This is a genomic window from Novosphingobium sp. Sphag1I (genome assembly GCF_056279125.1).
The window spans coordinates 114,196-171,866 of record NZ_JBWBQS010000004.1; the positions used below are offsets into that span (position 1 = coordinate 114,196).

General features: G+C 61.1%; 42 protein-coding genes and 1 tRNA gene (2 of these 43 only partly in view). 28 read left to right on the top strand and 15 right to left on the bottom strand.

Features of this window, described 5'->3' with window-relative positions; genetic code table 11:
* From ACZ9HU_RS05670 to ACZ9HU_RS05680, 3 genes are all read right to left on the bottom strand, one after another.
* Positions 1–601, bottom strand: the 5' portion of a protein-coding gene (locus ACZ9HU_RS05670; protein ID WP_476103295.1) for an SDR family NAD(P)-dependent oxidoreductase. Its footprint begins 101 nt before the window's first position; the window shows 601 of its 702 coding nt (coding positions 1–601); it begins with the start codon at positions 599–601; its stop codon lies beyond the left edge, outside the window.
* A 4-nt stretch (positions 602–605) separates the two neighbouring features.
* A complete protein-coding gene (gene purF, locus ACZ9HU_RS05675) occupies positions 606–2,099 on the bottom strand; it encodes an amidophosphoribosyltransferase (RefSeq protein WP_476103297.1) in 1,494 nt (497 codons plus the stop codon).
* Positions 2,100–2,218: 119 nt separating this feature from the next.
* On the bottom strand, positions 2,219–3,988 hold the full coding sequence (locus ACZ9HU_RS05680) for a sensor domain-containing diguanylate cyclase (protein ID WP_476103300.1): 1,770 nt from the start codon (positions 3,986–3,988) through the stop codon (positions 2,219–2,221).
* Positions 3,989–4,175: 187 nt separating this feature from the next.
* Between ACZ9HU_RS05680 and ACZ9HU_RS05685 the strand changes: the two genes are divergently transcribed.
* The 6 genes from ACZ9HU_RS05685 to dnaE all read left to right on the top strand — a co-directional run bounded on the left by ACZ9HU_RS05685 (position 4,176) and on the right by dnaE (position 11,150).
* The gene (locus ACZ9HU_RS05685; protein ID WP_476103681.1) at positions 4,176–5,417 is read left to right on the top strand and encodes a lipoprotein-releasing ABC transporter permease subunit; all 1,242 of its coding nucleotides are present in this window, start codon (positions 4,176–4,178) and stop codon (positions 5,415–5,417) included.
* Positions 5,410–6,099: an ABC transporter ATP-binding protein gene (locus ACZ9HU_RS05690; RefSeq protein WP_476103303.1), complete on the top strand. Its 690-nt coding sequence runs from the start codon at positions 5,410–5,412 to the stop codon at positions 6,097–6,099. Before ACZ9HU_RS05685 ends, ACZ9HU_RS05690 begins: the two co-directional genes overlap by 8 nt.
* Positions 6,100–6,157: 58 nt before the next feature.
* Complete coding sequence (locus ACZ9HU_RS05695; protein ID WP_476103305.1) at positions 6,158–6,400, top strand: hypothetical protein; 243 nt, start codon at positions 6,158–6,160, stop codon at positions 6,398–6,400.
* Positions 6,401–6,403: 3 nt separating this feature from the next.
* Positions 6,404–7,000 (top strand): GNAT family N-acetyltransferase, encoded by a 597-nt coding sequence (locus ACZ9HU_RS05700; protein ID WP_476103307.1) that lies wholly within the window; start codon positions 6,404–6,406, stop codon positions 6,998–7,000.
* Positions 7,001–7,008: 8 nt separating this feature from the next.
* Entirely contained in the window at positions 7,009–7,491 is a 483-nt protein-coding gene (locus ACZ9HU_RS05705) for a glutathione peroxidase (RefSeq protein ID WP_476103309.1), read from the top strand.
* Positions 7,492–7,592: 101 nt separating this feature from the next.
* A complete protein-coding gene (dnaE, locus tag ACZ9HU_RS05710) occupies positions 7,593–11,150 on the top strand; it encodes a DNA polymerase III subunit alpha (protein WP_476103311.1) in 3,558 nt (1,185 codons plus the stop codon).
* Positions 11,151–11,158: 8 nt separating this feature from the next.
* On the opposite strand, the gene ACZ9HU_RS05715 is transcribed toward dnaE, so the two are convergent.
* Positions 11,159–12,238, bottom strand: coding sequence for a PA0069 family radical SAM protein (locus ACZ9HU_RS05715; protein WP_476103313.1), 1,080 nt, complete (start codon positions 12,236–12,238; stop codon positions 11,159–11,161).
* 100 nt (positions 12,239–12,338) lie between these two features.
* Here ACZ9HU_RS05715 and ACZ9HU_RS05720 point away from each other — a divergent pair, with 100 nt between their 5' ends.
* Positions 12,339–13,217: an arylamine N-acetyltransferase family protein gene (locus tag ACZ9HU_RS05720; protein WP_476103315.1), complete on the top strand. Its 879-nt coding sequence runs from the start codon at positions 12,339–12,341 to the stop codon at positions 13,215–13,217.
* Between the two features lie 40 nt (positions 13,218–13,257).
* Here the strand turns inward: ACZ9HU_RS05720 and moaB are convergent, their stop codons facing one another.
* The 3 genes from moaB to ACZ9HU_RS05735 all read right to left on the bottom strand — a co-directional run bounded on the left by moaB (position 13,258) and on the right by ACZ9HU_RS05735 (position 16,469).
* Entirely contained in the window at positions 13,258–13,797 is a 540-nt protein-coding gene (gene moaB / locus ACZ9HU_RS05725; protein ID WP_476103683.1) for a molybdenum cofactor biosynthesis protein B, read from the bottom strand.
* Between the two features lie 27 nt (positions 13,798–13,824).
* Complete coding sequence (locus ACZ9HU_RS05730; protein WP_476103318.1) at positions 13,825–15,579, bottom strand: lytic transglycosylase domain-containing protein; 1,755 nt, start codon at positions 15,577–15,579, stop codon at positions 13,825–13,827.
* A 110-nt stretch (positions 15,580–15,689) separates the two neighbouring features.
* Positions 15,690–16,469: a uracil-DNA glycosylase family protein gene (locus ACZ9HU_RS05735; protein WP_476103320.1), complete on the bottom strand. Its 780-nt coding sequence runs from the start codon at positions 16,467–16,469 to the stop codon at positions 15,690–15,692.
* A 104-nt stretch (positions 16,470–16,573) separates the two neighbouring features.
* On the opposite strand from ACZ9HU_RS05735, the gene ACZ9HU_RS05740 reads away from it, so the two are divergent.
* From ACZ9HU_RS05740 to ACZ9HU_RS05760, 5 genes are all read left to right on the top strand, one after another.
* Positions 16,574–17,401, top strand: coding sequence for a 4-(cytidine 5'-diphospho)-2-C-methyl-D-erythritol kinase (locus ACZ9HU_RS05740; protein ID WP_476103323.1), 828 nt, complete (start codon positions 16,574–16,576; stop codon positions 17,399–17,401).
* Positions 17,398–18,132: an N-formylglutamate amidohydrolase gene (locus tag ACZ9HU_RS05745; RefSeq protein ID WP_476103325.1), complete on the top strand. Its 735-nt coding sequence runs from the start codon at positions 17,398–17,400 to the stop codon at positions 18,130–18,132. Before ACZ9HU_RS05740 ends, ACZ9HU_RS05745 begins: the two co-directional genes overlap by 4 nt.
* A gap of 79 nt (positions 18,133–18,211) precedes the next feature.
* Positions 18,212–20,053 (top strand): dihydroxy-acid dehydratase, encoded by a 1,842-nt coding sequence (gene ilvD, locus ACZ9HU_RS05750; RefSeq protein WP_476103327.1) that lies wholly within the window; start codon positions 18,212–18,214, stop codon positions 20,051–20,053.
* The gene (locus ACZ9HU_RS05755; protein ID WP_476103329.1) at positions 20,050–21,414 is read left to right on the top strand and encodes an NAD(P)H-hydrate epimerase; all 1,365 of its coding nucleotides are present in this window, start codon (positions 20,050–20,052) and stop codon (positions 21,412–21,414) included. Before ilvD ends, ACZ9HU_RS05755 begins: the two co-directional genes overlap by 4 nt.
* Before the next feature lie 15 nt (positions 21,415–21,429).
* Positions 21,430–22,629, top strand: a complete 1,200-nt coding sequence (locus ACZ9HU_RS05760) for a class I SAM-dependent RNA methyltransferase (protein ID WP_476103333.1) — start codon at positions 21,430–21,432, stop codon at positions 22,627–22,629.
* 81 nt (positions 22,630–22,710) lie between these two features.
* Here ACZ9HU_RS05760 and ACZ9HU_RS05765 read toward each other — a convergent pair whose 3' ends face one another.
* Both ACZ9HU_RS05765 and ACZ9HU_RS05770 read right to left on the bottom strand, forming a co-directional pair.
* The gene (locus tag ACZ9HU_RS05765) at positions 22,711–23,364 is read right to left on the bottom strand and encodes a class I SAM-dependent methyltransferase (RefSeq protein ID WP_476103335.1); all 654 of its coding nucleotides are present in this window, start codon (positions 23,362–23,364) and stop codon (positions 22,711–22,713) included.
* Positions 23,365–23,369: 5 nt separating this feature from the next.
* The gene (locus ACZ9HU_RS05770; protein ID WP_476103337.1) at positions 23,370–24,593 is read right to left on the bottom strand and encodes a BtaA family protein; all 1,224 of its coding nucleotides are present in this window, start codon (positions 24,591–24,593) and stop codon (positions 23,370–23,372) included.
* A gap of 194 nt (positions 24,594–24,787) precedes the next feature.
* Here ACZ9HU_RS05770 and ACZ9HU_RS05775 point away from each other — a divergent pair, with 194 nt between their 5' ends.
* The 9 genes from ACZ9HU_RS05775 to alaS all read left to right on the top strand — a co-directional run bounded on the left by ACZ9HU_RS05775 (position 24,788) and on the right by alaS (position 36,710).
* On the top strand, positions 24,788–25,999 hold the full coding sequence (locus ACZ9HU_RS05775; protein WP_476103339.1) for a saccharopine dehydrogenase family protein: 1,212 nt from the start codon (positions 24,788–24,790) through the stop codon (positions 25,997–25,999).
* A complete protein-coding gene (locus tag ACZ9HU_RS05780) occupies positions 25,999–26,343 on the top strand; it encodes a DMT family protein (protein ID WP_476103341.1) in 345 nt (114 codons plus the stop codon). The genes ACZ9HU_RS05775 and ACZ9HU_RS05780 overlap by 1 nt, the downstream gene beginning before the upstream one ends.
* Positions 26,344–26,346: 3 nt before the next feature.
* Entirely contained in the window at positions 26,347–27,531 is a 1,185-nt protein-coding gene (locus ACZ9HU_RS05785; RefSeq protein ID WP_476103343.1) for a carboxynorspermidine decarboxylase, read from the top strand.
* A gap of 278 nt (positions 27,532–27,809) precedes the next feature.
* Positions 27,810–29,018 (top strand): type III PLP-dependent enzyme domain-containing protein, encoded by a 1,209-nt coding sequence (locus tag ACZ9HU_RS05790; protein ID WP_476103345.1) that lies wholly within the window; start codon positions 27,810–27,812, stop codon positions 29,016–29,018.
* A 157-nt stretch (positions 29,019–29,175) separates the two neighbouring features.
* Entirely contained in the window at positions 29,176–29,658 is a 483-nt protein-coding gene (gene smpB / locus ACZ9HU_RS05795) for an SsrA-binding protein SmpB (RefSeq protein ID WP_172341395.1), read from the top strand.
* Positions 29,655–30,218: a DUF2062 domain-containing protein gene (locus ACZ9HU_RS05800; protein WP_476103347.1), complete on the top strand. Its 564-nt coding sequence runs from the start codon at positions 29,655–29,657 to the stop codon at positions 30,216–30,218. Before smpB ends, ACZ9HU_RS05800 begins: the two co-directional genes overlap by 4 nt.
* Before the next feature lie 12 nt (positions 30,219–30,230).
* The gene (locus ACZ9HU_RS05805) at positions 30,231–32,690 is read left to right on the top strand and encodes a response regulator (RefSeq protein WP_476103686.1); all 2,460 of its coding nucleotides are present in this window, start codon (positions 30,231–30,233) and stop codon (positions 32,688–32,690) included.
* 107 nt (positions 32,691–32,797) lie between these two features.
* Positions 32,798–33,871, top strand: coding sequence for a recombinase RecA (gene recA / locus ACZ9HU_RS05810; RefSeq protein ID WP_476103349.1), 1,074 nt, complete (start codon positions 32,798–32,800; stop codon positions 33,869–33,871).
* A gap of 190 nt (positions 33,872–34,061) precedes the next feature.
* Positions 34,062–36,710: an alanine--tRNA ligase gene (alaS, locus tag ACZ9HU_RS05815; protein ID WP_476103351.1), complete on the top strand. Its 2,649-nt coding sequence runs from the start codon at positions 34,062–34,064 to the stop codon at positions 36,708–36,710.
* Positions 36,711–36,768: 58 nt separating this feature from the next.
* Here alaS and ACZ9HU_RS05820 read toward each other — a convergent pair whose 3' ends face one another.
* Positions 36,769–37,221, bottom strand: coding sequence for a hypothetical protein (locus ACZ9HU_RS05820; RefSeq protein ID WP_476103353.1), 453 nt, complete (start codon positions 37,219–37,221; stop codon positions 36,769–36,771).
* Positions 37,222–37,329: 108 nt separating this feature from the next.
* Complete coding sequence (locus tag ACZ9HU_RS05825; protein WP_476103355.1) at positions 37,330–39,108, bottom strand: cation:proton antiporter domain-containing protein; 1,779 nt, start codon at positions 39,106–39,108, stop codon at positions 37,330–37,332.
* 198 nt (positions 39,109–39,306) lie between these two features.
* Between ACZ9HU_RS05825 and ACZ9HU_RS05830 the strand changes: the two genes are divergently transcribed.
* Positions 39,307–40,035, top strand: a complete 729-nt coding sequence (locus tag ACZ9HU_RS05830; protein ID WP_476103357.1) for a tetratricopeptide repeat protein — start codon at positions 39,307–39,309, stop codon at positions 40,033–40,035.
* Positions 40,036–40,188: 153 nt separating this feature from the next.
* On the opposite strand, the gene ACZ9HU_RS05835 is transcribed toward ACZ9HU_RS05830, so the two are convergent.
* Entirely contained in the window at positions 40,189–41,412 is a 1,224-nt protein-coding gene (locus ACZ9HU_RS05835; RefSeq protein WP_476103359.1) for an NADP-dependent isocitrate dehydrogenase, read from the bottom strand.
* Positions 41,413–41,675: 263 nt separating this feature from the next.
* On the opposite strand from ACZ9HU_RS05835, the gene ACZ9HU_RS05840 reads away from it, so the two are divergent.
* Positions 41,676–42,575, top strand: a complete 900-nt coding sequence (locus tag ACZ9HU_RS05840) for a glycosyltransferase family 2 protein (RefSeq protein ID WP_476103361.1) — start codon at positions 41,676–41,678, stop codon at positions 42,573–42,575.
* Here ACZ9HU_RS05840 and ACZ9HU_RS05845 read toward each other — a convergent pair.
* Together ACZ9HU_RS05845 and ACZ9HU_RS05850 are read right to left on the bottom strand one after the other, a co-directional pair.
* On the bottom strand, positions 42,572–44,047 hold the full coding sequence (locus ACZ9HU_RS05845) for an oligosaccharide flippase family protein (RefSeq protein WP_476103363.1): 1,476 nt from the start codon (positions 44,045–44,047) through the stop codon (positions 42,572–42,574). The two genes, ACZ9HU_RS05840 and ACZ9HU_RS05845, sit on opposite strands and share 4 nt — an antisense overlap.
* A 161-nt stretch (positions 44,048–44,208) precedes the next feature.
* Positions 44,209–44,334, bottom strand: a tRNA-Leu gene (locus tag ACZ9HU_RS05850).
* 51 nt (positions 44,335–44,385) lie between these two features.
* Here ACZ9HU_RS05850 and ACZ9HU_RS05855 point away from each other — a divergent pair.
* The 5 genes from ACZ9HU_RS05855 (at position 44,386) to ACZ9HU_RS05875 (ending at position 46,601) form a co-directional block, all read left to right on the top strand.
* A complete protein-coding gene (locus ACZ9HU_RS05855) occupies positions 44,386–44,916 on the top strand; it encodes a DUF551 domain-containing protein (protein WP_476103365.1) in 531 nt (176 codons plus the stop codon).
* Between the two features lie 104 nt (positions 44,917–45,020).
* Positions 45,021–45,287, top strand: a complete 267-nt coding sequence (locus ACZ9HU_RS05860; RefSeq protein ID WP_476103367.1) for a hypothetical protein — start codon at positions 45,021–45,023, stop codon at positions 45,285–45,287.
* Positions 45,287–45,643, top strand: coding sequence for a hypothetical protein (locus ACZ9HU_RS05865; RefSeq protein WP_476103369.1), 357 nt, complete (start codon positions 45,287–45,289; stop codon positions 45,641–45,643). The genes ACZ9HU_RS05860 and ACZ9HU_RS05865 overlap by 1 nt, the downstream gene beginning before the upstream one ends.
* Positions 45,640–46,185 carry a hypothetical protein gene (locus ACZ9HU_RS05870; RefSeq protein ID WP_476103372.1) on the top strand — a complete coding sequence of 182 codons (546 nt, stop codon included), beginning with the start codon at positions 45,640–45,642 and terminating at the stop codon, positions 46,183–46,185. Before ACZ9HU_RS05865 ends, ACZ9HU_RS05870 begins: the two co-directional genes overlap by 4 nt.
* Complete coding sequence (locus tag ACZ9HU_RS05875) at positions 46,182–46,601, top strand: hypothetical protein (RefSeq protein WP_476103374.1); 420 nt, start codon at positions 46,182–46,184, stop codon at positions 46,599–46,601. The genes ACZ9HU_RS05870 and ACZ9HU_RS05875 overlap by 4 nt, the downstream gene beginning before the upstream one ends.
* 674 nt (positions 46,602–47,275) lie before the next feature.
* Here the strand turns inward: ACZ9HU_RS05875 and ACZ9HU_RS05880 are convergent.
* A protein-coding gene (locus ACZ9HU_RS05880) for a DNA translocase FtsK (protein ID WP_476103376.1) crosses the window boundary here: on the bottom strand, positions 47,276–57,671 show its 3' portion. The gene runs 2,849 nt beyond the window's last position; the window shows 10,396 of its 13,245 coding nt (coding positions 2,850–13,245); the start codon falls outside the window, past its right edge — the gene reads right to left on this strand; the stop codon is at positions 47,276–47,278.

A 57,671-nucleotide genomic window follows, 5' to 3' on the forward strand; every position in this document is an offset into this window, starting at 1 on the left:
CGCCCGGATAGGCCTTGGCACGCATGGCGGTGCGGGTCGCGCCGGGATTAACAATCGCCACTTTGACCGACGAGATATTCGCCACTTCCTGCGCGTAACAGTCGATCAGCACCTCTTGCGCGGCCTTGGTGGCGGCATAGGCGCCCCAATAGGCGCGGGGGCGATTCGCGACGCTGGTGGTCATGGCGATCACGCGGCCTGCTTCGCTTTTGCGCAGCAGGCGGTCGAAAGAGGTCAAAAGAGCCTGCGTCGCCAGCAGATGCGTCGAGACAGCCTTGCCCAGCGCTTTTTGGTCAATATCGACCACCGGCATCAACGTGGGCAAGATCCCTGCGTTGATGACCAGCACGTCCAGCTTGCCCCAACGTCCGGCGACCGCATCGGCCAAACGGGCAATCGCGTCGCTTTCCAGCAAGTCCATGGGCGCAATGGTGGCCGTGCCGCCTGCTTCATGGATCGTCTGCTCGACGCCTTCCAGCGCCTTGGCATCGCGGCCCGTGATCAGGACATGCGCGCCCGCCTTGGCCAGAGCCAAAGCGGTTGCAGCGCCGATGCCACGGCTTGCGCCGGTGACCAATGCGATCTTGCCGGAAAGGTCCATGCGATTACGCCTCGGTTTCACCCGCCACCGCGTCCGCGTCATAGTCGGTCAGACGGGTGGGATATTCGCCGGTAAAGCAAGCGTCGCAGAATTGCGGGCACTTGGGGTTGCGGTCCTGTTGGCCCACGGCGCGATAGAGGCCGTCGATCGACACAAAGGCAAGGCTGTCGGCCTGAATGTAATCGGCCATCGCCTCCAGATCCATCCGCGCGGCCAGAAGCTTGCTGCGTTCCGGCGTATCGACGCCGTAGAAGCACGAGTGGTCGGTGGGCGGACTGGCGATGCGCATATGCACTTCGGAGGCGCCGGCATCGCGCATCATCTGCACGATTTTCAGCGAGGTGGTGCCGCGCACAATCGAATCGTCGATCAGCACGATACGCTTGCCCGCGACCAAAGCGCGGTTGGCGTTATGCTTGCGCTTCACCTCGGCATGGCGCTTGCTGTCGCCCGGCTGGATGAAGGTGCGGCCGACATAGTGGCTGCGGATAATGCCCAGTTCAAAGGGAATGCCGCTTTCCGCCGCATAGCCGATGGCCGCAGGCACGCCGGAGTCGGGAACCGGTACGACCAGATCGGCGTCCGCCGGGGCTTCCTTGGCCAGCTCGACCCCGATCTGGCGGCGCGACTGATAGACCGATTGCCCGCCAAGGATCGAATCGGGGCGGCTGAAATAGACCTGTTCAAAGATGCAGGGGCGCGGGGCCAGATCGCCAAACGGGCGGTGGCTGGAAATCACGCCATTGTGGTCAACCACCAGCAATTCGCCCGGTTCGACTTCGCGTTCGAAATCGGCGCCCACCACGTCGAGGGCCACCGTTTCCGAGGCAAAGACCACCGAGCTGCCGATGCGGCCCATGACCAGCGGGCGAATGCCCAGCGGGTCGCGGCAAGCGATCATGCCCGCCGGCGTCATGCAGATCAGCGCATAGGCGCCTTCGATCAGGCGCAGCGCATCAATGAAACGGTCCAGCAGCGTGGGATAGCGGCTGGTCGCGACAAGGTGGATGATCGTTTCGGTGTCGCTGGTCGACTGAAAGATCGAACCCTTGTTCACCAGATCACGCTTGAGCGTCATGGCATTGGAAATATTGCCATTATGCGCAATCGAGAACCCGCCGTCGGCCAGATCGGCAAACAAAGGCTGGATGTTGCGCAGGCCCGAACCACCCGTGGTGGAATAACGCACATGGCCCGAAGCCATCATGCCGGGCAGGTCAACAAAGATGTCCTGATTATTGAACACATGGGCGACATGGCCAATGCCACGGTGCGAAAAGAATTCTGCGCCGTCAAAGCTGGTGATGCCGACGGCTTCCTGGCCGCGATGTTGCAGCGCGTGGAGGCCAAGGGCCACCATCGAGGAGGCCGAACGGGCACCAATGACGCCAAAGATGCCGCATTCTTCATGCAGCGTGTCGCCATCATCCCCAATATCCCATGGGGTTTCATCGCGAAAAGCTTCGGTTTGGGCGGCGTTGTTGCGGATGCTGGTCATGCGGGTGGATGCGACTCTTCGATGACAAGAGCGCCGAAAGGCGGCGCGGGCGCGCGCATTTGGCGCTTGTTGCTTCCGAAAGCAAGCGCCGGGTTTATGTCAAACGCGATAGCTGTTGTTTATGCCGCGATGGACAGGCGGTCGCGCCCTGCGCCCTTGGCGGCATAGAGCGCCTGATCGGCCTCGGCCATCGCGCCATCGGCACAATGGCCAAGGCGGGCCAGGCCAATGCTGGTGGTGACATGGATTTCCTGACCATCATAAACTGTCACCGCCTGCGCCAATGCCTTGCCAAGGCGCGCGCAGATCCGCTCGCCCGCCTCGATGGGGGCGTCGGGCAGGAGAAGGGCAAATTCCTCGCCCCCGATACGGGCCAGCATGTCGGTGCCGCGCAGCCCCTGACGCGCAACATTGGCAAAGGTGCGCAGCACAGCATCGCCTGCCGCGTGGCCGTAACGGTCATTGACCTGTTTGAAATGGTCCAGATCGATCAATGCCACGCAGCCACTTTGGCCGCGCGCGATACAGCCGTTGATCGTATCCAAAAACAGGCGTCGATTGGGCAGACCCGTCAACTCATCCGTCATGGCCGCATGGGCAAGGGCGTTTTCATAAGCCTTGCGCTCGGAAATATCACGTACGACGCTGACCACGCTTTCGACATGGCCGTTGTCATCCAGCACGGCGCGCATATGCGCCTCATACCAGCGTGGCGCATTGTTCGACGACAGGCCAAAGAATTCAACATTGACCGAATTGCCCTTGGCATCCAGCGCGCGCTGATAGGCGGCAATGACCGTACGGCGATAGCGCGGCGCCACCAATTTGAGCGCCGGGCTGTTGAGCAGGAATTTGGGATTGCGGCGGGTGGGCTTTTGGATCGATGTCGAAGCAAAGCGGATATTGCCCAGCACATCGGTCGAAACGATAATGTCGGTCGAATTTTCCGCCAGCAGGCGATAGCGCGTCTCGCTCTCGCGCAATCGCGTCAGGATATGGCGCATATGCTGGATCGCGCTGGTCACCGGAATGATCGCCAGTGCGGTGGTGGCCAGATAGACCTGATAGAATTGCAATTGCCGCCCAACACCCTGGCCCGTCATGGTGAGCGGGCTTTGACCGCTGCGCACAAACCACAGGCCCACCACGGCCAGAATGACATACATCAACGAGAGCGTGGCCAGATCGACAAAAACCGTCGCCACCACCAGAAGCAGCAAAGGCACGAACAGCATGGGGATCAGCGTCTGAACAAAGCACAGCGTTGCGACCACCGCCATGGCGATGGGAAAGCCCAGCGCAATGGTCCAGCGCGGCCGGTCAAACAGGAACAGTTTACGCCGCCGCTGGGAATGCACCATAACCGTAAAGCATGGCAGGAAGATCATCAGCCCAAGGCAATGGCTGAAATACCAATTGCGGAAATTATGCAAAAATTCGCCATGACCCGCCATCGAAAGGCCGAATACGCTGATGCTGGCGCCGATAAGCGGGGTGCAGACGGATACGCCAAAGAGCAGCCTCATCAACCAGTTGAGCGAGCCGACCGGTTCGCCCTTGGGCAACAGGCTGCGCATCAGCAAGGCGGCCGCAATCGCTTCGGACATATGCGCCAGCGCGATCACCGGCGCCGCAACCCAGCCCACGCCAAACAGACCCGTGACCAGAACCGATGCCAATGCGCAGGCCGCGATCCGCGACCACCAGAACCGGATGGCGACTGTGCTTAACGATGCAATCAGCACCGCGCCCGCAGGCCAGAGGAAGCTGTTGCCGTGGTCGATCTGGGCAAAACTGGTGCCCAATTGTGCGCAAAGGAAATAGACCAGCCCCAAAATGGCAAAACCGAATGGCGCTCGGTCATGGATAGGCTGGCTGCGTGGTCTCATGGGCGGTGAATGTACGGATATAAGGGTTAATATGCCGTTTAGGCTGAGGGCAAAATGGACGCGCAACCGTTTGGCTTTTTATGCGTTTTGAATGCCGCGGGGGATTGCAAGTTGCGCCATTGGCAAGGCGCGCCTAAATCCTGTGACCAATGCCCATTCGGGTATCACCAGACAGGCGAAAATTTCTGTGATTCTCAATCGTTTCGAATGGACTGTGGCCAAACGCTACCTGCTTCCGGGCCGCGGTGAAGCCTTTATCGCCCTTGTTGCCGGAATCAGCCTTGTGGCCGTCGCGCTGGGCGTGGCGGCGCTGGTGGTGGTGATGAGCGTGATGAATGGGTTTCGTGCGGAATTGCTGGATAAAATTGTCGGGCTGAATGGCCATGCGATCATTCAGGCCTATGGCGGACGACTCGACAACTGGGAGCAGGTGTTGAAGGACGTTCGCGCCACCCCCGGCGTGGTCAAGGCCAGCCCGCTGATCGAACAGCCCTTGCTGACCACGTTTAACGGGCGGGTCGAAGCTATTCTGGTTCGCGGCCAAACCGCGCAGGATATTGCCGCGATGCAGCCCAAGGTCATTTCCGGATCGATGGCCTCGGTGGCGCCCGATGCGGGCACGGTGGGGATCGGCGCGCGGCTGGCCGAAAGCCTTGGCGCGCGGGTGGGGGACAGCATTACCGTCATCAATCCCACCGGGCGGGACACGCCCTTTGGTACGGTCCCGCGTCAGGTTTCCTATCAGGTCGGCGCGATCTTTGAGGTGGGCATTTATGATTATGACAATGCCTTTGTCATCATGCCGATCCCGGACGCGCAGAGGCTGCTGCTGACCGGCGATTCCATCGGTATGATCGAGGTCAAGACCGACAATGCCGACAAGGCCGCCGAGATGCTGGCGCCTCTGGGCAAGAAGCTGGCGGGGCAGGCGACGATCACCGATTGGAAAACGATCAACGCCCAATTGTTCGATGCTTTGGCGGTGGACCGGGTGGTGACTTTTGTGGTGCTGTCGCTGATCGTGCTGGTGGCCTCGTTCAACATCTTGTCCAGCCTCATCATGCTGGTCCGGGCCAAAACGCGCGACATTGCGATCATGCGCACGATGGGCGCTTCGCGGCGCTCGATCATGAAGATTTTTCTGACCATTGGCGCGGTGATCGGTTCGCTGGGGACGGGTGCGGGGCTGGTGCTGGGCTTTGTCTTCCTGTTCTATCGCCAGAATGTGCTGAATTTCGTGCAATTGGTGACGGGCCAGCAATTGTGGGACCCCAAGATCCGCTTCCTGACCGAATTGCCCAGCCGGTCCGATCCGGTCGAGGTGATCGGGATCGTGGCCATGGCCTTGGGCCTGTCCTTTGTTTTCACGCTGTTCCCTGCCTTCAAGGCGGCGAGTACGGACCCTGTGCAGGTGCTGCGTTATGAGTGAAGTGTTGAAACTGACCGGCCTGACGCGCGCCTTTGAACAGGGCGGGGTCCGGATCGAGGTCTTGAAGGGCATCGACCTTTCGATCATGCCGGGCGAAATCGTCGCGTTGCTGGGTCCATCGGGTTCGGGCAAATCGACGATGCTGCAAGCGGTTGGATTGCTGGAGGGCGGATTTGGCGGGCGGATCGAGGTAGCCGGTCACGACGCCAGTGCGATGAACGCCGATCAGCGCACCGACCTTCGCCGCACGTCCATCGGCTTTGTGTATCAGTTCCACCATCTGTTGCCCGATTTCACGGCGATGGAAAATGTCGTCCTGCCGCAACTGGTTTCCGGCCATGATCAGGCGCAGGCCGAGGCGCGCGCGCGCGAATTGCTCAGCGCGCTGGGCCTGTCGTCGCGCATCACGCATCGCCCCAACCAATTGTCGGGCGGTGAACAGCAACGCGTCGCTGTCGCCCGCGCGCTGGCCAATCGGCCGCGACTGGTGCTGGCGGACGAACCCACCGGCAATCTGGACGAGGCGACGGCCGACAAGGTGTTCGACGAATTTCTGCGCCTTGTGCGCGAAAGCGGTGCGGCGGCCCTGATCGCGACGCATAATGAACGGCTGGCGCTGCGTATGGACCGGGTGCTTCGTTTGCACGAAGGCCGGTTGCATTTTGATCACGCCGCCGCTTGAAGGTTAACGGCACAGGCCCCACATCGGATATGAAGGGGCCCAATAAAGGAGATGATCCATGACCAAGCAGATCGACTGGCAGGAAACCGTGGCGCTGCATCTGGCCAATGACGGCGGCGGGCTGCTGGACGAATTGAAGACGCTGCGTCGTGGCACTCTGGCGGATCTGGTCCGCTATATCGCGCTGCTCGAACCGGCAGAGCGCGAGCGTTACGAGATCGAGATCGTGGGCGACCACCGGTTGAAGGCAGAAGAAATTATGGCGCTTTATACCCGTGATGATTTTCCCCATGCGGTTTAATCCATGACCCATTGGCCAAAGCAGCCAGTGTTGAGCGGGCGCCACGTTACGTTGCGCCCGCTTTTGCGTTCCGATGCCGACGCGCTCCTGCTGGCGCTTAATGCTGGTTTTGAGCGGACCTTTGCCGGTGGATTGCCGACGCCCGGCACCATTGCTGCGTGGCTGGACAAGGCGGAGGAAGAAGCCGCCATTGGCCGCGCTCAGGTCTTTGCCGTGCTGGATGCCGATGGTGTGGTGTCGGGCACGACACGCTATATGCGGATGAATGCGCCCGCACGCCGGGTGGAGATTGGCACGACGCTCTATGCGCCCCGCGTGCGCCGGACCGGATTGAATACCGAGGCCAAGAAGCTGCTCTTGGGCCATGCGTTCGACGTTATGGGCGTGCATTGCGTCCAGATCCGTACCGATGCCCTGAACCAACGCAGTCGGCGGGCGATTGAACGGCTTGGCGCGAAACAGGATGGCATCCTGCGCGGGCATAATGTCATGTATGACCCCGATTATGGCGAGCGTCGCCGCGATACGGTGGTCTATTCGATCCTTGATATTGAATGGCCCGGCATCCGCCGCCACCTTGACGCGTTGTTAGATCGATAGGAGCCGTCATGCCCCAGACGATTGCCGATTTCACCGCGCATTTGCCCAATGGCGAAACCATCAGCCTTGCCGACCGGCTGGGCAAGGTCGTGCTGGTGGTCAATACCGCCAGCAAATGCGGTTTCACCCCGCAATATGACGGACTGGAAAAGCTGTGGCGTGATTATGGCGACCGCGGGTTCGAAGTCATCGCTTTCCCGTGCAACCAGTTTGGCCAACAGGAACCGGGCAGCGCCGAAGAAATCGGTGAATTTTGCCGCGTCAATTTCGGCCTGTCCTTTCCCTTGATGGCCAAGGTCGAGGTCAATGGGCCGGATGCCGACCCCCTTTGGCAATGGTTAAAGGACAGCGCGCCGGGGATTTTCGGCACGAAAAAGATCAAGTGGAATTTCACCAAATTCCTGATCGGGCGCGATGGCCGGGTGGTCAAACGCTTTGCCCCCTCCGCCAAGCCGGAGGATATTGCCAGCGAGGTTGAAAAGCTGCTGTAGAAATATCCACAGTTTTGGCCACAGGCTTGTCCATAAGTCATCCACAGGGGGATTGGCGCGCCGATTGATGCCATGGCCCCTTGCGGCCTAGAGTCTTTATCATGGCATATTCCCCCTTCGTCCCCCTGCACAATTATTCCAGCTTCACCATGCTGGACGGCGCCATTGACCCAAAGGCCATGGCCAAGCTGGCGAAGAAGCACGGTTTTCCCGCAATTGCGGTGACGGACCGCAACGGGCTTTATTGCGCGCCCGCCTTTGCCGGGGCGGCCAAGGATATGGGCGTGCAACCTATCATCGGCACGCTTTTGTCCATCGCACGGCCCAGCGGCGATGGCAGCGGCGTTTTGCCCACGGCGCCCCAGATCGACGCGGTGGTCTTGCTGGCCCAGAATGAGGCCGGGTGGAACAATCTGTGCCATCTGGTGTCCAAGGCACATCTGGAACGGCCGCTGGAATTTGACCCCCATGTGCGGCTGTCTGATCTGGATGGCCACACGGACGGGTTGCTATGTCTGACTGGCGCGGGTGAGGGTGCGCTGGCCCGCATGTTTGCCGAGGGGCAGAATGAAGCCGCGCTGCGCTATGCCGATGCCTTGCAGGCGGTCTTCCCGAACCGCCTCTATATCGAAATCGCCCGTACCGGCGATCCGGCCGAGGAAGGCAGCGAAGAGGCGCTGATCGATCTGGCCTATGCCCGCGACATCCCGCTGGTGGCGACCAACCCCGCCCACTTTGCCGATGCCAAGGACAGCGCGGCCCATGACGCCATGCTCTGCATCGCCGGGTCCACCCATGTCGATGCGCCCGAACGCAAACGCTCCAACCCCCAGCAATGGGTGCGCAGCGCCGAGTTGATGGGGCAATTGTTTGCTGATCTGCCCGAAGCTTTGGCCAATACGCTGGTGATCGCCCAGCGCTGCGCCTTTGAACCGCCCAAGCGCAAGCCGCTGCTGCCGTCTCTGGCGGGCGACAAGGAGGGCGAAGCGCGGATGATGGTCGATCACGCCCGCGCGGGTCTGGCCAAGCGTCTGGCGCCCTATTGGCCGGGTGTGGATGAGGCGACGCTGGACAAGGCTTTGGCCGCGCCCGATGAATCGTGGCCTGCGCTGCAAGCGCTCGGAGTGGATGACAGCTTCCTCGAATATGCCAAACGCCTCGATTTCGAGACGGGCATCATCAACCGCATGGGTTTTGCCGGTTACTTCCTGATCGTGGCCGACTTTATCCAATGGGCCAAACAGAATGACATTCCCGTAGGGCCGGGGCGCGGTTCGGGTGCGGGCTCGCTGGTGGCTTGGGCGCTGACGATTACCGACCTTGATCCTTTGCGTCTGGGCCTGCTGTTTGAACGTTTCCTCAACCCGGAACGTGTGTCGATGCCCGACTTCGACATCGACTTTTGCGAAACCCGGCGCGGCGAGGTGATCCGCTATGTTCAGCGAAAATATGGCGCGGACCATGTGGCGCAGATCATCACCTTTGGTAAGCTCAAAGCGCGCGCCGTGCTGCGCGATACGGGCCGTATTTTGCAAATGTCCTATGGTCAGGTCGACCGCCTGACCAAGATGGTTCCCAACCATCCGACCGATCCGTGGTCGCTGGAGCGCGCGTTGAACGGTGTGCAGGAATTGCACCGCGAATATACCAATGACCCAGAGGTCAAGCGCCTGATCGATCTGGCGATGCAGTTGGAGGGTATGCCGCGCAACAGTTCGACCCACGCGGCGGGCGTGGTGATCGGTGATCGTCCGCTCGAACAACTGGTGCCGCTTTACCGCGATCCGCGCTCGGACATGCCGGTGACGCAGTTCGACATGAAATATGTCGAGAATACGGGCCTGATCAAATTCGACTTTCTGGGCCTCAAAACGCTCTCGATCCTGCGTAAGGCGGTGGACCTTTTGGGGCGTCGGGGGATTTCGATTGACCTGTCCACCCTGCCTTGGGATGACAGCGACGTTTACGACCTGTTGAAACGCGGCGACACGGTGGGCGTGTTCCAGCTGGAATCCGAAGGCATGCGACGCACGCTGGCCGCGGTGAAGCCGACCAATTTCGGTGACATTATCGCGCTCGTGTCGCTCTATCGTCCCGGCCCGATGGACAACATCCCCCTGTTTGGCCAGCGTAAGAACGGTCTGGCCCCCATCGAATTTCCACATGAAAAACTGTCGGGCATTCTGGCCGAAACCTACGGGATTTTCGTTTATCAGGAACAGGTGATGCAGGCCGCGCAGATCCTTGCGGGCTATTCGCTGGGCGATGCTGACCTTTTGCGCCGCGCGATGGGTAAAAAGGTACAGGCGGAGATGGACGCCCAGCGCCTGCGCTTTGTCATCGGCTGCCGCGAAGTGTCCGACATCGACAAGGACAAGGCCAACGAACTGTTCGACATTATCGACAAGTTCGCAGGCTATGGCTTCAACAAATCCCACGCCGCCGCCTATGCCTTGCTCGCCTATCAGACGGCGTGGTTCAAGGCGCATTACCCCCACGAATTTTACGCCGCCGCCATGTGTTTCGACATGCATCAGTCGGAAAAGCTGGCGGTTTTCGTCGATGACATGCGGCGCAACGGGATTGCGGTGGCCGGGCCTTGCCTTAACCATTCCGAGGCAGAATTCATGGTCGAACAGACCGCCGACGGCCACCAGGTCCGCTATGCCTTGGCGGGCATCCGCAACGTAGGCGAAAAGGCGATGGAAGTCGTCGTGGCCGAGCGGCAGGCCAATGGTCCGTTCAAGGATCTGGCCGATCTGTTCACCCGCGTGCCTTATGGCTCGCTCAATCGCCGCATGCTCGAAGGTCTGGCGGCCAGCGGGGCGTTTGACGCGCTCGAACCCAACCGGGCCAAGGTGCTGGCCAATGCCGATATGCTGCTGGCCGTGGCCGAAGAGGCCGAGCGCACCCGCACCAGCGGCCAGCACGGATTGTTCGGCGGCGATGATGCGGGGGCGGGCAATATCCGCCTGATCGACGTCCCGGCATGGAGCCGCGCCGACCAGATGGCCAAGGAGCGCGAGAATTTCGGTTTCTATTTCGCCGCCCACCCGGTCGAGCAATGGCGCGCCGTGGCCAGCGCCAATGGCGCGCGCAGCCATTCCAGCCTGCTTGCCAGCGGGGTTTCGGGGCGCACCACCGCCGTGATGGCCGCGATGGTCGAAGGCGTCCAGAAGCGCAAAACCAAACGCGGCAAGGATTTCGTCATGGCCGATTTTTCGGACCAGTCGGGCAATTTTTCGGCCTCGTGCTTTGAGGAAACGCTGGTGGACAGTTTTGTCCAATGGTCGAAGGAGGGTGCCTGTATCCTCCTCACCGTTGAACTGGACAGCCCAAGCCCGGAGGAACCGCCGCGTGTGACGGTGCGCGGGGCGCAGGCCCTGTCCGAGGTCAAGGCGGCGGCGAAGATGACGTTGAGCCTGGAGGTCTCGCGCCCCGAAGTCTTTGGCGAATTGGCGACGATTCTGCCGCGTGGCGGGTTGGGTACGGTTGAGGTCATGTTGAAAACCGGTGCGGCGCAGGAACCGCGCCTGCGTCTGGGCCGCGATTTCCTGCTGGATGGCGAATTGACCGACCTGATTGCCGGGATGGAGGGCGTGGCCAACGTATCGCTCAAACCCACGCGGGCGGGCGGGCATTTGCGGTTGGTCGCCTAAAACGCCGCCTAAAACAGCGACATTTGCCCGTCGCGACGCGGCGGGCAAAACTGGGTGATGTCCAGATCAACGTCGCGGTCGATCAGGCCAAGCCGCGTTTTGGCGATGCGAAAGCGTGTGCGGACCAGATCGGCCCAGACGCCTTGCGGCTTCATCCGCGTGAAGAAATCGCTCTGATAATCCGCGCCGCCGCGCATGGATTGGACGATATGCATCACCTTGTCCGCCCGGTCGGGGAAATGCGCGTCCAGCCATTCGCGGAACAGCGGCGCCACCTCATGGGGCAGGCGCAGCATGATCCAGCTTGCTCCCTTGGCCCCGCGCCCTGCGGCTTCTTCCAGAATGCGTTCGATCCATTCCTCGGTGATGGCGGGGACGATGGGCGAAACATTGACCCATACCGGCACGCCTGCCGCGCTCAATTTCTCTATGGCGTCCAATCGTTTGAAGGGACTTGCCGCGCGCGGTTCGAGTAGGCGCGAAAGCCGCGCATCAAGGCTGGTCACCGAAATGGCCACCGCCGTCAGATGATGCCGCGCCAGTTCGGATAACAGGTCGATGTCATGCAGGATGCGATCGGATTTGGTGGTGATCGTCACCGGATGGCGTGTTTCAAGGCACACCTCCAGCACTTGCCGGGTCAGGCGATAGCGTGCCTCGATAGGCTGATATGGATCGGTGTTCGTGCCCATCGCAATGGGCGCGGGCGTATATCCGCGTGCGCCCAATTCGCGGCGCAACAATCGCGCCGCCTCTGGCTTGGCGAACAACCGGCTTTCAAAATCCAGCCCCGGCGAAAGGTCGAGATAGGCATGGGTGGGCCGCGCATAGCAATAGATGCAGCCATGCTCGCACCCGCGATAGGCGTTGATTGAGCGGTCAAACGGCACATCGGGCGATTTGTTGCGCGAGATGATCTTGCGCGCCGCTTCCTCGGTCACACTGGTGCGCAAAGGCGGCGGCCCGCCATCCACATCCTCCATCGCATCAAGCCAGTCTCCATCCACCTCACGCTGGGGCAGGGCAAAGCGGGTGGAAAACGATCCACTTTGCGCGCCGCGTCCGCGTGGAGGGGGTGGTTTGAACATTGGTGCTTTAGAACATAGGCGGAACGATAATTCAAGCTCTGGCCAATTCGCCGCTCCACTCCTAAAGAACCGCCAGCCTGAAATTCACCGGAAAATCCGCATGACCGCTCCCTATGCTTCCTTGATCCCCGCTGATGCTGATTACCTTGCGCTCTATTTGGCGCGGATCGGCGTGGCCGGCCCGATAGAGATTGATGCAGTGGGGCTGGAGGCGGTGCAGCGCGCGCATCGCATGAACATCGGCTTTGAAAATCTGGACGTGATGCTGGGGCGCGGCGTCAGTGTCGATCCCGACGCGATTTTCGGCAAATTGGTGATGGGCGCGCGCGGCGGTTATTGTTTTGAACATAATGCGCTGTTTGGCGACATGCTGGGCCGTTTGGGTTTTGACAACCGACCGCTGCTCGCCCGCGTGTTTCTGGGTTTGCCAGAGGATGCCGCGCCGCCGCCTATGACGCATACATTCCGCCTGGTCGATCTGGATGGACAGGCGTGGATTGCCGATGCAGGTTTCGGCGGTTCCTATGTTCCGGCCATGCCCTTGACCGATGGGGCCACGGCGCGATCGCCCGATGGCGCGCAACACCGCATTACCAAAGCGGGCGACCCGGGCAGCATCATGGGCGAATGGCTGGTCGAACGTCGAGGTCCGACCGACGCCACCGATGGCCGCGTGACATCCCCCGACTGGCAGAGGCAGTATGGCTTCAATCTGACGCAGGTCGCGCCGATTGATCTGGAACTGTCCAACCATTGGACATTTACGCGCGCCAACACCCGTTTCACCACCGCCCATATCGCCTCCATCGTGCTGGAGGATGGCTTTGCCTCGCTCAACGCGCGGCGGCTCAGTGTCTATTCCGGCGGGCGGGCCGATGTGATGGAATTGGCCAATGGCGAAGATTGGCGCAAGGCCTTGGCCGATCTGTTCCGGGTGGAATTGACGCGTGAAGAAGTGGCCGCGCTGGGCCTGTTCTGACGGGCGCGAGAGAGCCTCTCTTTGCGCCCGATCTAAACGCTCAGGCTTCCTTCAAGCGGGGCATCAGTTCGACGAAATTGCAGGGTCGGTTGCGACTGTCCAACTGTTCAAACAGGATGCCGTCCCAGCCATCCTTTACCGCGCCATTCGAACCGGGCAGGGCGAAGATATAGGTCGCCCCCGCCATGATCGCCATGGCGCGCGATTGCACCGTGCTGGTGCCGATCGATTTATACGAAAGCCAGCGGAAAAGTTCGCCAAAGCCGGGGATCAGTTTGCCGCTGTGGGCGATGATGATCTGCTCCAGCGCTTCAGGGGTCACATCCCGCCCCGTCAGGCCGGTGCCGCCGGTCGAGATAATGCAGTCGATCTCTGGATCATCAATCCACGCATCCAGTTGAGACACCAGCGCGGGCACATCCTCACGCAGGATCTTGCGCGTGGCCAGCACGTGGCCCTTGTCGGCAATGCGTTGGGCCAGAATGTCGCCGCTGGTATCATTTTCCAGCGTGCGCGTGTCGGACAAAGTCAGCAGCGCGATGCGGATCGGCTTGAATTCGCGGGATTCATCAATGGCCATCATCGCCCTCCTTCAATGTGGAGAGGATCAGTAGCCGGTCAACCGGGTTCCGGCAATCGCCCCGTTGCTGGCCACCCGAACGCCGCGTGCGCCATCAAGGCCGGGAAAGGTCGGCCAAAGTCCCTCGGCCAGAGCGGTACGGCTTTCCGACGGGCCGCCTGCCTGACGCTCATACATCCAGTAATTGCGCAGCACCGTCGCGACATAGCCGCGCGTTTCCCAATAGGGCACCGATTCCATCCACAGCAACGGGTCGCCGCCATCGTGGATTTGCGTGTTCCAGCGGGCCACCGGCAAAGGCCCGGCATTATAGGCCGCCATCACCTTGGGCAGCAGGCCCTGCGTCGCCGAATTGTTCTTCAACGCCTGCAAATGCTGCTGGCCAAAGGCGAGGTTGACGTCGGGGCGGGTCAGGTCACTGACCGAACCGGACACGCCAAGAGCGCCTGCATGGTCACGCGCGGCGGCTGGCATAATCTGCATCAATCCACGCGCGCCCGCGCTGGACAGAGCCGTGGCGCGGAACGCCGATTCCTGAAGCGTATGGGCCAAAACCAGCGCCGGATCGACCTGCCATCCGGTGGCGGGGGTCCATTTGGGCGTGGGGAAACGGCTGGCCGGGGCAGGTGTTGCGCCGCCCGGAGCATTATAGGCCATCCACAATTGCGTCGCGGGCAGACCCAGATCGCGGGCCAGACGCGAAAGAGGTTGATATTGATCGGGCGTGCCAATGCGGGCCTGATGGCGCAGCACATCGTCGGCCAGCCCATCTTCACCAATTTCGGCCAGTTCGACAGCCGCGCGCACATTGGCGTTTTCGCGCAAGGATTGCCAATCGGCGGGAGTGAAATCGGCCGTCGCGTGATCGGCGGGCAGGCGCAGGCCCAATTGCTCCGCCGCGATCATGCCATACAGTGTTTCATCAAGACGCGCCGCAGAACGAAGGGGGGCAGAAGCCTGTTCGGGCTGGCGGCAACGCACCTGCGCGCGCGATTGCCAATAATAGGCCGCCGCGGTCAGTTCGGCATTGGTCGAACCCTTGGCCGTCCGGGCAAAGGCTTCGGCGGCATTCAGGCAATCATTGAGGCGCCAGGCCGAAAGGCCCGCGACCCACGCTCCCTCGGCCACCCATGCGCCCGACATCGGGGCGCTGCCATCACCGATAGAGGAGGCCAGCGCAAAGGCCTCGCCATCCTGATTGTTGATGTAATAGGCCCATGCGACCTTTTGCCGCCATTCCGCACGCGCCTCGGCCGACAATGTGGCATCGACGCCGTCCAGCAACAGGCGCGCGCCGACCGGATCGTCGACCTTGATCTTGTCATTGATGGCCTGGGCAATGGTTGCGGGCATAGACCCATCGGCCACCGAACGCGGGCGTGCGCGACGCGGGGCATTGGGCTGGGTATAAAACGCCTGCGTCATGGGCAGAGTGGGCAGCGCGGTGCCCCCGCGCTTTAACGCCAGCGCTGTGATCTGTTCGGCCTGCGGCAAGGTGGGGTTATTGTTGAGCCAGTCGGTCAGCGTGGCCAGATCGATACGCGGCGAACCGGGGGCCAGATAATATTCCGCCCGGGCCGAACCATGCAGCGGCCCATCGGGCTTTGCGGCAAACATGGATTGAACGCGGGCCCATTCCTGATGCTTGATCGCGCCAAAAATGTCCTTGTACCACGCACGCTCATCTTCGGTCAGCAGCTTGGGCACGGACGAGCGGGCAACGCGGCTCATGAAATAATCAGCAGCCGCGCTGTTGGCCGACGCAGGTTGGGCCGCCGCCATAGCGCCAAGACCCGCAAGGGCGCAAAGCCCCATGCGCCAGGCGCGCAGTCGCCCACCCCAATGTTGATCCCGTCGCAGCAAAAGCAAACCCCGTCCGTCCTATTATCGCATCAATCGTGATCGGCCCAACCGAGCCAACTGCGCCAGAAACCGGCCTTGCGCCGTGGATTTTCCAGCAACATGCCCAGATCCTGAGCCGCCAGAACAGAGACGCCGCCCGCGCTCTGCTCATTAATCCCTGCCTCACTTTGGTTAATCAAAGGCAAAAGGGCAGGCTTTTGCGATGGGGCGTGGCCAAGCAGCGGCAGGATGCGGTCACCCAGCAAAAGCAGGCGTTTTGGCGCGGCCAGCATGATGTGATGGGCCAAAACAGTACCCATCCCTTCGTTGCGCAGGAAATCCCAATCGGGCGCAGGCATGGCGCGGGGAAGGGCAGACGCCAGATAGCAATCCCCCACCGACAGCCCCATCACGCGCAACATGGCCGACAGCAAGCGCCCCTGAGGTCCGCTGAGCAATTCACCCGTTTCCGCGTCCACATTTTCGGGCATCGGCACAACCACCATCAGGTCCGCGCCAATCGGCCCGCGAGGCGGCACCCGGCCCGACGTGCCGGTAGGGTCCAGCGTTGCCTCGCCCATCCACCATGGCGTGAAATCGGCCAATATCTTGGGCCACTGCTCAACCTCTCCGCCAAGGCGGGGGCGGGGCGGAGGTGGTGGCGGTTCGGGTTTGGCCCGCATCATCGGCGGGGGCGGGGGCTTGCCTTCCTCGGCCGGTTCCTCAAGCCATTCCTGCGGCTCTTCGGTATAGGCATAGCTGACCCCGGCCTCGCGCCACCAATCGAGCGCGGCGGCGATCTGTGCGGAAATAGGAGCTTGCCCAGTCATTGCGCGCCTGATTGGCCGGATAGGAGGCAGATGACAAGTCCTGTGCGGCAATTTCATGCATTGGCGTCTTGCCTGTGCGTGGCGGGCGGGCCATGGGGAGGGGCATGAACACGTCCGATTACCCCCTGTCCGAAACGGCATATGCCAAGATCAATCTGGCGCTTCACGTGCGCCGCCGCCGCGAAGATGGCTATCATGAGCTGGAAACGCTCTTTGCCTTTGTCGATGCGGGCGATGAATTGACCGCGACCCCGGCGGGCGGGGATTCGCTGGCCATTACGGGGGAATTTTCGCCGCTTCTGGCAGGAGAGGAGAGCAATCTGGTTCTCGATGCGCTGGCGTTGATCCCGCGTGAAGGCGGCTGGGCGGTGGCTCTGGACAAGGCTTTGCCGGTGGCGGCGGGGCTTGGGGGCGGATCGGCCGATGTGGGCGCGGTTTTCCGCATGGCGCGGCGGGCCGGGGTATTGCCGGATAATTGGCATGAACTGGCCGCCGGTTTGGGCGCGGACGTTCCAGCCTGCGTTGAAAGCATCGCCATGGTCGGGCGCGGCACGGGGACGCAGCTTGAACCCGCGCCCGAGGATTTGAAAGGCTGCCCGGTGTTGCTGGTCAACCCTCGTGTTCCCTTACCCACCGGGCCGGTTTTCAAGGCGTGGGACCGGGTGGATCGCGGCCCCATGCCCGAAGGCAGCGCCCGCGATATTGCCCGTCATGGCCGCAACGACCTTGAGGCGCCCGCGATTGCGATCTGCCCGCCGGTGGCCGATGTGCTGGCGGCTTTGGGACATACGGGCGCTTGGCTGTCGCGCATGTCGGGTTCGGGGGCGACCTGTTTTGCCCTGTTCGACGACGTGGCCGCGCGCGATGCCGCCGCCGCGATGATCGCAACCAATCATCCCGCATGGTGGCAATTGGGGGGGCTGCTGCGATGATCGCGCGCAACCATGACGCCTATCAGCTTTTTGGCGAGCCCAAGTTTGGCGGCATCCTGATCGTATCGGATCATGCCAGCAATCGCGTGCCCGATGACATCGACCTTGGCATCGCGCCAGAGTTGATGGAGCAGCATATCGCCATCGACATTGGCGTGGGGGCCATTGCGCAAATCATGGCCCGGCGCCCCGGCATCGCCGCCTTTTGCGCCAATGTCAGCCGTTTGGTCTGCGATCTCAACCGTGGTGAGCATCAGGCATCGACCATCCCCCATGTCAGCGATGGCCACGTGATCCCCGGCAATGATCTGTCGCCAGAGGCCCGCACCGCCCGGCTGGAGCGGTTTCATCAGCCCTATCACAACGCCTTGGCGCAATTGCTCGATGATGTGCCGCCCGCGCTGATCCTGTCGCTGCATTCCTTTACGCCGCAATTGGCCACCAGCGATGAGCCGCGCCCGTGGCATATTGGCGTTCTGTACAATCAGGATGATCGTGCGCCGCGCATCGCCATCCCCTTGCTGGAGGCCCAAGGTTTGGTCGTGGGGGACCAGTTGCCCTATTCGGGCCATGTCCTGAATTATTCCATGAACCACCATGCCGAGGCCGAGGGGCGGCCCTATCTGGGCGTCGAGATCCGGCAGGATTTGATCGGCGATCCGGCGGGACAGGCGGAGTGGGCCGAGCGCATGGCTGATCTTTGTAATAAAATTGCGCTAAATCTTCCGTAATTGCAATTTTCACATTGCCACTTGCCCTTGGGGGCTGTAGGGGCGCAAACGTCATTTTCGAGTCTGTCGGAGTATCCCCATGCCTGCCTATCGTTCACGCACCTCCACCCACGGCCGCAACATGGCGGGCGCACGCGGGCTGTGGCGCGCCACCGGCATGAAGGACAGCGATTTCGGCAAGCCGATCATCGCCGTCGTCAACAGCTTTACCCAGTTCGTGCCGGGTCACGTTCATCTCAAGGATCTGGGCCAATTGGTCGCGCGTGAGATTGAGGCGGCAGGCGGCGTTGCCAAGGAATTCAACACGATCGCCATCGACGATGGCATCGCGATGGGCCATGACGGCATGCTTTATTCGCTGCCCAGCCGCGACCTGATTGCCGACAGCGTCGAATATATGGTCAATGGCCATTGCGCCGACGCGATGGTCTGCATTTCGAACTGCGACAAGATCACGCCGGGCATGCTGATGGCCGCGATGCGTCTGAACATCCCCGTGGTCTTCGTGTCCGGCGGGCCGATGGAAGCGGGCAAGGTCGTGCTGCGCGGCAAGGAAGTGGCGCTCGATCTGGTCGATGCCATGGTCGCGGCGGCTGACGAAGCCTATACCGATGAAGAAGTGAAGACCATCGAACGCTCGGCCTGCCCCACCTGCGGGTCCTGCAGCGGCATGTTCACCGCCAATTCGATGAACTGCCTGACCGAGGCGCTGGGCCTTTCGCTGCCGGGCAATGGCTCGACGCTGGCCACGCATAGCGATCGCAAAGAACTGTTCCTGCGCGCCGGGCGTCTGGCCGTGGAACTGTGCAAGCGTTATTATGAGCAGGACGATGAAAGCGTGCTGCCGCGCAACATCGCCAGCTTTGAAGCGTTCGAAAACGCGATGAGCCTGGACATCGCCATGGGCGGCAGCACGAACACCGTGCTGCACCTGCTGGCCGCCGCGCAGGAAGCGGGCGTCAATTTCACCATGAATGACATTGACCGCCTCTCGCGCCGTGTGCCCTGCCTGTCCAAGGTGGCCCCGGCCAAGAATGACGTGCATATGGAGGACGTCCACCGCGCGGGCGGCATCTATTCGATCCTTGGCGAGCTGGAGCGCGGCGGGCTGCTCCATGCCGATCTGCCCACGGTCCATTCGCCCACGCTGCGCGATGCGCTGGCCAAGTGGGACATCGGTCGCAGCAACGACCCGGAAGTGCAGGAATTCTTCCTTGCCGCGCCGGGCGGCGTGCCGACGCAGGTGGCCTTCAGCCAGAGCCGCCGCTGGGAATCGCTCGACACCGATCGCGAAAAGGGCGTGATCCGCAGCTGCGAACATGCGTTTTCCAAGGATGGCGGTCTGGCGGTCCTGTTCGGCAATATCGCTCTGGAAGGCTGCATCGTCAAAACGGCGGGCGTGGATGAAAGCATCCTGAAATTCACCGGCCCCGCCAAGGTTTACGAAAGCCAGGACGCGGCGGTGACGGCGATCCTGACCGGACAGGTCGTGGCGGGCGATGTGGTTGTCATCCGCTATGAAGGGCCAAAGGGTGGCCCCGGCATGCAGGAAATGCTCTATCCGACCAGCTATCTGAAGTCGAAGGGGCTGGGCAAGGCCTGCGCTCTGATCACCGATGGTCGCTTTTCGGGCGGCACTTCGGGCCTGTCTATCGGCCATGCCTCGCCTGAGGCTGCCGAGGGCGGGGCGATCGGTCTGGTTGAAACCGGCGATGTGATCGAGATCGACATCCCCGGCCGTACGATCAACCTTGCCGTTTCCGACGAAGTGCTGGCACAGCGCCGCGCCGCGCAGGAAGCCAAGGGTTGGAAGCCCGCCAAGGACCGCCCGCGCAAGGTTTCGACCGCCTTGCAGGCCTATGCCGCGATGACCACCAGTGCGGCCAAGGGCGCGGTGCGGGATCTCTCGCAGTTGAAATGATCGCGCCCATGCAGATCCTGACCGCTGATCAGATGCGCGCTGCAGAGGGCGCTCTGATCGCGGGCGGGGTTGGGGTGGATGAATTGATGCAGCGCGCCGGGAACGGGGCTGCTGATTACATCTGGCGCATCGCCGGGCCGTTGCGCCGCGTGACGGTGCTGACCGGACCGGGCAACAATGGCGGCGATGGCTGGGTCATTGCCGAGGCCATCCGGCGGCGGGGTGGCAAGATCACCGTCGTTCCCGCCGCTGAACCGCGCAGCGATGCGGCAAAGGTGGCCCGTGCGCTCTATCATGGCGACGTTGCGCATGGGGTGGTCGATGGCGATGTGCTGGTCGATTGCCTCTATGGCACTGGCCTGACGCGGGGGTTGGGCGAGGCGGATCTGGCGCTGCTCAACGGCCTTGCTGCGCGCCATGCCAAAAGGATAGCCGTCGATTTGCCCAGCGGTGTTGCGACCGACACCGGGGCGGTGCTGAATGACGGCCTGCCCGAATATCATCTGACGATTGCCCTTGGCGCGTGGAAGGCTGCGCATTTTCTCATGCCCGCCTGCGCGCGGATGGGGGAGTTGCGGCTGGTCGATATTGGCTGCGGCGCGGTGGCGGATTCGGGGGCGGTGTTGGCGCGGCCCCGGTTTCATGCCCCTGCGGCGGACGCGCATAAATATCGGCGCGGGCTGCTGGGCGTGGTGGTGGGGGCGATGCCGGGCGCGGCGATAATGGCGGCCATGGCGGCGCAGGGTGCGGGCGCGGGTTATGTCAAATTGCTTTGCGATGCCCCCCTGTCGTTGCCTGCCGATCTGGTTTGCGCGAGGGCGGATTGTTCCGATGATCGGCTTTCGGCGCTGCTGATCGGGCCGGGGCTGGGGCGCGATGCGGCGGGGCACTTTCTGCTGGCCGATGCGATGGCGTCGGGGCGGGCGATTGTGCTGGATGCCGATGCCTGTCATCTGCTTTCCAAAGGGATGCGGGCCGCGATTGCCACGCCGCATGAGGGCGAATTGGCCGCATTGGAGCGGCATTTCGGCACAAGCGGCGACACAAAGATCGCCCGCGCAACCGCCTTGGCGCGGGCCAGCGGTATGGTGATCGTGGCCAAGGGGCCGGACACGATTGTTGCCGCACCTGACGGCCGCTGGGCGGCGGCGCATCGGGCCTCAAGCTGGTTGTCCACGGCGGGAACCGGCGATGTTCTGGCCGGTGCCATCGCCAGCCGCTTGGCCAATGGCGCTGATCCCTTCACGGCGGCTTGCGACGGTGTCTGGCTGCATGGAGAGGCCGCGCGCATCACGCTCGCGCCTTTTTCTGCCGGGGAACTGGCCAAATCCATCGCAAAGGCCTATCGGGCCAGCCTCTAGATCTAAGGGGCCATCATGAATGACGAAACAATCCTGCGCATTGCCGCCAAGGGCGATGGCGTAACGGCCAGCGGGGCCTATGTGGCCGGAGGCGCGCCGGGGGATGTCTTGCGCTCTGATGGTTCGATTGAACGCGGGCCGAATTACACCGCGCCGGTTTGCCGCCATTTCGGCACTTGCGGGGGCTGTACGCTGCAACATGTGGGCGATGATGCGCTGGCCGAATTCGTGCGCGACCGCGTGGTTCATGCCGCGCGTGGTCAGGGGATGGAACCGGAGATTTTGGCGCGCACGCATCTGTCGCCTGCGGGCACGCGCCGTCGTGCTTCGTTACGGGCGGCGCGCGTGGGCGGTGCGATTGCGCTGGGTTATTCCGAAGGCGGCTCGCACAAGCTGGTCGATCTCAAGGAATGTCCGGTTCTGGCGCCGGAATTGACGGCTATTCTTGGACCTTTGCGCAAGATGCTAGCGCGTCGCGATGGGCGCTTTGCGGTTGAAATCGATCTGGCTCTGGCCGATCAGGGCGTTGACGTTTCGATCAAGGGCATGACGGTTGAAGGTTTGCAGCAGACCGAGGCCTGTCTTGATTTTGCCCGCGACAACAATCTGGCGCGCCTGTCGCTGGATCAGGGTTATGGCCCGGAAAGCCTGTGGGAACCCGATGCGGTGACGATCAGCTTGTCGGGTGTGCCGGTGCCTTTGCCGCCCGGCGCGTTCCTTCAGGCGACGCTGGACGGGGAGCAGGCGCTGGTGGGCGCGGCGGTGGAATGGCTCAAGGGCGTGTCGCCGGTGGCGGATTTGTTCTCCGGCCTTGGCACTTTTGCCTTTGCTCTGGCCAAGGCCGGGTCAAAGGTTCTGGCCGCGGAAGCCGATCAGGCGGCCTTTTTGGCGTCCAAATTGGCGGCGGGGCGTTCGGGGTTGATCGTCCATCCCTTGCACCGCGATCTGTTCCGCAATCCGTTGATGCCCGATGAACTCAATCGCTTTGGCGGCGTGGTGCTGGACCCCCCGCGCGCCGGGGCACGTGAACAGGTCGGGCGTATTGCGGCCAGCACGGTCAAGCGCGTCGTCTATGTCAGCTGCAACCCGTCAAGCTGGGCCCGCGATGCGGCGCAATTGATCGAGGGCGGCTATCGTCTGGCCGAACTGCGTCCGGTGGGGCAATTCCGCTGGACCACGCATGTCGAATTGGCCAGCCTGTTCGTGCGCGATTAAATCAGCGTAAGGTAAAAGGCCCGGACAGCCCTCGCCGGTGTCAGCATGGCCCTGTTCATCGCTATCACGGAGGGGCGGGAATCAGGTTCCCGTGTACCGCCGGATGATGATCATGCGATAGTAACCCAGCGGGCCGTCATGCATCTCCACCGATGCGATGGAGCCGGCCAGATGCCGCGCAACGTCCAAAAGCTCGGTGCGCGGCGTAACATGGAAATGCGCCAGCCAGCGCATCAGGGTCCAGCGCAATGGGGTGGGCAGACCGCGCGCCTCGCCGAAATCGACGATGTGGAGTTCGCCGCCCGGAGCAAGGACGGCGATAGCCTGCGCCATGGCGTCTTCCCATGCCGGGATCATGGACAGGGCAAAGGAGATCATCACTCGTTCAAAATGCGGGCGTCCGAACAAGGCCGGGGCGTTAAAATCGCAGGCGTCGCCCAATTCCAATCGCGCGCGGCCGCCCAACCGATCCGCCGCCGTTTCCAGCATCAGGGGCGAAATATCCAGCCCGTGGATCTGCGTCTTGGGCCACAAGGCGCGCACCAGCGAGAGATTGCGCCCCGTGCCGCAGCCGATTTCCAGAATCGCGCCGCCATAGGGGATCCGCAAGCCCCGGATCAGGCGATCCCGGCCAAACAGGAAGTATTTGCGCGTTGCATCATAGATATGGCGTTGCCAGCGATAGACGCTGTCCATCAGATCGCCGTGGTTGTCGAGCGTGGGTGCCGTGGCCATCGCGATTACCCCTTGAACCGATAGAGGTGGAGGCCGCCATAGATCGACGAACGATCGGCGCGGATCAGGTCGCGCGCTTCGGCCTCGCTGTAATCCCATCGTGACAGGATGGCGTCGGGCACGCGGCCGGGCAGCAGCGTTTCCTCCGCCGCCGTGCGAAACAGGACGCGGGCGCCGGGGCGGGCCGTGCGGGTGATCTGTTGCCACAGGTCGGTCAATTGTTCGTCGCTCATCCAATCCTGCGCGTCGAGCAGGATGTAGCGGTCGAGGCAGGCATCGGCCTGTTCGCGCAGATGGTCGGTGAAATTGACGTGGCGCCATGTGATGCGGGTGACGCGGTCGCGCACGACTTCATAATTGGCGGGTTGCAGATAGGGGGGCAGGGGGGCATCCGGCCCTTTGCCATAGCCGCGATTGAAGGCCTGCCATGCGAAGTAGTTTTCGCCCACGGCAAAGTCGCAGGCCAGCTTTTCCAGCCGCGCGCGCAGCACATGGGCCATACGCTGATCCCCGGCCAGAGCGTCGAATTGCGCGGGCGGAATGCCAAGGCCGAACAGGCTGGCGGGTTGGTTGGTCAGCCAGCGGATGAAGCGTTTGTCGAAAACGGGCGCGATCTTTTCATCAAAGATCCGGCGTTGGTCTTCAATGCTCTGCGCGCTGAGGATAGAGCGTAGATCGACGCGGTAAAGGCGGGCGACGAAATGGGCCATGCCGATGAAATTGCCCAGCAATCCGCGTTTATAGATGCCATTGGCAAAGCCGCTGATCCGCTTGCGCCCGACCAGATCGCGCCCCTCCCAGTAGCGGCGGGTGGCATCATCCAGATGCGGGGCGAGATATTGGCGATAGGCTGCGACATTGGCCTTGTTGTCAGCCTCGACAAAGAAACGGCGCAGCGCGTCATAGTCAGGCAGATGGCGCAGCGCGGCAAATTTCAGATTGCCCAGCGCAATATGCGCGGTGTTGAGGTCAACCGCGGTAATCTGCGCAGGGTCCGCCACCAGATAGGACAGCGCATTGCACGAGCCCGACGCAATTGTAACGATCCGGCTGTCGGGTTGAATGTCCAATGCGGCCATGTCGACCACCGGATCTTCCCAGATCTGGGCATAGACGAGGCCTCGAAAGGCCAGCGCAAAGGCGCGGTCGGCCAGGCGCTCTCGCTTGGGCGCGTCATTGCGGACCACGGCATTGTCGATAATGTGCGCTTGGCGCATGGGGGCGGACATGGATGCGGTTCTCCGGCCGGGCTTAGAGTATTTGCAGCGCTCATATGACCGGTGCGTTGCGGGGGCATGACGCACCCGTGACGATTTCAAGACAACAAGGCATGTTGTGCTGTCACAATACGGCCCTATATGGCGGCATTCGGATTTTTCAGGGTCGGGCATCAGCGCCGGCCCGTTTTTATGGAGTTTCGCCCATGGGCAAGGTTCTGGTGATTGGCGCTGGCGGCGTCGGCTCGGTGGCGGTGCACAAGATGGCGATGAATGCGGATATCTTTTCCGACATCCATCTGGCCAGCCGCACCAAGAGCAAGTGTGATGCCATTGCGCAGAGCGTGAAGGAACGCACGGGCGTGGATGTGGCCACCTATGCCATTGACGCCGAAGACGTTCCGGCGCTGGCCGCTCTGATCAAGCAGATCGGCCCCAAGCTGGTGGTCAATCTGGCGCTGCCTTATCAGGATCTGACGATCATGGACGCGTGCCTGATCGCGGGCGCGCATTACATGGACACCGCGAACTATGAGCCCAAGGACGTGGCCAAGTTCGAATATCACTGGCAGTGGGCCTATCAGGATCGCTTCAAGGAAGCCGGTCTGACCGCGCTGCTGGGTTCGGGTTTTGACCCCGGCGTGACGTCGGTTTTCGCGATGTGGCTCAAGAAGCACAAGCTCAAGACCATCCGCCAGCTCGACATTCTGGACTGCAACGGCGGCGATCATGGTCAGGCTTTTGCCACCAACTTCAACCCGGAAATCAACATCCGCGAAGTGACCGCCCCGGCGCGCCACTGGGAAAATGGCCAGTTCGTCGAAACCCCGGCGATGGCCAACAAGGTCCAGTTCGACTTTGCCGAAGTCGGCCCCAAGAACATGTACATGATGTATCACGAGGAGCTGGAAAGCCTCGCGAAGTTCATCCCTGAACTGGAGCGTGCGCGTTTCTGGATGACGTTTGGCGATGAATATATCAAGCATCTGACCGTGTTGCAAAATGTGGGCATGACCCGCATCGATCCGGTGATGTACAATGGCGTGGAAATCGTTCCGCTCCAGTTCCTGAAAGCCGTGCTGCCCGAACCCAGCACGCTGGGCGCGACGACCAAGGGCAAGACCAATATCGGCGATATCGCCACGGGCGAAGCGCTGGACGGCAGCGGTGAAAAGACGTTCTACATCAAAAACATCTGTGACCATGAAGTGTGCTATGAAGAAACCGGCAATCAGGCGGTGTCCTATACCACCGGCGTTCCGGCCATGATTGGCGCGGCCATGATCATGCAGGATGTGTGGACGGGCGCGGGCGTGTTCAACATCGAACAGTTCGATCCCGATCCGTTCATGGACATGCTGAACAAGCATGGCTTGCCGTGGAGCGTGGAAGAACTGGCCGGTCCGGTGCAGTTCTGATGAACTGGGGTTTGATCCTGCCTCCGCTGATGCTGGCGGGGTCGAATCTGTTCATGAATGTGGCGTGGTATGGCCATCTCAAGGCGCCCAAAGAGGCGATCTGGGTGGCCGTGCTGGCCTCATGGGGGCTGGCCTTTTTCGAATATTGGCTGGCCGTCCCTGCCAATCGGTTGGGGTCAAAGGCCTATTCGCTGGCCCAACTCAAGACGATGCAGGAAGTGTTTTCACTGGCCGGTTTCGTGCTGGTGGCATGGGCGCTGTTCGGGCAAAAGCCGGGGCTGGCGCAATTGGCGGGCTTTGCGCTGATTATCGCGGGCGCAGCGCTGATTTTCAAAGGGAATTGACAGTTGGAAACTCGTGCGGGTGATCCCGGCGCCTTTGCGCATTTCGACCTGAACCGTGTGAACTCGCCCGCCTTTGTGGTGGACGAGGCGCGTTTGCGGGCCAATTTGTCGGTTCTGGCCGATGTGCGCGACCGGGCCGGGGTCAAGGTTCTGGCCGCGATGAAGGCGTTTTCGATGTGGCGTGTGGCCTCGATCGTGGGCGAATATCTCGACGGCGTCTGCACCAGCGGTTTGTGGGAAGCGCGTCTGGCCCAGCAGTCGTATAAGGGCGAGATTGCCACCTATTGCGCCGGATATAAGGCCGAGGATCTGGCCGAGATTTGCGCGATTTCGGATCATGTGATCTTTAATTCGCCCAATCAACTGGCCCGTTTTCGGCCTGAACTGGACGCGGCGCGCGCGGCGGGGCAGGAGTTTGACATTGGCCTGCGCATCAACCCGCTGCACCGCGAGGGCGAAGTCGAGAAATATGACCCCTGCGCATTGGGGTCGCGTCTGGGCTTCCCGGTGGATCAGATCACGCCCGAACATCTCGAAGGCGTCACTGGCATCCATTTCCACACGTTGTGCGAACAGGATTTCGAACCGCTGCTGCGTACGTGGGAGGCTTTGAAGCCGACCATTGCGCCCTGGCTGGCGGTGAATGGCGGGCCGATCCGCTGGCTCAATTTCGGCGGCGGTCATCACATCACCCGCGCCGATTATCAACGCGATGATCTGGTGGCTTTCCTCAAGGCGGTAAAGGCCGAGACGGGTTGCGAACTCTATCTGGAACCGGGTGAGGCGGTTGCGCTCGACGCGGGCATTCTGATCGGCACGATTCTGGACACGCACACCAATGGCATTCCGGTGGCCATCGTCGATATTTCGGCCACTTGCCATATGCCTGACGTGATTGAGGCGCCCTATCGCCCCGCCATGCTTGGCGAGCGCGAGGATGGCGAGGCGGTTCGTCTGGGCGGTCCTTCGTGCCTCGCGGGTGATGTGATCGGCGACTATCGCCTGCCGGTTCCCTGCGAGCCGGGCCAGCGTTTCGCCTTCCTTGATCAGGCGCATTATTCGATGGTGAAAACCACGACCTTTAATGGTGTTCCTTTGCCTTCGATCTGGCTCTGGAACAGCGCGGATGATTCGCTGGAATGTGTGAAACATTTTGGATGGGAAACGTTCCGCGATCGGCTTAGTTGAGCGAAAAACGCAATTTATCAATGTATTGATTTGATGGGGCGATGCTGCACTGCGGCATCGCCCTTGTCACATAGATGTCATCAAATTCTGCGATCTTTCACAATCGCCAATTTTTACGCAAAATTGCGCCAAAGCGTGGGCGAAGGGGCATTTTTTCCCCTTGCACCCCCCGACAAACCGCCTATATGCACCCCCCTCGCTGCCCCATGGGGACTTCCAAACCGCAAGGCAGCTTTCCTTGTTCTAACGGCCTTTTGGCCATTTGGGGGTCCCTTGCGTTGTCCATTCATCTTGACGCACCGGCTGTAGTTCGCGCTCTCTCGCCCAACGAACCCGTCATTCTCAATCGCCCGCAGGCTGCGGCGCGTGCTGCTCGATTCTTTGTCGAAAAGTTTCCGGGCAAGTCGCTCTACGCCGTCAAGGCCAATCCTTCGCCCGACCTTCTGGCCGTGCTGTGGGACAATGGCGTGACGCATTACGACACGGCCAGCATCGCCGAAGTGCGTCTGGTGCGCGAAACGCTTGGCTCGGAGCCGACCCTGTGCTTCATGCACCCGGTAAAGCCCGTCGCCGCGATCCACGAAGCCTATCACATTCACGGCGTTCGCACGTTCAGCCTCGATTCCCACGAGGAACTGGAAAAAATCGTCGAGGCGACCCGCGATCGTGACGGCAATGCGGCCACCGACCTTTCGCTCTGCGTGCGTCTGCGCGTGTCGAGCGAATATTCGGAACTGAGCCTTGCGTCGAAATTCGGCATTGATCTGGCCGATGCGGCCCCGCTGCTTCAGGCCACACGTCAGGTTGCCGATTGCCTTGGCATCTGCTTTCACGTCGGTTCGCAGGCGATGACGCCCTTTGCCTATGTTCAGGCTCTGGAACGCGTCCGCGCCGCGATTGTGGACGCATCGGTCACGGTCGACATCATCGATGTCGGTGGCGGTTTCCCCTCGATCTATCCCGGGATGGAGCCTGCGCCGATGGAGGATTATTTCGCCTCGATCCACCGCGCGGCTGAATCGCTGCCGGTGTCCTATTCGTCTGAACTGTGGTGCGAACCCGGTCGTGCGCTGTCGGCGGAATATAACTCGATGATCGTGCAGGTGGAAAAGCGCCGCGGCAACGAGTTGTTCATCAACGAAGGCGCCTATGGCGCACTCTATGATGCGGCCCATGTCGAATGGCGTTTCCCGGTCAAGTGCCTGAACGCCGAGCGTGACAGCGCCGAGGAAGACTTTGCCTTCTACGGTCCGACCTGTGATGATGCCGACTATATGGAAGGCCCGTTCCGTCTTCCCGCCGACATCGCGCCGGGTGATTATATCGAGATCGGCATGCTGGGCGCCTATGGCGCGGCGATGCGCACGCGCTTCAACGGCTTTGGCGCCGGACTTGAAGTGCTGGTGGGCGACGAGCCGATGGCGACGCAATATTGTGGCACCCGCCGCGATCCGCGCCATTCGGACAATGTGGTGCGCCTGCGCTAAGTCGCTGGACATCGGACAAAACGGGGCGGTCGGTCATCGGCCGCCCCGTTTTGTTTCAACCATTCGCCGGTTTTTACCCCCATTTCACAGTTTGGCTCGAAAACGGTCTGGCAAGGGTCTTCCGTTGGAGGCCTCTACTCCCTACATGCGGATTATCATGGCCCGTCCGACTCCGACCCAATTCGACAAGAAAAAGACCGTTGCCGAAAACCGGCGCGCGCGTTTCGACTATTTCATCGAGGATAAGCTGGAAGCGGGCATCGCCCTGACCGGCACCGAGGTGAAGTCTTTGCGCTTTGGCGAAGGTTCGATCGCCGAAGCCTATGCCGAGGTGCGCGATGGTCAGGTCTGGCTGGTTAACGCCAATGTGCCCGAATTCAGCCATGGCAATCGGTTCAACCACGAACCCAAGCGCCCGCGCAAATTGCTGCTCCACGAGCGCGAGATCGCGAAGCTGACCGGCGCGGTTGAGCGCAAGGGCATGACGCTGGTGCCGCTCTCGGTATATTTCAATGGCCGGGGCCGGGCCAAGGTCGAACTGGCGCTGGCCAAGGGCAAGAATGACGCGGATAAGCGCAACACGATCAAAGACCGTGAATGGAAGCGCGATCAGGCCCGCATCATGAGGGAATACAAGTGAGCGGGCGGCGGCTCGTATCTCTTTCCAATTGGGCACGTAACCTTTTGCCCACCCGCGCGGCTTTGGAAAACAGCCGCATTATCGCCCCTTTTGCCCATCTGGTGCTGCGCGCCGATCTGTGGCGTTTTAACCGGCGCAGCGTCCCGCGCGGCGTGGCCGTTGGCCTTTTGGTGGGCATATTCGCGCTGATCCCCGGCGTGCAATTGGTCGGGGCGGCGCTGATGTGCGTGCCGTGGCGGGGGAATATTCCGCTGGCGGGCGCCATGACCTTTTTGTCCAATCCGGCCACGACGCCCTTCATTTTGGTGGGCGCGATTTCGGTGGGCAATAATTTCGGATTTCACGCCGATCTGAACACTCTGGACCATCTCTATCGCAGCGGAGCGGGCATGCGCGCGTGGGGCCAATGGCTCTTGTCGGACGGCGCGCCGGCGCTGGTGGTCGGGCTGGGGACGATCTCTCTGGTTTCGGCAGCGGTGGGTTATGTGTTGGCGGCTTTGATCTGGCGGCGGGTGGTGATGGTGCGCAAGGCGCGTCGCCAAAGCCGCGCCAGAGCATAGCGAAACGGGATGATGATGTCGGGGGAACAGGAGCGCGGCCAAACGACTGCGCCGGTCATGGAACTGTTGCTGATCGGCGGGGCGCTGGTGGTCAGCGCCGCTCTGGTGTGGTTGGCGACGGGGCAATGGGGCGCGGTGGCCGGCTTTGTTGGCGGGGCGCTGGTTCTGGGCGCGGTGGTGTTCGTACTGGGCCGGACGCGCGGCGGCGCGCAAGAAGCCGAGGTGGTTGAGCCCGACTGGTCGGTGACAGTTGCCGCCATTGAGGGCGATTCGGCGGTAGCGTTGGTGGACCGGGCGGGGCGTCTGGTCTGCGCCAATGGATCATTTGAAAATGCATTCGGGGCCTGGGCGCCTCCTGCCTTGCCTTTTGGTGAGGGCGCCGCCGCGGTGCTGGAAGAATTGGCACGTTCGGCTTGGCGCGACGGGGCCAGCACTTCGGATGGTCTGCTGGGGCCTGATGGCGGCTATTGGCGGATTGCAGTGACCCGTGCGGGGCGGGGCGAGGCTTACCTGATTTGGCGGCTTCATCGTTTGGCGGTTACCGATCCGGTCGATGCGCTGTGCGACCATCTGAACGGCAAATTGGGCGTCGTTTTGGGCCATGCCGGTTTTTGTGCGGCGGTTGTCGAAACGGACGGCAGCCTGCGTGCGGTGAACAAGGCCTTTGCGCAAAGGTCGGGCGGCGACGGGATGTTGCTTGGCCAACCCTTCATCGGCCTGTTGACTCAGGATGAGCAGGACCGGATTTTCTGGGCGCATGATGTCAAACATTCGGTGCCTTTGACGTTATTCTATCTGCCTCTGGTCGATCCCGATGGTCCGGCCCCGGCCGACCCACAACTCAGCCCTTCATTGATGCTGCTGGTTGATCAGGGCGTCGGCCTTGGCGGTTCGGGTGAGGTGAGCGCGGCGGTGCCGCATTTGCAGGCTTTGTTGGGCGGATTGCCATTGGGGCTGGCGATGGCGGACCGTGATGGCCGCCTGTTGTTTGCCAATGCGGCCTTCATGCGCGCTGCGGGTCGGGAGGGGCAGGCGGTTCCGACCTATCCCACCGATTTGGTCGTGCGTGAGGATAAGGCGGCCTTGTCGGATGCAGTGCGCCGTTTCGGCTATGGCGCGGCGACCAGCGGGGACGTTGCGGTGCGTTTGTCTGCGCAACCGGATGATCCGGTCTCGCTGTCTCTGGCCGGTGTGCGCGGTTTGGGGGAGGCGGCGGTGCTGCTGGGCCTGACCGACAATACCGAGGAAACGCGGCTCAAGCGGCAGGTGGCGCAGGCCACCAAGATGCAGGCAGTGGGCCAGTTGGCGGGCGGTGTTGCGCATGATTTCAACAATGTGCTGACCGCGATTATCGGCACATGCGACCTGATGCTGCTGCGCCATACGCCGGGTGACAGCGACTATGACGACATTCAACAGATCCGCGCCAATTCAAACCGAGCGGCCAGCCTGACCCGTCAATTGCTGGCGTTTAGTCGTCAGCAGACCCTGCGCCCACAGGTCCTGCAATTGCCCGATATCGTGTCGGATATTACGCAAATGCTGCGTCGCCTGATCGGCGAAAAGATCCAGTTGCAGGTCAGCCATGACCGCGATCTGGGCGCGGTGCGGGCCGACCCGACGCAGTTGGAGCAGGTCATCGTCAATCTGGTGGTTAACGCGCGCGATGCCATGCAGGAGGCCTCTCGCAAGGCGGGCGGCGACGGCAGCGGGGCGTTGATCCTGGCCACGCGGCGGGTTCCGGCGGCCGATGTTCGCGCTATGGGCAGCGATATTCTGCCGATTGCCGATTACACGGCGTTGGTTGTGCGTGACACGGGCGGCGGCATTCCGGCCGATATTCTGGGCAAGATCTGGGAGCCGTTCTTTACCACGAAGGAGCAGGGGCGCGGGACGGGATTGGGCCTCTCGACGGTCTATGGCATTGTAAAACAATCGGGCGGCTTCATTTTTGCCGACAATGTTGCCGCGCAGGATGGGGTTCCGGCGGGCGCACGGTTTACGGTCTATTTGCCGGTACATCATGGCGCGGTGGAAACCGTGGTGCGCCCGCGTGAGGAAGTGACCCATTGGGCGGGCGGCGGCGATATCCTTTTGGTTGAGGATGAGGACGCCGTGCGCGTCGTGGCGGAAAGGGCGTTGAGCAGGGCCGGTTATCAGGTGACAACCGCCAGTGACGGTGAAGAGGGCGTTGAAGCGGTGATGGCAAGGCGCGAATCAGGGGCGGCGATGTTCGACCTGATCGTTTCGGACGTGGTGATGCCCGCGATGGATGGCCCCGCCATGGCGCGGGCGATTCGCGCGGTTGAACCCGGTTTGCCCGTCCTGTTCATGTCCGGCTATGCCGAGGAGCAGTTGCGCCGCGAGATCGATATCGAGAATATGCACTTCATAGCTAAGCCTTTTTCCGTAAGTCAGATTGCTGGAAAAGTGGCAGGAGTGTTGGCCAAACGGGCCGCGAAGAAGGGTTGAGCGGGTCGGTTGGAATAATTTTGTTCCACCCTTGTTCCGTTGGAACAAATCCGATACACAATGCCGTGTTGACCTTTGGCAACAGCGCCTTAGCAAGGAGACGGGATGTGGCAGCTCAACTCAAGCTGATTCAAGAAGGCAAGGACAAGGACAGCATGGACCGTCAAAAGGCGCTGGAAGCCGCTCTGGCACAAATTGATCGGGCGTTTGGCAAGGGATCTGCCATGCGTCTGGGGGCCAAGGAAACCATGCAGGTGGAGGCCGTTTCCACCGGATCGCTGGGCCTTGATATTGCTCTGGGCATCGGTGGTTTGCCGCGTGGGCGTATTATCGAAATCTATGGTCCCGAAAGCTCGGGTAAGACGACTCTGGCGCTGCACGCGATTGCAGAGGCACAAAAGGGCGGCGGGACGGCGGCTTTTGTCGATGCCGAACACGCGCTCGATCCGGTTTATGCCAAGAAACTGGGCGTCGATATCGACAATCTGATCGTGTCGCAGCCCGATACGGGCGAACAGGCGCTGGAAATCGTCGATACGCTGGTGCGTTCGAACGCGATTGACGTGCTGGTGGTCGACTCGGTTGCCGCCCTTGTGCCGCGGGCCGAAATCGAAGGTGAAATGGGCGACAGCCATGTGGGCCTTCAGGCGCGTCTGATGAGCCAGGCGCTGCGCAAGCTGACCGGTTCGATCAGCCGTTCGCGTTGTATGGTCATCTTCATCAACCAAGTTCGCATGAAGATCGGCGTGATGTACGGCAATCCGGAAACCACGACGGGCGGCAATGCGCTCAAGTTCTATGCGTCGGTGCGTCTCGACATTCGCCGCACGGGTCAGATCAAGGATCGCGACGATATCGTCGGCAACGCCACCCGCGTGAAGGTGGTGAAGAACAAGGTGGCGCCGCCCTTCAAGCAGGTCGAGTTCGACATCATGTATGGCGAAGGCATTTCCAAAATCGGTGAAATCCTCGATCTGGGTGTGAAGGCCGGGATCGTTGAAAAGGCCGGTGCATGGTTCAGCTATGATTCGATCCGCATTGGTCAGGGACGCGAGAATTCGAAGAACTATCTGCGCGAACACCCCGAAGTGCGTGACCGGATCGAAAATGCCATTCGTGCGCAGACCGAAGGGTTGGCCGGTGAAATGATGGCCGGTCCCGAGGCCGAAGATGACGCGTGATTCCTTTGGTTGATGGTTGAAAACGCGGGGGTGTGGGCGGAATTGACGCTCACGCCCCTGTTTTTTTAGAATGCAAGTAGGGCTGAACAGCGGAAACTGGGCAAAAGATTGCTCTGTTCGGCAAAAACGATGGCTCTGAATGCGCCTTCCTGCTTGTCCACCGCCCTTTGGTAGCTTATCGGCAGGCCCCATGATCTCGACGAACGAAATCCGCCGCTCCTTCCTCGAATATTTTGGCTCGAACGGCCATGATGTGGTGCCGTCCGCGCCGCTCGTGCCGTATAACGATCCGACATTGATGTTCACGAACGCAGGCATGGTCCCGTTCAAGAACGTCTTTACGGGTCTTGAAACGCGCGCGATCCCGCGGGCAACCAGCAGCCAGAAATGTGTTCGTGCGGGCGGCAAGCACAATGACCTCGACAATGTCGGTTATACGGCGCGTCACCACACGTTCTTTGAAATGCTGGGAAATTTTTCCTTTGGCGACTATTTCAAGGAACAGGCGATCACGCATGCATGGTCCTTGCTGACCAAGGAGTGGGGCCTGCCTAAGGACAAGCTGCTGGTCACGGTCTATCACACTGATGATGAGGCCTTTGGCTTGTGGCAAAAGATCGCCGGTCTTTCGGATGATCGCATCATTCGCATTCCGACCAGTGACAATTTCTGGTCGATGGGCGACACCGGGCCTTGCGGTCCGTGCAGCGAGATTTTCTTTGACCATGGCGATCACATTTGGGGCGGTCCTCCGGGGTCGCCGGAGGAAGATGGTGACCGCTTCATCGAGATCTGGAACCTCGTGTTCATGCAGTTCGAGCAGCAGGCTGACGGCACGCGCCTAAGCCTGCCCAAGCCCAGCATTGATACCGGCATGGGGTTGGAACGTATCGCGGCGGTCATGCAGGGCGAGCACGACAATTACGACATCGATACATTCAAGGCTCTCATCTCGGCCAGCGAATCGCTGACGGGTGTGAAGGCAGAGGGCGATACGCGCGCCAGCCATCGTGTGATTGCCGACCACCTGCGTTCGACCAGCTTCCTTCTGGCTGATGGCGTTCTGCCCAGCAATGAAGGTCGCGGTTATGTTCTGCGCCGCATCATGCGTCGGGCGATGCGTCATGCGCATCTGCTGGGCGCCAAGGATCCGTTGATGCACCGTCTGGTGCCCGCACTGGTGACCGAAATGGGCGCGGCTTATCCGGAGCTGGGACGTGCGCAGGCTTTGATTCAGGAAGTGCTGGAGCGTGAGGAAACCAAGTTCCGCCAGACGCTCGACAAGGGGCTGAAGCTGCTTGATGAAGCCACCGATGGTTTGGGCGAGGGCGGTACTTTGGCCGGTGAAACGGCCTTCAAGCTTTATGACACCTACGGCTTCCCTTATGATTTGACCGAGGATGCGCTGCGTTCGCGCGGGATCAGTGTCGATAAGGATGGCTTTGACGCCGCAATGGCGCAGCAGAAAGCCGCTGCTCGCGCGGCATGGAAGGGTAGCGGCGAGGCTGCGGCCGGGGAAGTTTGGTTCGATATTGCCGAACGCGTCGGGGCGACCGAATTTACCGGTTACACCAGCACCACCGGCGAAGCGCAGATCGTGTCCATCGTCAAGGATGGCAAGGAAGTCGAAAGCGCCAGCGCGGGCGACGCGGTGACGATCATCACGAACCAGACGCCGTTTTATGGCGAATCGGGTGGTCAGATGGGCGATGCCGGTACGATTACCGGCGCTGACGGTCTGTCCATCACCATTAACGACACCGCAAAGCCGCTTGGCCGACTGCACGCCCATGGCGGCAAGGTTGAAAGCGGCACGGTTAAGGTGGGCGATGCGGTGGCCTTGTCGATCGATGTGGCGCGTCGCGATGCGATCCGTGCGAACCACTCGGCAACGCACCTTTTGCACGCGGCCTTGCGCAACCGCTTGGGCGGGCATGTGACGCAGAAGGGTTCGCTTGTGGCGCCCGAACGGTTGCGTTTTGACTTTTCGCAGCCCACTGCTCTGACGGCCGAGGATATTGCGGCGATCGAAGCGGAAGTGAACGCGGAAATTCGCGGCAACGAAGTTGTCAGCACCCGTTTGATGAGCCCTGAGGATGCGATTGCCGCAGGGGCCATGGCGCTGTTTGGTGAGAAGTATGGCGAAGAGGTTCGCGTGCTTTCGATGGGCAGCAAGGCTGAGGGCAAGACTTTCTCGGTCGAACTTTGCGGCGGCACCCATGTGCGCGCATTGGGCGACATCGGCGTTCTGCGTATCGTCAGCGAAAGTGCAGTTTCCTCGGGCGTGCGCCGCATCGAAGCCTTGACGGGTGAGGGCGCGCGTCAGTGGTTTGTGAACCGCGAGGAGCAACTCAAGGCTGCGGCTTCGGCGCTGCGCACGACGCCTGATGAAGTGGAGGCCCGCGTTGTGGCCTTGCTTGATGAACGCAAAAAGCTGGAGCGCGAATTGGCCGAGGCCAAGAAGGCGCTTGCTTTGGGCGGCGGCGGCGCGGCGGCGCAGGCGGCGGACGAAACCATCAATGGTGTGACCTTCAGCGGTCAGGTCATCGACGGTCTGGACGCCAAGGAATTGCGCGGTCTGCTCGACACGGCCAAGCAGCGGATGGGTAGCGGCGTGGCCGTAATCGTTGCGGTCAACGACGGCAAGGGCGCTATCGCCGCTGCCGTTACGGACGATCTGACCGGAACGGTCAGCGCGGTTGATTTGGTGCGTGCCGGTGTTGCGGCGCTTGGTGGCAAGGGCGGTGGCGGCCGCGCGGATATGGCGCAGGGCGGCGGGCCGGATGGTTCCAAGGCTGCTGATGCGATTGCCGCGGTCAAGGCGGTGATTGCCGGGTAACCTTGTCCGAATAGAAAACAAATAAGCCGTCGCGGGGAAACCTGCGGCGGCTTTTTGTTTAGAATCTGTTTTTATAGCCTTTGGGCCTCGGCATCGGCTCCAAGGAAATGATCCGTTCAACAATCACATTGTGGCGAAAATAGCCGTAATGACCGTGATAGCCGGGAACCGAGGTCTTCCTGCCGATGAAGCGGATATGCCAAGGTTTTTCGTGGCCATTAATGCGGTCAATATCTTTGCCTGCCATCTGCGCCAAATCGAATTGCAGCCATGCCGCCCCGCCGAAATCGGGTTTTCCGTCCTCCATCGGCACGATGCGGGCGAAGTCCCAATAGGCCTCCCCTTCAAATTCGTCCCACCAGATGCCGTCGAATTGGCGCGGCGGATCATAGCGGATGCATTTGGGGGAATCGTCGGTGGAGGTGTAGGCGAAAGTGGAGCCATCGGCGTTTTTTTCGGTATGATAGGTTTCGCAAGGTACGCCCCAAGGGAAACCTATCATCCAAGTCATATTCTTGGCGCGGTCGGACCAATGCACATATTGGGCCGGGTTGTTCAAAAAGGAACGTCGCCACAAATGGCGCGGCCAATGTAAATGCCAAGACCTTGTAGCGCTTTCTCATCCTGCGCGTTCGCGAAGGGTTGAGCTTTTGAGCTTCGGCTTCTCAGTCAGGCCCCCGTCTTGCATGATCGTTTCGCGATATTCGTCACGTTTTTCGTGGATCGAGGCGATGACAAAGCCCATCGGCACGCCCAATTCGACCAGCACCGCTTCGGACAATTGCAAGGTTGCCTCCAGCGTTTCAGGGATCGCATGGGTGACGCCGGCGCGATACATGGTCGCCGCGTGGATTGTGTCGCGCGCGCGGGCCAGGATCGGCAGGTCGGGATATTGTGCGCGCAATTTTTTGACCAAACGTTGGGCTGTGCGCGGTTCATCCATGGTCAGGATCACGCAATTGGCACGTTCAAGGCCGAGCCTTTCGATCATGTGGTTTGACGAGGCTTCGCCAAAAGTGGCGTGATAGCCCTGACGCAAGGCGCTGGCCACCAGATCGGGGTCGGAATCGACGCCGACATAGGGTTTGTCATGCGTTTTCAGCATGTCGGCCACCAATCGCCCGACCCGGCCGAAACCGATGATGACGGCGTGTGGCGGGCTTTCCTCGTCCAGCGACGGCGCATTTTGCCCTGCGGCGTCAACCCGGCGGGCAAGGCGCCGTCCCGCCCATGCCAGCAATGGCGTTACGGTCAGGCCGAAGGCCGTCACCGTCTGCCAGAACTGGGCGGTGCCGGGGGCAATCAGGGCCGCGCTGCTGGCCGTGGCCAGAACGATAAGGGTGGTTTCCGAAGGGCTGGCCATCAGGATGCCCGCCTCGGTTGCGACGCCGCGCCGCGCGCCAGTCAGGCGAAGGATGCCGCCTGTCACTATCGCCTTGACCACGACGACACCGGCCGTGGCGGCAAGGATCGCAACCCAGTTTCTCGCAACAGCGGCCAGATCGATGCTCATGCCCACCGTGATCAGGAAAATCCCCAGAGCCAGCCCCTTGAAGGGCGCGGTGATACCCTCGACCTCGGTGTGATATTCGGTTTCGGCGATCAGCAGGCCCGCGATCAGCGCGCCAACGATGGGCGAAAGGCCGACGCCTGCGGTTGCAAGGGACGCGACGATGACGACCAGCAAGCTGGCCGACAGGAAGAGTTCGGGGCTTTTGGTCCGCGCCGCCTGCGCAAACAGGTGGGGCAGAAAATAGCGGCCAAAGACCATCAGAATGGCGACGACCAGCGCGCCATAACCCAGCGTTTGCGCCAGTTCGACCCAATCGGCGCCGCCCGCACGCGGGGCCAGCGCACCCAGCAGGAAGATGATCGGCACCAGCGCCAAATCTTCAAACAACAGCATGGCCAAGGCGGCGCGTCCAACCGGAGTGGTCGATCCGGCAATAGGCAGGACCAGCGCCGTCGACGACATGGACAGGGCAAAGCCAAGGCCGACCGATCCGACGGCGCTCTGTCCCATCATTTTCAGGCCGATGCCCAGAACCAGCGCCGCCACCAGCAATTCGGCTGCGCCCAATCCCAGCACTTGTTTGCGCATGGCCCAAAGGCGGTCGAAAGACAGCTCCAAGCCGACCGAGAACAGCAGGAGGATGATGCCGAATTCGGCATAAGGCGCCAAAGCCTGTGCGTCGGTGATCGTGACATAGGCCAGCCACGGGGCGTCGGCCACGTGGCGGCCAAGGCCGTAGGGGCCGACCAACAGCCCGACCAGAATGAAGCCGATCACCGGCGTAATGCGAAAACGTGCAAAAACCGGAATTACGATGCCCGCCGCGCCCAGAATGACCAGCGCGTCACCAAGCGGTGTCGAAGGAGAAAATGAAACATGAGCCATATCCGCAGGCTAAGCGATGGTGGCGGATATGTCACGGTCGAACCCACCCGGACATGGAACGTGGCGAAATTGTCATGGGCTGGTCACAAAAATAACCACTGTTGCGTTTTGTGCAATTGGCGTTGCATTTTTCGCTTTGCGTGAAAGGGCGAATCGGATAATCAGAATGCAACGAAAAGAAGTTTGGGGATTTGTTGGATGCGTAAGACCGGTAAGCGGATTTGGTTGTACCTGGCGGGATATGCGGTTTCGGCCGCTGGCGTGCTCGCCATCCCGGCTCAGGCCGCCGATCTTGCTACGCCGGTGACCATGGCCGCCGCGGTGCAGGTGGAAAGCCCGTCGACTTCGATGGCTCTTTCTCCGGTTGCGGCGGCCATGGATCTGATGCGATCGGGGCGTTCGGCCGATGCGCTGGCGTTGCTCGAACCGGCAATGGGCAAGCTGCAAATGGTGGGCAAGGCCAGCGGGGCAAAGCCCTATTGCCAGCATGACGGTTTGGTCGCGCGCGGGGTAAAGGTGCTGGACGCGGATCTGTGCGATGCACTCTATTTGCGCGCTTTTGCTCTGACCGAATTGGGCCGCCGCACCGACGCGATCGAAGCGTTGGAACAATTGACCCAGCTTTCGCCCGACTATCCGCGCTATTTTGTCGAACTGGCCTATGCCTATCGCGCCGGCGGGGACAAGGCTTCGGCCATGGAAACCTATCGCCATGCTGCTGAACTGGCATCGGCGCCGGGCCAGCAGAAATATCGCGCAGCGGCTTTGCGCGGCATCGGCTATCTGCTGGTGGACAAGGGTGATCTCGAAGGTGGGGAGAAAGCCTATCGGGACAGCCTGAGCGACGATCCGCAAAACAAGATCGCGCTGGGCGAACTGCAATATATTGCCCGCAAGCGCGGTGCGATGGAACAGAAGGGCGGCTAAGACCCTAATGACCCTCTTTCAGGGGGGAAGCTGAAGGGCGCCTGTTAACGCAGGCGCCCTTTTTATTTGATCTCAGCCCGCGTAAAACGCGCCAAAAAGAAGAGGCCCGGTTTCCCGAGCCTCTCTTTTCGTCGTCAAATGATCGAGGAGCGATTACGCTTCCTTGGCCATTTCGGCTTCGAGGTTCTGCACGATGGCTTCGAAGAACGCTTCGGTCGTCAGCCAGCCCTGTTCGGGGCCGATCAGCAGCGCGAGGTCCTTGGTCATCTTGCCGCTTTCCACGGTTTCGATGCAGACGCGTTCCAGCGTCTGGGCAAACTTCACCACTTCGGGGGTGTTGTCGAAACGGCCGCGATAGATCAGGCCGCGCGTCCACGCGAAGATCGAGGCGATCGGGTTCGTCGAGGTCGCCTTGCCCTGCTGGTGCTGGCGATAGTGACGGGTCACGGTGCCGTGGGCGGCTTCGGCTTCGACGGTCTTGCCGTCGGGCGACATCAGAACCGAGGTCATCAGGCCCAGGGAGCCAAAGCCCTGCGCGACGGTGTCCGACTGAACGTCGCCGTCATAGTTCTTGCACGCCCAAACGAACTTGCCCGACCACTTGAGGGCCGAGGCCACCATGTCGTCGATCAGACGGTGTTCGTAGTGGATGCCGGCTTCCTTGAACTTTTCGGCGAAACCTTCGGTGGCGAAGACTTCGGCGAACAGGTCCTTGAAGCGACCGTCATACTTCTTGATAATGGTGTTCTTGGTCGACAGATACACCGGCCAGCCAAGCGACAGGCCATAGTTGAACGATGCGCGGGCAAAGTCGCGGATCGAATCATCCAGATTGTACATCGACATGGCGACGCCTGCCGACGGGAACTTGAACACTTCGCGGTCGATCACCTGACCATCGTCGCCTTCAAACACCAGGCGCAGCTTGCCAGGGCCGGGGACGAGGAAGTCGGTGGCGCGATACTGGTCACCAAAGGCGTGACGGCCAACCACGATGGGGTCGGTCCAGCCCGGCACCAGACGGGGCACGTTGCTGATCACGATGGGTTCGCGGAACACAACGCCGCCCAGGATGTTGCGGATCGTGCCGTTGGGCGACTTCCACATTTCCTTGAGGTTGAATTCTTCCACGCGGGCTTCGTCCGGGGTGATCGTGGCGCACTTTACGCCGACGCCATATTCGCGGATCGCGTTGGCCGAATCGACCGTCACCTGGTCGTTGGTCGCGTCGCGATTTTCCACCGACAGGTCGTAATACTTCAGGTCGATGTCCAGATACGGCAGGATCAGTCGTTCACGGATCCACTGCCAAATGATCTTGGTCATTTCATCGCCGTCGATTTCGACGACGGGGTTGGCTACCTTGATTTTTGCCATGTGCTTTATCTTCCCTGGGGTGGATTGGCTTGCCTTCCCCCGTAGCATAGGATTTCCGCCGCGCAAGGGCGGGTTTTCGCAATGTGGGTTGCATAAGGTGGAATGTTTTTGATATTGCGAAGTCATATCAAAAATCTGGCGCAACTAAGGCATTCAGCCGCCTTTCCGGCTCTGGGCAAGGCTATTTTAACGCCGATGCCGTAGATTATCCTGACCGGAACGTTCGCCTGATGTGATCAGGCCCCAAGCGGTTGGAGCCATCCATGTCTGCCCTTGAAGTTGATGTCATTTTGCGCACGCATAATCGGGCGGACATGTTGCCCGATGCGGTGGCGTCTTTCTTTGCCGCCGATATGCGCGGGGTGAATGCACGCCTGCTGGTGGTCGATAATGCGTCGAGTGATGGCACGGCGGCATTGTTGCAGTCTTTGCGCCAAACCTATGGCGAAACTTTGGTGCCGCTCTATGAAGCGCGCCCCGGTCCTCAACATGCGTTGAACGCTGCGCTGGTTCATGTCAGCTCGGAGATCGTCGCTTGTTTCGATGATGATGAACGCATCGTACCGGGCTGGTTTCAGGCGATTCGGCGCGAATTTGCCGATCCCGAAACGGACTATATCGCCGGCCCGGTCCTTTTTCCCGCGGGCAGCAGTCTGCCGGAATGGTTGCCGTCGGGGTTCAATGGCGCCCTTGGTTTTATTGACCATGGGGCGGAGCGGCGACAGTTCGCCCCCGGCTTTCACGGCATGTTGACGCAGGGGAATTGCGCGCTGCGGGCCAGGATTTTCGACGAATTCGGTCCCTATCCCGAAGTCTTCAACACGGCGGAGGATCGCTGGCTCAACCAATGGTTGACCGATCAGGGCAAGCGCGGGTTCTATTGCCCTGATTTTGGCGTGACCCACCTGTTGCAACCCGCGCGCGTCAGCCGGGAATATTTCCGCCAATGGGCGCTGCGTGAAGGGCGCGATCTGGCCACCTGTGACACGTTGCTTTCGAGGCCCAATATGCTGGCCCAGCGGTGGTATTGGCGCAAGATTGCCGGTTGCGCGGCGCGCCGTCTGGTGGGGGCCGGATCGGCGGCCGAATTGTTCCGCGACGAATTGGAACTGCGCGTGGCAGCCAGTTACGCCGCCACTCTGCTCAAACCTCGCGCGGCTTAGGCCGCCGAGCGGCGCCCCAGCTTTTCCATTCCAATAGAATACATCCGCAATCCGATGTTGCGGATTTCAATCGTGGCCGGGTGGCGAACCAGAAACAGGCAGGCCAGCCAGCAGGGAATGCCCGCCAGCGAAAGCGCAATCAGCAAGCCCCAGCCAATGTCTGCCGCGCCCATGCCCAGCCAGTTTTGCGCGATAATCAAGGGAATGCCCGCGCCATAGGCCGCCACCGCGCTGCGCCAATAGATGTTGAGCAGGCTGCGAAAACGAAAGTGCATCAGGCGGCCAAGAAATACGCCATAGATACCCACCCAGATTAGACCATAGACGATGCGACTGGCCGCCGCCGCTTCGACGCCGATGAAGCAGGCGATGGTGAGGCAGGCCAGAATGATGGCGGTGTCGATCCAGTTCACCCAGATCAATGTGCGGATGCGACCCAACAGGATCGGCACATCCATTTGCAGCGGGATCGCCACAAATAAGGTTTCCGAAATCGCGGTCCATTTCAGCAGCGGCACCACGCCCGCCCATTTCGGCCCATAGAGCAAATGCACCAGGGGCCCTGCGGCCAATCCCAGTCCCACCATCGCGGCCCAATTGACCGCCGTATTGCAGGCCGTCAGGTGCAGATAGGACGGCGCCAGCGGGTCGCCCGCATCCCGTTTACGCGCAAAGGCGGAATAGAACACCGATGTCAGCCCGCTGGTGACCAAGGTGGATAATTGCGCCGACAGAGCGGTGGCGCGGCTGAACAGGCCCGTCGCGGTTACGCCCAGCAAGCGGGCAACGATCAGGTCTTGCGTGCGCATGCCGATCGCGCCACTGGCGCTGATGAAAAAGGAATTGGCGCTGAAAGAGAGGAGCGGTCGCGCAGTGGCCCACTCACGCGGGATTCGCGGCCAGACCGGGCGAAAACGCATCACCAGCCCCGTCCGCAGGATCGCCGCCAGCAGCAGCCCCCAGGCCAGCGCCGAAGGACCGATCCCGCGCGAGGCCAGATAGATGCTGAGCAGGCCGCCCGACAGAGCGCTGGAAATATTGGCGATAAACAGCGCGCGAAAATTCATCTCTCGCGTCAGCAGACCGACCGGGATTAGCGCGAAGGGGCTGATAAAGCTGGCCCCGGCAATGATGAGCGTTAGCGGCACCAGCGTCGGGTTGCCGTAGAAATAGCCAATGACCGGCGCCAAAGCCCCCAGAACCACCGCGACGCCGCAGGCAATCGAAACCGCGATCCCGGCATAGTCACGCACATGGGCCGGGTCCATCGCCTGTTGTCCGGAAACGAACCGCGTGATCCCGGCATCCTGAAACATCGAGACCAGCATCGAGGAGGCCAGCGCCACCGAATAGACGCCAAATTCCGCCGGGCTGAGATAGAGCCGCGAGATGATGACGCTGACGCCGAACTGGATCACAAAGGCCAGATATTGCGTCGCCATGGACCATGCGATGGAGGCTCGAATCGACATGGGTCAGCAATCGACCGAATGATGGGAATGGGCAGCGATCATAGTGCCGATGATTTATACCGGCAGAGGTAAAGATTTATCCTGAGAGCAGGGGGCGATGAAGCGACCTGATTACCAGAATCAAAAAACCCGCCAGCTTTGCAGCTTGGCGGGTTTTTGAATGGTGGGCGTAGGAAGGATTGAACTTCCGACCCCTGCGATGTCAACGCAACGAGCGTGACTCAAAATGGCAGTTTTCCGGGGTTTCTGCCCATTTCTGGGTGGGAACAATAAAAGAACATGCACCCCTTTTGCGTGAGTCTCACGCAAATTTCACGCAAGTTTTTGAAGGAAAACCCATGAGCCAATTAACCGCTATTGCCGGCGATTCGCATGTCGCTTGGACCGTCTCCAGCACCGCCTATCTGCGCAACCTCGATGAGGAGGATCTAGCGCGCGAGTGCATCGCGATCCACCACCAGAACGCCCCGAAGCGCAATGAGAGCGGCGGCACTACGCTGAGCGTCAAATGCCCTGCGCTTATCGTCTCGCTCTATTACGAGCCGCGCGAGGTTGCCGACCGGGTGGCCGCTATCCTGAATGCGCATTGGGATACGTTCGAGGAACCCGCAGGAGATCCTTGGCGGCCGATTGATGAGAATACGCCGAGGGAAGGCTGGGATAGCCCGATCCTGACTTGCCGCATGGGTGAGACGATGCAATGGTTCGGCAACAAGTTCGTCGCGGGTTACGCTGAGCCACCCGAGGCCGCCTACTGGAATGAGGCTGGGCACTGTTGGACGCCGATCCAGCGCCCGCACGATCCATGGGAACCAACCCACTGGCAGCCAATGCCAACACCTCCGGCGCAGGAGGGGTATGGCGTATGACCTATTCGCCCGGTGAACCCATGCGCTTCGCCTCACTGGATACCAGTAAGGTCAAAAACCGTTGCGCCAACTGCATGGAACCATATCGAGCGCACCGCCCGCGCATGAGCGCACCACCGCTGTGTTCCAACGGACGCGGGATCTATCGCGAGGCATCAGAGGAAGAATTGAGCGCTGCTTATAACGCGGCTTTTCCCGATGGCCATTCCCAGCCTATCGCCACGTTTGACCTGAACAATCCGGCTGATGTTGAGCGAGCCAAAAACCTGCTCTCGCCAGATGCGTTGCACCGATTCTTTGGCCCTGGCGGCGGTGGATTGCCTGCGCTCGATGCCGCTATTCGAGATGGCGCACAGAAGGGAGAGGGGTGATGCCGATCCGGCCCGAGAACCGCGCCCGCTATCCGAAGGACTGGAAAACCATCAGCCTGCGCATCAGGACCGAACGCGCAGAAGGCCGCTGCGAGTGCGACGGGGAATGCGGTGACGATCACGGAGGCCGGTGCAGCGCCATCAATTACGAGGCGCATCCGATCACCGGTAGCAAGGTCATCTTGACGGTCGCCCATCTCGACCATGTGCCTGAGCATTGTGAGGATGGGAACCTCAAGGCCATGTGCCAGCGGTGCCACAACCGATACGACAACCCCATGCGCCGGGCGGGCATCCGTGAGCGCGCCTTTGCCGGGCAGGGGAATTTGTTCAGCTACACAGGAGACGCACCATGACCAATAAGACCGAACCCGCTGCGGATGTGGTGGAGGCTGGCAACAAGCTGGCCGCACAAGCCCGCTCTTATTCAAGGGGACTTTCTGGTACGGTAGCGCTAGGGGCTGCCTTGAATAATTGGGACAAGGTAAGTCGCGCCGCCCTATCCGCCATGCCCGCGCCATCGGCTGAACCTGTGGGGCGCGAGCCCCCTGAATTATTGAGCAAGGATGAGGCAAAAGCCATCCTTGCCGATGCCGAGAGGCTTTGGCGCGATTTGCAAGAGAATCAACTTGGCGGGTTTTCTGGTATCAATAGACCGTTTTATATTCTTCATGAATTTCGCCGTGTGATCGAAAAGTATGGCAGGCGTGACGTTGGCCTTACTTGGTCAAAAAATGATTTGGATGCCATTGCCACCCCACAACCCACGCCCGCACAGGTCCGCGCCGAGGCGCTGCGCCTTGCTAAGTTGGTATTGGATGCACGGGATACTGGCGATGAAATCGCTGTTGTAGAAGCTGCGGAAACCCTTCTCGCCCTGATCGGAGACGCGCAATGACTGACCTTATCCAGCGTCTTGAGGCTGGTGCTATGCAGCAGGAGCGGGAGTTGTTGTTGGAGGTGTGGTCATCATTATGCCCCCAGCCCAAACTGGAAGATGAGCCAGAGTGGCAAGGGCCGGGAACGCTGCGCCAACCGCTTTACCATCACTGGTACGTCAATAAGCAATCTTTCCATGCCATGCTAGACTGCGGCGCATACCTCGATGCAGTGAGGCTGCTCCTCCCCGATGGCCACTCATGGGCATGCGGATCTTGCGGCGAGGATGACATGCCTTGGGCCTGCGTGACCTTGAACAGCTTTGAGGATGGTTGCCCGGATTTCACCGGCAGCGCGATCACTGAGGCGCTGGCTTTGGCCGCCGCGATCCTAAAGGCAAAGGAGGCTGTTGCCAGCGATTCGGCGGCGGATTAGGATCACCATGTCACGGTGAGTTCGCTTGCTTTGCCCCCGGCCTCCGCGAGGAAGCCGGGGTTTCATTGAGGTAGGTTAAGGCGAGCCAACATAGCTCCCATCGGGAGCCATGACGCACCTATTCCCTGCAACATATTTCCCGTTTGGGCAGAGCGTGACCTTACCGGAACCGCCCATATAGCTTCCATCAGGGGCCATGCGCGGCGTGCCAGCCACATATGAACCATCGGGAGCCACCTGCGCTGGGCCGGAAGTGTATGTGCCATCGGGCGTCATTGTGCATTGGCCAACGACATAGGTACCGTTCGGGCAGATACGCGGGTTTTGCGGAGGCTGCGCTTGGACTGGCCGGATGTATTGCGGCGATGGCGCCGCATAGTTCCGCTCCTGCTCCGTGGGCTGAACAGATGCCCCGACAATGCCGATGGCTGCGCCAGCAAGCAAAGCATCCTGCGATTCCCGCATACCTTGGCGCCTGGCACTCGATGCGCAGTCAGAGTTTTCCGGCGTTCCCTTCTGATAGCCAAACTGCTTTGCGCATTGCGCAGAATAAAAGCTCTGCGCGCAACCAGACAGGCCAAGCAAAAGTATAGACGCGATCAGCTTCCTCATGAAGTCACCCGATTCTTGAACAGGTGACTGTGCTGGACCTGATCGCGCCTATGTTCAATCACCTATCGCTTTGGCATGAGGAATGTCTCCTCATACCAGCGCTGCGCCCTGACGAAGGTGTCATATTCATCCTTGGTCAGGCTGGCCACGAATGCCTGCTGATCCTTCTTGGAGATGGGGCCCAGCGGCGCGGCGCGCTTAATCATCTGCTGGAAGTCGCCGGCATCGACGCCAAGCTCGATCATCTTCCGCATGGCCTTGTCGGCAGCCTCATTATCGCCATAGCGCAGCGCCGTGCGATAATCGCGCGTGGCCTCTGACCGTTTCGAGGTGAAGCCGCCGTCAAACTCCTGACCCTTTTCGCGCTTGAGCCAGTCATAGGCGATGCCGCGCGCCTCGTTATAGGCAATTTCCCCCGGATCGCGCCGATAGATGAAAGCCTCCTGCCATGAGCGGCCATAGCCGCGCGAGGGCTTGTCCATCGCCATGTCATATTCGTTCTCAAGGCTGAATGTAGACAAGAAGTTGCGCCAGCGATCATTGACCGGGCGAGGGGTGAACACGTCGGGCCAGAACTTCTTGCCCATAGCGCCCTCGATGGGGGCGGTGATGATAGGCGAAAGCCCGCCGACGGCTTTATTCACCGTGCTCTTGGGGATCGCCAAAAGGGCATCGCTGAGACTTACCCGGCCAAGCTCATAGTCCTTTGCCATCTTGGCCATATCAGCCATCCCAAACCAGCCGAGGGCATCAGACAGCGCGCCTTGCGTGCGCAGAGTGATGATGTCGCCGTTGGCATTGCGGCCGAGGATGACGTGCATCTGACGCTTCTGGTTATCGTCAAGCTCATCCTCTTCGTCACCGAAGAACAGCATGTTCCAGAGCGAGAACATTCCGTACATCGCGGCCATGCGGATCACCAGCCAAGCCGAGGTGCGCGCGCCCTGCGCCAACGCCATGCCGCCCCCGGTGGCGATGCCTTTGCCAATGCCCTGCGAATAGGCATTGGCACTCAGGCGCCAGTAGCGGCGGGTGTTGATTTCGGTCCAGGACCAGAATGGGATGATCGTCTCGCGCAGCCAGCTACCGTAATGGCTGATTGCGCCATAGTCACCCAGCAGATCGCGCGCCAGCATGGCGGCCCGGTCCTTCTGGTCCTGAACGGCATCGACCATGTTGGGGCGTGATGCGCCATAGCCGATGCTGGATTGGCTATCGCCGCGCTCCAGCCGCTCGACGTAATCGAGATAGGCGGCATAGCGGAAGATGTTCTCGCGCCACTGTGTCGCCCCTTGCAGGGCATTCCACGCTTTGCGCAGCGGGATCATCGTCACCCTATTGAGCGTGCCTGGCTGCTTGGCGAAGCGCTCGAAAGGGGCCAGCGTGTTGATGTCGGGGATTTCCTGCACCGACAGGCCCGAATCGAAAACGCCGCGGGCGACTGCCTCGTTGTACCGATCAGACGCCTTGATCCGGCCCAGCTTTACATCAGCCAGTTCGCGCGCCGCCCGGCCGACCTGCTTGAGCAACTGCGGGTTGCCTGCCAGCACCGCATCAAGATCGCCCGTCAGGTTGTTCAGGTTGTATTTGAAGAAGCGGCGGGGGTTCACCAGCACCCAGCGCTTCCACGCGCGCAGCGGTTCGCGGGCAAGGTGTTCAAACAGTCCGTCGTTTTCCTGCCTGCGCAGGTTGCTGAGCGTGTCGGCCACTTCGGTAGGCAGGATCATGGTATAGCGATCACCGCCCATGGCAAGCTGGCTGCGCGCGCCCTCCAGCGCCGCGCGGAACACTGTGGGGTCAATCCCTGCCGGGGCGTCAAGCTGGGCGATCATGGTGTCGATGGCGTGCTCAGGCAGCGTCTTGACCGTGAACAGGAGCTTGCCCTCATCGGGCTGCCATGTGCGATAGCCCTCGGGCGCCAGGCGCTTCACCAACTCGCTCGCGTCCTGATCGTTGATATAGTCGCGGCCCAGCAGGTTCTTGGTCCACGAGCGGCGCTGCCCGATGGCCTTCATGACCATGGCCGCGCCCATCGCGCCCGGCTGATCCGTATCGAGCATCCATGAGAGGAAGGCGAAGGGCGGATCGCCCACAGCGCCCTTGCCGCTCTCAATGGCATCGGCCGCACTCTGGAAGCGGGCGGGAACCTTGATTTCGCCATCCTTCAGGTGCTGGCGCACAAGGTCGAAGCCCATGGCGATGGATTGGCGGAAGCCCTTTTCGGTGTCGATCAGCGTGGCTGCCTGCCCGCGCTCATCGTCGGTGGACTGCTGATCGTCGATAGTGTCCTGCGCCTCTTGGAGTTTCGCCGCCACGCCATCCTTGTTGCTGTCCTTTGCCTGCCTGCGCAGATCCTCAAGGATGTTGTGCGGAGAGTTCTTGATCCACTCGATGGTCTGCGCGACCGGAATGTCGACGAACGCCCGGTTCAGCCAGTCAAACTCGGCTTCCAGCAGGTTGGCGTTGATATCCAGCGTCGAGCCCATGCGCTTTGCCCACTTGGGCGTTTTGAGCTTCTGTCCCGGCGTGCGGGCATAGTTGGCCTGCGCGCGGGCATATTCCAAGACCTGATGCCGGTAATAGGCAGGGTTCTTGATCTGCTCGGCCTCCAGCACGCCGGCGGCGACAAGCTCCTGAGCAATCTGCCGGTTGGCCAGCTTGCGCTTCATGGCCGCCTTCCAGATGCGCTGTTCAGGATCGGCCATCAGGATACGGTCGATCTTTGCCTTCTCCTCCGTGAGGCTGCCGGGCGTAAAGCCAAAGGGCAGGTCGCGTTCGTTGGCCGCATCCCATGCCAAGTCGTCAAGGATCACTTTACGAGTGAACAGGTCCAGATCTTCCTTGGAGAAATCCTTCACCATGTCCTCCAGCATTGCCACAGTGCGCTCGCGCGCGTGCTGCGGCGCGCTCTCAATGGCGCGGAGCTTTTGCTGGAGCGCCGAATATTTCGGCTCGTTGGGCAGGGCGATCCAGTGGCGGGTCAGGCCATGCCATGTGTGCTCTGCCGTCTCCTTCAGGCGATCGATCAGGGATTGGGTGCCTCCGACACCGGCCTTGGCCTCCTGAAAGCGGCGCTCGGTTTCCGCGCTGTCAAACTCGGGGCTTTCAGGCAGGCTGGCCCGGTAATTGCCGCGCCCGCCCGCGCCGATTTCGCGTCCGCCCATCTGCCCGGCGTTGATCGCCCGCATCACGTCCTCGGCGGTGTTGAAGCCGTTGCCGCGCAGGGCATTGCCCAGCGCTTCGATGAAGTCGCGCAAGCGCTTGAAGGTCCGGTTGATGATGCCGGTTTCTGCCTGCGGATTGGCGGCCCAATTCTTGAAGCGATCCGCAATAGCCTCTTCCACCTGGGCATCTTCTGACAGATTGAGGTGGCTGTAGCGGCGGCGGATAGATGCCATCATGGACTGATCGGCCCGCGCGGCGCGCGCCAGCACGGCCCATTCGCCGTCGTAGATCAGCCCAAGATCGCGCAGCGCATGGATCACCTCATGGTTGAGCGTATCGAGCGGGGCCTGCTTTACGGCGAGGGCGACGTTGATGATGCTGTTGCGATAGGTGCCTGCCGCACCTTCGATGCTGGTCAGCTTATCCTTGACCGACAGGGCAATACGCTCGGACAGGCCAAGGTCCTTCATGCGGTTGCTCAGTTGCTCCATGGTGGCGGCATAGCGCTCACGCTCGGCGCGGGCATCTCGGCCCATTTCCATGCCTTCCAGATCGCGTTCGGCGTAACGCTTAGCCAAATCGGCCGGAACGTCTTCCACAGGCAGGAAGGCCCCATTGCTTTCTTGGTCAACAGAGAATAGATTCAAGTTGTCGGCGGTGACTTCCACTTCGGGCAACGCATATTTGCGCCCCTCGGTCTGAATAGACTGGCCGCCGACATTATCTCCCGGATTATCAGTCAGGTAATAGAAGCGGCGGCCATCTGCCATTTCATGCACCAGTACACCATAGCGGCGAATCTCGTCACCGATCTTTACCGGGGCCGTGTATTTATGAGTCGCGATGACGCCCCGCGCCGCCCACTTTTCCGAGGGTGCAACCGGCTCGGCATGTTCGCCCTTGGCGATGATTTCCGCGATGGCGGGGACAGCGGAAAAGATACGGTCGCCGCCATTGATCTTCGATTCTCCGATCCGGCCAAACGAAACCTTCGCGCCGTCGGATGATGTGATGGTCTTGGCGCGCAGGTTGGCCTTGAACCATGCCCGTGCCTTGCGCCCCATGTCGAGGATATCGCGGGCCGGGCCAAGCTCTGATCCGGTCAGGTCTGCAACCGGCTCATCTTCGGGGATGCTCGCCTTCGGTGCGGCGGCTTCGCGCGCAGCTTGTGATGCTGCCGTCTCGGAAGCCAGTTCCCCTTGAAGGCGCGCGCGCTCGGCAACCTTCTCGCCAAGGTCGGCCGCATATTCGAACGGCGCCCCGATCTTGCGGCGGGCTTGCGCCAGTTCCACCTTCGCATCCTCAATGTCGCGCTCGGCGCGCACCTTGTCGCTTTCAAGGCGGCCAACGGCATTGCCGATACGCTGAGACAGGCCGGTGGGGTCAATGTTCTCGACTGACGTGCGCGTGTCGAGAATGGTCAGTTCGACAGGACCGGCCTCGACCACCACATCATAGGTCTTGCGCGGCTTGCCATCCACGGTCTGGGTGGTGATGAGCGCCAGCACCGGCAGGTTCCCCTGAAACCGGCCAATCTCCATGCGCGCATCGGGATCACCGAGTTTGTAAGAGGCCATGGCCGTTTCAATCTGCGAGGCCATGGCGCTGCCTGCCTCGCCCGGCTTCTGATACTTGACGCCATCCACGGTCATGGAGAACGGCGCATAGGGCCCGCGCGCTTCAATCGCGGCGGCAAGGCGCGATGACGCGCCGCCCTTCTGCTCCACCATACGCTCCAGCGCTTCCTTGCGCCATTTCAGGCTTACCTGTTCTTCGGCATGGGCCGCTTCCAGCTTGGTCAGACGCTCGATCTCATTGGACAGCCCGGCAAGCTGGATGACGCGCTCATCGCCAGCAGCAAGGGCCGAGGCCATTTCATATTGGTTGGCCTCGGAGATATCCTCCAGCGAACGGATGGAATCGTCGCCGCGCATGGCCTGCTCAATGAAGCGCTGCTTGCGGCTGACCATGTTCCATGCGGTCGAATCATAGGTGCCCTTGGTGGCATACCAATAGATTTCCGCCTCGGGGTTCATGTTGCCCTGACGGATAATCCGGCCATGGGGCTGTTCAACGTCCGAGGGATACCAGGGCGGGGACAGGTAATGCAGGGCCTTGAGGCGGGCCTGCACGTTCACGCCCGTACCCATGTTCTTCGGACTGCCCAGCAGCACGCGCTTCACCGCGCTGCGCATGTCCTTGAAGGTAGCCTCCTTCTTGGCGTGGGTGTTCTGGTCGTTCATCCATGCCACGGCATCGCGCGAGATGCCTGCTTCCGCGAGGCGCTTATCCACCCATGCCCGCGCGTCGAAGCCGCGGCTCTTTGCCACCATGTCGCCAAAGCCTACCGCCGAAAAGACGATCTGGGTTGCACCCTTGCGGGCCATAGGCTTGCCGGTGGCCGGGTCTTGATAGGTGATACCGCCGAATTCCCGATGCTTCTCGATGATGCGGTCGATCATCTTGTTGAGCTTCGACGAAGGATCATTCGGAAGCGACGGATCGACGAAGCGCATGTCGATCGCGGAGAGCCTGCCATCGGTGATGATGTTGATGATCGGGTCAGGATTGCCCGGTTGCTCCTTACTCGGCTTCCAGCGGCGACTTTTCTCGATGCGCTCCTGCAGCGTCACCTTCATGTAATCACTCAGGTCATCGGATGCCTCGGCAATCACGTTTTCAGGGAGGCCGCCCTTGAGCGCGGGGCGCTTCACCAGATCGCCAAGCTGATCGCTGGTCAGCACGTCCATGAAGCTGCGGACGCGCTTCATCATTTCCGGCACGTTCACGAATTTGGAGAAGCGCTCGACCATTTCATAGCCGCCCGCCGCGTTCTGCTCAAAGCCGGAAACTACCTCGCCAAACATCGAGGCCCACGCATCGAATGCCTGCAGGCCGTCGCGCTCCAGCCCAGCCTGATCCATGTACCGCATCACGGTATAGATTTCGGCCATGGTGTTGGTGACGGGCGTGCCCGATGCCAGAACGGCGGCGCGACCCGGGCGCTGCTCATTGAGCCACAGCAGCTTGATGTAGAGGTCGAGCGCGCGCTGCGAGCCGTTGGCATCGATGCCCTTCACTGCCGTCCGGTTGGTGGCGAAGTCGAGCTTGCGGAATTCGTGGGCCTCATCGATGAACAGGAAATCAACGCCCATTTCCTCAAAGGTCAGGGCCTTGTCCTTACCTTCGGTGGCTGCCTTGCCTTCAAAGCGGCGCTTCATCTGCTCGATCTGCTTTTCCAGCTTGGACCGGGCGATGCGGTTTTCCTGTCCCTTCAACTCATCCATGACCATTTCGAGTTCGGAGATGAACCGGTCCACCACACGCGAGCGCGTCTCGGCCGAGGTGCCAATTTTCCCGAACGACGAGTGGGACACGATCACAGCATCGGGATCATTCAGCGCGGCCTGCGCCATGAAGCGTCGGCGATTGCTGGTATGGAATGCGTTCTCGTCGGCCACCATGAGATTAGCAGCCGGATAGGCATCAAGGAACTCACGCGCGAACTGGTTTAGCATGTGGTTCGGGACCACATACATAGGCTTCTGGATCAGCCCGAGGCGGCGCTGCTCCATGCCTGCCACGATCATTTCCAGCGTCTTGCCCGCGCCCACCGCATGGTTGAGATAGGTGTTGCCGGTCGCAATCACCCGCCAGATGGCACGGCGCTGATGATCGTAGAGGTTATAGCGCGTGCTCAGGCCGGGGAAGGTGAGGTGCTTGCCATCAAACTTGCGCGGGGCAAGGTTGTTGAACAGGCGATTATACTTGTCGGCCAGACGGGTCGCACGGTCGCCATCGGTCCAGACCCACGACTTGAACTTATCGGCCATCTTCTTGGCGCGCTCATTGGCCAGAGCGGTCGCCTCCTGATCGGTCCACGTCTTGGTCGTACCGTCGATTTTTTCCGTGCGCGTGATCTTGATGGTGCGGTTGTTCAGCACGGCATCCAGCAATTCGCGCGCGCTGCGATCTTCGGTTGCCCATTCAGAGGTCGCGGTGCGGCCCCAGCGTTTGGATGAATCAGGCACGATCCATGAGCCGGTTGCAGGCTCATAGCGGATACCCTGCATTTCCTCTCCCAGCACCTCGCGGGAGAAGGCCTCAACGACGCCGGATTCAATCCAGCCCGCGCCCAGCTTTACGGCAATGTCTGAATGGGCCAGCGGGCGCGGTTGCACCTTTACCAGCGCCTCGACATTACGGTCAAAGCGGGGATCGGCCTTTGCCGCGATGCTGGCCTCGTCCAGCTTTGCCACCACATCGCCCGACAGATATTCATCAGCCATCAGCCAAGAGCCGTCGGGATGCTGGAACACCTCATCGCCAAGCTCGGCAATGACCTCCTTTTCGCTCTTGCCCAGCAGGCCGGCGACATAGGCGGGATCAAAGCGGCCAATCTCGTCGAGAGTCACGGCCACGGCATCAGTCGCCGTTTTGACCTCGGGCCGGGAAGGCTTTTTCAGCGTGCGATCCAGCAGGAACGGCGCCTTGCTGATCTTGCCGTCGTCACCGATCTTTTCCAGCGCTTCGACCAGCGTGCTTTCAATGTCGGCGTCAAGCCGCTTGCGGTTTTTCAGACGGCGATAGGTGACGGTAGTTTCATTGCCATCATCATCGGTGAAGGTGCGCTCAGTTTCGCTGAACGCAGAGATTTCACCATGCTTTGCAACGAATGAATCATAGGCCTTGTTCAGCGCGGCGAGGGAATTTTGCCAGTTCCCATCCTGCAATTGGTCACGCTGCGCCTGTTTCACCGCATCGCGGAGGGGCACATAATCCTTGATCCAGTCCAGATCCTTGGCGCTTAACTTTTCGCCCAGGTCAGACAGCGCGCGTCCCACGCCATCCTCGCGCCGGAACAGCGTGCCGTCCTTCACATAGACAGCACCTTCCTTTTCGGCCGATGGGCGCATGTCTGCCTCAACCGTTCTGGCCACAGCTTCGGATGCGGCCCTGGGCGCAGCATCCTTATAGATGCCCTCGGGCAGGGCTTTGATTGCTGTGGCGAATGCTTGCTCGATGTTCTGTTCACCGGGCGCAACGGTATATTCCTTGGCCCGATACATGGAGCCAGTGGTGGAATGCTGGCCCAGAACCATTTCAGGATGGTCCATATAGTACCGATTGACCGGGATCTGGGTGCCATCGACCGTAAGAGGTTCAGATGCCAGCCAATCCGCGCCAGCCCGTTCAGTCCCCGGCGCCCGCCGCTGGAGGAACAACACATCGGTCACAACCTCGGTGCCCGCGTTTTCCTTGAACGCGGTCTGGGGCAGGCGGATTGCCGCGACCAAATCGGCTCGGTCTGCGATGTACTGGCGCGCCTTGGGGTCGAGCTTGTCCATCGTGTAGCGCGACGTGACGAACACCAGCAGGCCACCGGGACGAACCTTATCGATCGTCTTGGCGAAGAAGTAATCATGCAGAGAAAAGCGCTGCTTCCGATAAGCCGGATCGTCGGTCACCTTGATATCGGCAAAGGGCGGGTTGCCGATGGCAATGTCAAAGAAGCCGTCGGGCAGCTTGGTCTTGGTGTAATCGCCGGGAATGATGGTTTCCTGCGGCAATAGATAGGAAGCAACCTTGGCCGTGAAGCCATCAAGCTCGATGCCGGTATAGTTGGAGTTGCCCATCACGTCCGAGGGCCCCGCCACGGCGAACAGGCCGGTGCCCATGCCGGGCTCAACGATCTTGCCCCCGTTGAAGCCGAGGCGGCGCAGGCCAGACCAGATCGAGCGGATTACCGCCTCGCTGGTGTAATGGGCATATTGCGTCGATTGCAGAGCCGTTTCGAGAGCATCGCCGGTCAGCAGATTGGATGCGCGCTGGCCAAGCTCTTTCCATTCCCCATAGGTCGGCGGCGCAATGCGGCGGCTCCCGTCGGGGTTGCGGGTGACTGTGCGGAACAGGTTGTTCCTGATTTCGCCAGCGCCCCAGCCGGTGAACTTGGCCAGCATGGCCTGCTCTTCCGGGGTTGCCTGACGCTGTTCGGCATCAAGGCGATTCACCAGTTCGACGATATCGAGATTGCGCGCGGCGGTGGATTTCCAGCCGCCCTCACGCTTAATGCTTCCGATGGGGGCTAGATAGTTTGTTCCTCGGTCGGCCCGCTCGGGCTTGGGACCTTTGGAAACTCGGTCGCCTGGCTGAGCGCCACCTCGACGGCCTGCTGCCTTGCGCGGTTCGCCGCGATCCACTGATCCTTGGCCGACATCTGGCTTGCCGGAATCTCGTCGAACGACGTTTTGATCTGCTCGTAGGTTTCCATTGCCTCCATCGCCCGGTCGCTCAGGATTTTCGGCAGCGTTCCGCTCGCCTTCGCTTGCAGATACCCCTGCGGGTCTGCTTGCTGGAGCGCTTGCTCGATCATTTCCTTGAGCGCTGTCAGGCTCGGCATTCGTGCCATTGGTCGTTTCCTCCGGCTGCGTGATAGCAGGTTCAGCAGCTTGTGTCGCGCCCCACTGGTCGATGCGCGAAAGATCGACGCGCACGGCGGCATCATCGTCCATGCCGCGCACGTCATGCCCATTATCCTCCATCCACATACGGGCCGAGGAATACCAGGAGCGCAGCGAGTTGCGCAGGTCAGTGGGCGTCATGCCCAGATCGGTTGCCACGGCGCGGGCGGCATCCATAAAAGACCGCGCGCCCGCCTCAATGTGATAGCCCATGAGCGTCAGGCCAGCCTGCGCAATCTCGGGATCGAAGCCGGCATTCAACTGGTTCATCTTCGCGCGCAGGAGGGCGCGGGCCTTTTCCGCTGCGTCGGCGGTGAACAGCTTGTTCTGGGTGCCATATGCTTTTTGATCGGGTTTTGATTCCGGGGCTGGTTCTACGGCAGGAGTGGCGGTTTCCTGCGGGGTGGGTTCTTGATTGGGTTTGCCCTTGGGACCATCGCCATCTTCATGCCCCTCAATGATCTTTAGGGCCTCGGCGGCCCCCAGCTTATTGCCGCTCGCAATCTGCCGCACTTCCCGCGCCTGCCCGGTCACGCGCGCAAGGAAACCCTCAATGTATGACTGCGCGGGATTGAAGCCGAACGGCTTCATGTTCTGGGCCTTGGCATTCTCTTCAAGAGCGGCAACCTCCCGGCGCAGCTTCTCGATATTGAACGCGCCGCCATCGTACCAGCCTTCTGCCATCTTACGGGCTTCGGAGCTTTCACGGTGCGGAAGTGCATGGCCGGTTTCAGCCATGGCATCACGGAACTTTTTATGGTTCCAGACGCGATTAAAAACCTCGTCGTCGATTTGGCCAACATCGCTGTTGCGGCCATTAAGGGGCCTGCCG

Excerpts from the sequence above, each read along its gene's own strand:
- purF (WP_476103297.1), bottom strand. The coding sequence starts at position 2,099 with ATGACCAGCATCCGCAACAACGCCGCCCAAACCGAAGCTTTTCGCGAT.
- ACZ9HU_RS05680 (WP_476103300.1), bottom strand. The coding sequence starts at position 3,988 with ATGAGACCACGCAGCCAGCCTATCCATGACCGAGCGCCATTCGGTTTT.
- ACZ9HU_RS05690 (WP_476103303.1), top strand. The coding sequence starts at position 5,410 with ATGAGTGAAGTGTTGAAACTGACCGGCCTGACGCGCGCCTTTGAACAG.
- ACZ9HU_RS05695 (WP_476103305.1), top strand. The coding sequence starts at position 6,158 with ATGACCAAGCAGATCGACTGGCAGGAAACCGTGGCGCTGCATCTGGCC.
- ACZ9HU_RS05700 (WP_476103307.1), top strand. The coding sequence starts at position 6,404 with ATGACCCATTGGCCAAAGCAGCCAGTGTTGAGCGGGCGCCACGTTACG.
- ACZ9HU_RS05705 (WP_476103309.1), top strand. The coding sequence starts at position 7,009 with ATGCCCCAGACGATTGCCGATTTCACCGCGCATTTGCCCAATGGCGAA.
- dnaE (WP_476103311.1), top strand. The coding sequence starts at position 7,593 with ATGGCATATTCCCCCTTCGTCCCCCTGCACAATTATTCCAGCTTCACC.
- ACZ9HU_RS05715 (WP_476103313.1), bottom strand. The coding sequence starts at position 12,238 with ATGTTCAAACCACCCCCTCCACGCGGACGCGGCGCGCAAAGTGGATCG.
- ACZ9HU_RS05720 (WP_476103315.1), top strand. The coding sequence starts at position 12,339 with ATGACCGCTCCCTATGCTTCCTTGATCCCCGCTGATGCTGATTACCTT.
- moaB (WP_476103683.1), bottom strand. The coding sequence starts at position 13,797 with ATGGCCATTGATGAATCCCGCGAATTCAAGCCGATCCGCATCGCGCTG.
- ACZ9HU_RS05730 (WP_476103318.1), bottom strand. The coding sequence starts at position 15,579 with ATGGCGGCGGCCCAACCTGCGTCGGCCAACAGCGCGGCTGCTGATTAT.
- ACZ9HU_RS05735 (WP_476103320.1), bottom strand. The coding sequence starts at position 16,469 with ATGACTGGGCAAGCTCCTATTTCCGCACAGATCGCCGCCGCGCTCGAT.
- ACZ9HU_RS05740 (WP_476103323.1), top strand. The coding sequence starts at position 16,574 with ATGAACACGTCCGATTACCCCCTGTCCGAAACGGCATATGCCAAGATC.
- ACZ9HU_RS05745 (WP_476103325.1), top strand. The coding sequence starts at position 17,398 with ATGATCGCGCGCAACCATGACGCCTATCAGCTTTTTGGCGAGCCCAAG.
- ilvD (WP_476103327.1), top strand. The coding sequence starts at position 18,212 with ATGCCTGCCTATCGTTCACGCACCTCCACCCACGGCCGCAACATGGCG.
- ACZ9HU_RS05755 (WP_476103329.1), top strand. The coding sequence starts at position 20,050 with ATGATCGCGCCCATGCAGATCCTGACCGCTGATCAGATGCGCGCTGCA.
- ACZ9HU_RS05760 (WP_476103333.1), top strand. The coding sequence starts at position 21,430 with ATGAATGACGAAACAATCCTGCGCATTGCCGCCAAGGGCGATGGCGTA.
- ACZ9HU_RS05765 (WP_476103335.1), bottom strand. The coding sequence starts at position 23,364 with ATGGCCACGGCACCCACGCTCGACAACCACGGCGATCTGATGGACAGC.
- ACZ9HU_RS05770 (WP_476103337.1), bottom strand. The coding sequence starts at position 24,593 with ATGTCCGCCCCCATGCGCCAAGCGCACATTATCGACAATGCCGTGGTC.
- ACZ9HU_RS05775 (WP_476103339.1), top strand. The coding sequence starts at position 24,788 with ATGGGCAAGGTTCTGGTGATTGGCGCTGGCGGCGTCGGCTCGGTGGCG.
- ACZ9HU_RS05780 (WP_476103341.1), top strand. The coding sequence starts at position 25,999 with ATGAACTGGGGTTTGATCCTGCCTCCGCTGATGCTGGCGGGGTCGAAT.
- smpB (WP_172341395.1), top strand. The coding sequence starts at position 29,176 with ATGGCCCGTCCGACTCCGACCCAATTCGACAAGAAAAAGACCGTTGCC.
- ACZ9HU_RS05805 (WP_476103686.1), top strand. The coding sequence starts at position 30,231 with ATGATGTCGGGGGAACAGGAGCGCGGCCAAACGACTGCGCCGGTCATG.
- alaS (WP_476103351.1), top strand. The coding sequence starts at position 34,062 with ATGATCTCGACGAACGAAATCCGCCGCTCCTTCCTCGAATATTTTGGC.
- ACZ9HU_RS05820 (WP_476103353.1), bottom strand. The coding sequence starts at position 37,221 with ATGACTTGGATGATAGGTTTCCCTTGGGGCGTACCTTGCGAAACCTAT.
- ACZ9HU_RS05825 (WP_476103355.1), bottom strand. The coding sequence starts at position 39,108 with ATGGCTCATGTTTCATTTTCTCCTTCGACACCGCTTGGTGACGCGCTG.
- ACZ9HU_RS05830 (WP_476103357.1), top strand. The coding sequence starts at position 39,307 with ATGCGTAAGACCGGTAAGCGGATTTGGTTGTACCTGGCGGGATATGCG.
- ACZ9HU_RS05835 (WP_476103359.1), bottom strand. The coding sequence starts at position 41,412 with ATGGCAAAAATCAAGGTAGCCAACCCCGTCGTCGAAATCGACGGCGAT.
- ACZ9HU_RS05840 (WP_476103361.1), top strand. The coding sequence starts at position 41,676 with ATGTCTGCCCTTGAAGTTGATGTCATTTTGCGCACGCATAATCGGGCG.
- ACZ9HU_RS05845 (WP_476103363.1), bottom strand. The coding sequence starts at position 44,047 with ATGTCGATTCGAGCCTCCATCGCATGGTCCATGGCGACGCAATATCTG.
- ACZ9HU_RS05855 (WP_476103365.1), top strand. The coding sequence starts at position 44,386 with ATGAGCCAATTAACCGCTATTGCCGGCGATTCGCATGTCGCTTGGACC.
- ACZ9HU_RS05860 (WP_476103367.1), top strand. The coding sequence starts at position 45,021 with ATGAGCGCACCACCGCTGTGTTCCAACGGACGCGGGATCTATCGCGAG.
- ACZ9HU_RS05865 (WP_476103369.1), top strand. The coding sequence starts at position 45,287 with ATGCCGATCCGGCCCGAGAACCGCGCCCGCTATCCGAAGGACTGGAAA.
- ACZ9HU_RS05870 (WP_476103372.1), top strand. The coding sequence starts at position 45,640 with ATGACCAATAAGACCGAACCCGCTGCGGATGTGGTGGAGGCTGGCAAC.
- ACZ9HU_RS05875 (WP_476103374.1), top strand. The coding sequence starts at position 46,182 with ATGACTGACCTTATCCAGCGTCTTGAGGCTGGTGCTATGCAGCAGGAG.